This window comes from Ochrobactrum sp. WV_118_8 (genome assembly GCF_039631535.1).
Lineage (GTDB): Bacteria > Pseudomonadota > Alphaproteobacteria > Rhizobiales > Rhizobiaceae > Brucella > Brucella anthropi.
The window spans coordinates 283940-340448 of sequence record NZ_JBDIUZ010000001.1; the positions used below are offsets into that span (position 1 = coordinate 283940).

Here is a 56509-nt window from a genome sequence, read left to right on the forward strand (position 1 = left end):
ATCGACCGTCCGATCCGCCCGCTCTTCGTTGATGGCTACAAGAATGACACGCAGGTTGTTCTGACTGTTGTTCAGCACGACCTCGAAAACAACCCCGACGTTCTGTCGATGGTTGCAGCTTCCGCAGCACTGACCATTTCCGGCGTTCCTTTCATGGGTCCGATCGGCGGCGCGCGCGTTGGCTACATCAACGGCGAATACGTCCTGAACCCGAATATCGACGAAATGCCGGAATCGAAGCTCGATCTGGTTGTTGCCGGTACTGCCGACGCAGTGCTGATGGTCGAATCGGAAGCGCAGGAACTTTCCGAAGAGGTTATGCTCGGCGCCGTTGTTTTCGGCCAGAAGGGCTTCCAGCCGGTAATCGACGCGATCATCAAGCTCGCTGAAGTTGCTGCCAAGGAACCACGTGATTTCCAGCCGGAAGATCTGTCGGATCTCGAAGCCAAGGTGCTCGCCGTTATCGAAAACGACCTGCGCGACGCTTACAAGATCACCGAAAAGCAGGCCCGTTACGTTGCTGTTGACGCTGCAAAAGCCAAGGCGAAGGCTCACTTCTTCCCGGAAGGCGTTGAAGAGCCGGAAATGTCGCCTGAGCAGTTCGCGACCATTTTCAAGCATCTGCAGGCCAAGATTGTTCGCCGGAACATTCTGGACACCGGCAGCCGCATTGACGGCCGCGATCTGAAGACCGTTCGTGCAATCGTTTCGGAAGTTGGCCTTCTGCCGCGCACCCACGGTTCGGCGCTGTTCACCCGTGGCGAAACGCAGGCCATCGTTGTTGCCACGCTCGGCACCGGCGAAGACGAGCAGATGATCGATGCCCTGACCGGCACCTACAAAGAATCCTTCATGCTGCATTACAACTTCCCGCCATACTCGGTCGGTGAAACCGGTCGTATGGGTTCGCCAGGCCGTCGTGAAGTTGGTCATGGCAAGCTCGCATGGCGCGCCATCCACCCGATGCTGCCTGCTGCCGACCAGTTCCCTTACACGATCCGTTCGGTTTCCGAGATCACCGAATCCAACGGTTCGTCCTCGATGGCGACTGTTTGCGGCACCTCGCTGGCTCTGATGGACGCAGGCGTTCCGCTCGCACGTCCGGTTGCCGGTATCGCCATGGGCCTGATCAAGGAAGGCGACCGTTATGCTGTCCTGTCCGACATCCTCGGCGACGAAGATCACCTCGGCGACATGGACTTCAAGGTAGCCGGTACTGACAACGGCATCACCGCACTTCAGATGGACATCAAGATCGACGGTATCACCGAAGAGATCATGAAGGTCGCTCTGGAGCAGGCCAAGGGCGGTCGCGTCCACATTCTCGGCGAAATGGCGAAGGCTCTGTCCACGTCGCGTGACGAACTCGGCGAATTCGCTCCGCGCATCGAAGTGATGAACATTCCGACCGACAAGATCCGTGACGTTATCGGTTCGGGCGGCAAGGTTATCCGCGAAATCGTGGAAAAGACCGGCGCCAAGATCAACATCGAAGACGACGGTACGGTCAAGATCGCTTCGTCGAACGGTAAGGAAATCGAAGCCGCCAAGAAGTGGATTCACTCGATTGTTGCCGAACCGGAAGTTGGCGAAATCTACGAAGGTACGGTCGTCAAGACCGCTGACTTTGGCGCTTTCGTAAACTTCTTTGGTCCACGTGACGGTCTGGTTCACATTTCGCAGCTGGCTTCCGACCGCGTTGCCAAGACCACTGATGTGGTCAAGGAAGGTCAGAAGGTCTGGGTCAAGCTCATGGGCTTTGACGAACGTGGCAAGGTTCGCCTGTCGATGAAGGTTGTCGATCAGGAAACCGGCAAGGAAGTTGTTGCTGAAAAGAAGGCAGAAGCCGACGCTGAATAAGCGTTTCTGCTACTGTAAATCAATCGAAAGCGCGCTCTTGTGGCGCGCTTTTTTGTTGCATGGGAATCAATTCAAGACCATGGATGAGCCATGATTACACCGGCACAACAAACTCTCTTTCTCCCCTTCGATCAGGACATTCTGGATATGCCCGAAGAGGGGCAATCCTTTCTTGCGTGTGGTCTTTCTGCGGATCGGCGTCTTGAGGACGAATGGAAACAGGCGCTGACCTTCCTGCAGCCCTGGCGCCCCGATTGGCTGGTGCTGGAAAAGGAGGGCTTCAGGACAGTTCCCAGATTGGGCGAGGAGAAGCGTTTTTCCGGCGGGCTACTGCTGCTCGGAAAACATCGCGGGCGCAATGAGGCGTGGTTTGCGGAGCTTCTGGCGCGTGTTGAGCCGGGTGGATGGATTGCCGTGTCAGGCGACAAGAAGCTCGGCATTGACAGTTTTCGAAAATGGGCCAGCAATATCGCCGAGATCAGCGACCGCATGTCGAAGAACCATGCCGTGGCGTTCTGGCTCAGGCGACCAGCCGACCTCACCGATGAATTCATCGCGGCTCTGAAGCCGCTTGCGACCGATATTGACGATGTGTTCCGCACAGAACCCGGCATGTTCTCGCACGGTGTTATCGATAAGGGTTCGGCGCTGCTCGTGCCGCATATGGAAAAGATTGTTTTCGGTAACGTCGCCGATCTTGGCGCCGGTTGGGGCTATCTTGCGGCGCAATGCTTGAAGTTTGCGGATCGCATCAAGTCTATCGATCTCTATGAAGCCGATTATGAGGCGCTGGATGCGGCGCGCGGCAATCTGGAGCGGCTTGGTGCATCAGTGCCGATCAGCTTCAACTGGTTCGATGTGACGAGTGAAAAGATGGCAGGCATCTACGACACCGTGATTATGAACCCACCGTTCCATGAGGGGCGGGTGACGGATGTTTCGCTTGGTCAGGCGTTCATTGCCGCTGCCGCGTCACGCCTGAAGCCGGGCGGGCGTCTGCTTATGGTCGCAAACCGGCAATTGCCTTATGAGACGACGCTCAAAGGACTGTTCAAGAATGTGACTCTTCTCGAAGAGGCGAACGGTTTCAAAATCTTCGATGCGAAGAAATAAATAAAAAGGCCGCCCAGAAGGCGGCCTTTTTACAAGATGGCTTGGCTTATTCACCGCGCTCCGCGTCAGAGCTTTTCAGCTCTTCAAGCGTCGGCATGGAGACGATGTTGTAGCCGGAATCCACATAATGGACTTCACCGGTGACACCGCTCGAGAGATCAGACAGCAGATAGACCGCCGATTTGCCGACATCATCGATGTCGACGGTACGGCGCAGCGGCGAGTTACGGCGCTGATAGCTGAAGATTGCGCGGGCGTCGCCAATACCGGCACCGGCAAGCGTGCGCACCGGACCGGCCGAAATGGCGTTGACGCGGATGCCCTGCGGGCCGTAATCGGCAGCAAGATAACGCACCATGGCTTCAAGCGCGGCCTTGGCAACGCCCATGACGTTATAGTTCGGGATGGTGCGCGTGGAACCGCCATAGGTCAGCGTCAGGATCGAGCCGCCGTCCTTCATGAGTTTTTCAGCGCGCTGTGCCATTTCCGTGAAGGAGTAGGCGGAAATCACCATTGTGCGGCTGAAATTTTCGCGCGTGGTGACGTCTGCGTAGCGACCCTTCAGTTCGGTCTTGTCGGAGAAGCCGATGGCGTGAACGATGAAATCGAGCTTGCCCCACTTCTTTTCGACTTCGGCAAAGACCGCATCGACCGACTCGATATCTTCAACATCGCAAGGCAGTACGAAATCAGAGCCGACCTGTTCGGCCAGCGGCTTTACGCGCTTGCCGAGTGCATCACCTTGATAGGTGAAGGCCAGTTCGGCGCCCTGTGCTGCGAGTTGCTTTGAAATTCCCCAAGCGAGTGAGTGATTATTCGCGACCCCCATGATGAGGCCGCGTTTGCCTTTCATCAAACCTTCCATATTTTCCCTCTCCCTCAGCCCTGATAGCGCTGGAAAACCAGCGTCGCATTGGTGCCACCAAATCCGAAGGAGTTGGAGAGCACGGTATTGAGCTGAGCGTTGTCAATGCGCTTGCGAACGATAGGCATGTCCGCGAAGGCAGGGTCCAGTTCTTCGATATGTGCGCTTTCGCAAATGAAATTGTTGTGCATCATCAGAAGCGAGTAGATCGCTTCCTGCACACCGGTTGCACCGAGCGAGTGGCCGGTCAGCGACTTGGTCGCAGCAATCGGTGGGCAGGCGTCGCCTGAGCCGAAGACCTGACGGATCGCATCGATTTCCGGGGCGTCGCCAGCTGGCGTCGAGGTGGCGTGTGGATTGATATAGTCGATTTTGCCCTTGACGGTCGAAAGGGCCATCTTCATGCAGCGGATCGCGCCTTCGCCGGACGGGGCGACCATGTCGTAACCGTCGGACGTCGCGCCATAGCCGACGATTTCGCCGTAAATCTTGGCGCCGCGGGCCAGTGCGGTTTCGAGGTCTTCCAGCACCAGCACGCCAGCACCGCCAGCAATGACGAAGCCGTCGCGGTTCTTGTCATAGGCACGCGATGCAGTGGATGGCGTGTCGTTATACTTGCTCGACATGGCGCCCATGGCGTCGAACAGGACCGAAAGCGTCCAGTCGAGGTCTTCGCAGCCGCCTGCGAACATGCGGTCCTGCTTGCCATACTGGATCATTTCGAACGCATTGCCGATGCAATGGTTGGAAGTCGCGCAGGCCGAAGAAATCGAATAGTTGATGCCCTTGATCTTGAAGAAGGTCGCAAGCGTCGCGGAAGCCGTCGAGCTCATGGCTTTTGGCACGGCAAACGGGCCGACGCGCTTTGGGCCTTTTTCGCGGGTGATGTCGGCAGAATCGACGATGGTGCGGGTCGATGGACCGCCGGAACCCATGATGATGCCGGTGCGGTCGTTGGAGACCTCCTCTTCGGAAAGCCCCGCATCCGCAATGGCCTGATCCATCGCAATATGGTTCCAGGCCGTGCCACGGCCATGGAAGCGCATCGCGCGACGATCGACCAGTGCTTCGACGTCGATATTCGGAGCGCCGTGCACCTGACAACGGAAGCCGAGCTCGGCATATTCCTCAGCGCGGGAGATGCCGGACTTTGCTTCACGCAGCGAAGCAGTGACCTCTTCGGTGTTGTTACCAATCGAGGATACGATCCCCATACCCGTTACGACCACACGCCGCATCGCGTTCTCCTTTACACCTGATCCGTGAGCGACGTGTCCGTCATGCGGACTGCCGCCTGTTCGCGGTTACATAGGTGCGATCTTCGCATGTTTTGAGCGCGGCCGCATGAAAACTGTTCACTTTTTTGCAGTCGCGCTCGTGGATGATGGTGATTGAGGTGCCTTACTGGCCCTCGCTGTCCTTCGACAGGCCGACGCGCAGGTCAGACGCCCGGTAGATGGTTTCGCCATCGGCTTTCAGCCAGCCGTCAGCCGTGCCGAGCACAAGGCGGCCACGCATGACGCGCTTGAAATCGATGCCATATTCGAGAAGCTTGGTATGCGGACGCACCATGCCCTTGAACTTCACTTCACCGGTGGAGAGAGCCATGCCGCGACCCGGCTCGCCGAGCCAGCCGAGGAAGAAACCGGTCAGCTGCCACATGCCATCAAGACCGAGGCAGCCCGGCATGATCGGATTGCCCATGAAATGACACGGGAAATACCAGTCATCGGGGCGCACATCATACTCGGCGCGGATATAGCCCTTGTCGAACTCACCACCGGTTTCGGAAATATCGGTGATGCGATGGACCATCAGCATCGGAGGCAGGGGAAGCTGAGCATTGCCGGGGCCGAACATCTCGCCGCGTGCGCAGGCCAGGAGTTCTTCATACCCATAGCTTGATTTCTGTTCTGCCATTACGCCTCCCTTGAGGTTCATTCTGTATCGACCGGCAATCCGGCCCGGTTGTAGGTTTCACCGGAACATCCCTACCACAGACTGTTTCCGGCAGTAAAATCATGCATTGAGTTATTTGGGGGTTTATCCGAAAAACCGGCCAATTCCCAAGCCTATTGATACTTATTTCGCAACGGCATATATCAATGTCAGTATGCAATGGGCAACAGCCCGTTTGACGATTGATGATTTTGCAACAAGCTTGTGACGGAACCAACGGTGAATATGCAGTCTTCACATACCCACTCGACGGTCTCGATGGAAGAGCAGCTCCGCCGCGCGGGCCTGCGTCCGACGCGGCAGCGCGTTGCGCTTGCGAGCCTGATCTTCGCCCAGGGCGATCGCCATCTGTCTGCAGAAGACCTGCACGAAGAGGCCGTGATGGCCGACGTGCCGGTGTCTCTGGCGACGGTCTACAACACGCTGCACCAGTTCACGGAAGCCGGTATGCTGCGTATCATCGCGGTTGAAGGCTCGAAGACCTATTTCGATACGAATATCTCGGATCACCAGCATTTCTTCCTCGAAGGGGAAAATGTCGTGTTCGATATTCCACACGGCGAAAGAGGCCAGCCTACGGTTGCCAACATGCCGGATGCGCCGCATGGCATGGAAATCGTGAACGTGGATATTATCGTTCGCCTGCGCCGCAAGAGCCAGTAACGAGCGCTCCTTTTAGTTGGACATGAAAAGAAAGCGGCCATGGCCGCTTTTTTGTTGCCTATTGGACCGTATGGGGCTGAAAAGGGATAAAGTTCTGCACCCCCGGCTGAATCGCCTCCCAAGCCTGGCCGGAGCACATTCGAAGGAGATATCATGCGTAAGCTACTTGTCGCCGCGACCATTCTCGCCGTGTTCACCGCTGGCAGCGCCTTTGCAAAGACCATCCGGATCGGAGTGACGCCGGGGCCGCACGCCCAGATCATGGAAAAGGTGAAGGAAGTCGCCGAGAAGAACGGTCTTGAAATCGATATTCAGGAATTCTCGGATTATGTCATCCCGAACATGGCGCTTGCGGATGGCGCACTGGAAGCCAACTCCTTCCAGCATAAGCCCTATCTCGACAATCAGGTTGCCGATCGCGGCTTCGACATTGTGAGCGTTGCCGAGACGGTCAACTTTCCGATGGGGCTGTATTCAAAGAAGCTGAAGAATATTTCGGAGTTGGCCGACGGCGCGACAATTGCGATCCCCAATGATCCGACCAATGGTGGTCGCGCTTTGCTGGTTCTTGCTGAAAACGGCATCATCAAAATCGACCCGGCCAAGGGGCTGAAGGTCAGTGCCCTCGATATCGTTGAAAACCCGAAGAACCTCAAATTCGTTGAACTCGATGCGGCACAGCTTCCGCGTTCGATGGAAGACGTCGATGCGGCCGTCATCAACACCAACTATGCCATGGAAGCTGGCTTGAACCCGGCAACCGATCCGCTGGTGCGGGAAGGCGAGAAAGCGCCTTACGTCAATATTCTCGTCGTTCGCACCGCCGATAAGGATGCCGACTGGGTGAAAACCCTGATCTCATCCTACCACAGCGATGAAATGAAGGAATTCATCGCCACAACGTTCAAGGGATCGGTGGCGCCTGCCTGGTGATATTCCGAGGTGGAGGCGGGGCGATTTTTCGCCCCGCTCGCTTATCAGCCTTTCAGTTCCATCAGGATGTTGCGAAAGGGAAGGCCTTCATCGTCTTCCGATCGCTGACTGGTTATCTTGAAGCCGAGACGGCTGTAGAAACGACATGCCCGCTCATTGTCGGCATAAACTTCAAGCGATAGCTCGCCTTTCAATGCCAATGCATGGCGGATCAGAATTCGCCCTGTTCCGCAGCCTTGAACGTCAGGATCGACAAACAGCCCGCCGATAAAACTATCGAGCAGGCCGATAAAGCCAATGGGCCTGTCATTGATCGTGGCAACCCATGTTTCTGCCTTCTCGAGATAGACGTCTTCGATGAGTTTGCGCTGGTCTTGAAGCCGATCTCCTCCGAGAAAGGAATGGGCCTCCAAGGAGGCGCGATACCAGATGGACGACAGGGATGGCTTGTCCGATGCCTGATAGGCGCGGATTATCACGTCATGATTTTTCATGGTCTTCCAGAGTTTTGAGTATGCACAAGAGTTCCGCCGTACGGGCAGGTTCAAATCCGTTAAAACGGTCGCGATGAACGTCTGCGCATAAAACTCCTTTGAAACTCAATTCAGAGCGCACTTCGATCTGATTGAATGAGATCGACGCTCTGATCGCAGTATCGGTTCGTGTCTGGCGAAGTCAAGCTTGCCCGGTTCTCTTATCCCACTCCGTGAGACCGAAGTCAGTCGAAGACTTCGCCCGGATAAACACCCCACAGGTCCGATTGCTTGATCCAGCCGCGTACGCCGCCCATGTCCACCCGACACCATTGACCGGTGCACTCACGCACGGTGCCGACTACACCCGGTTCGATTTCGGCAGCAAGTCCCGATGTGTCGGCGGCATCGCGGCGCATATTGATCATCGAACCCTGATTGTTCTTGAGCCAGGGGGCTGTGATGGCAGTTCGCTTTCCGGAAAGCAGCGACTGGTAGACCCAGCCTTCCGTGCCGTCCGCATCGCGGATACGACGCCAGTTGTCATATTCCTGGATGATCTCGACCGGCAGTCCCGCCTTCATGAAAAGCCATGAAACCGCATAGTCGCGCCCCGGTCCGATGCGCAGATTGACGCGTGCGGGTTTAAGGCTGACGAAACGTGGCACGGGAAGTCCGCTTGCGCCGACAGTCGTGCCCGCGGGCTCTGCGGCCCGTGCGGCATGCCTGTGTGAAGCACCAAGCGGCGCCAGAATGAGAAAAAATGCCAGAAAGCCAAGCATGGCTATCCAAAAGCGTTGCGAAAGTACTCTGTACAAACTGCGACCTCTCGCCGTCCTGTCACGACAGCACGGTAGTAGCTTCAGCAGTTTAAGGGGGCTGCGAGGCGACGTTGCCGTCCTGTTTTCAGATCGCACATCCGTCTGTATGAAACAGATCGAAAGCGACCTAATTGTTTGATTTTAAATGTATCTTTTCAGAAAATCGATGTGGATTTTCCAAGAGACACCTGAAGTTTCCGGTTTTTCTTTGTCTTTGCCGCTTCGCCTTGATAGAGATGTTCAGCCGAAGCAATATCCCATATTGCACCGCCTTGGTTAAGGAGGTCTCAACATGAAGCTTCGGTTAACGCATTTTCGGGAAAAGTGGGAGTCGGTTTTCCGCTGGAAATGTGCAGGAAATTTCTTGGAGCGTGCCCTGCCAGTTGGTTACAATACGGGCTGTTCCGGGGGCTTTGCTCAACGATGGGGTGGAGATGTCGAACAAGAAGAAACCGCTGGTCGTTCTTACGCGAAAATTGCCGGACCCAGTGGAAACCCGAATGCGGGAACTGTTTGATGCGCGTCTGAATATAGACGACCACCGCATGAATCAGCCGGAAATCATCGCTGCGATGAAGGAAGCGGACGTTCTGGTGCCTTGCATCACAGATGTCATCGATGCAGCTGCGATCGAACAGGCGGGGCCCAATCTCAAGCTCATCGCAAATTTCGGCAATGGCGTGGATAATATCGACGTCGCGGCCGCCGCAAAGCGTGGAATTACCGTCACCAATACGCCGAATGTCCTGACCGAAGACACGGCGGATATGACCCTGGCACTTTTGCTTTCCGTGCCTAGACGTTTGGTGGAAGGTGCCAATGTGCTGGGCGAGCGCCACGGACAATGGCCAGGCTGGTCTCCGACCTGGATGCTCGGACGGCGCATCTGGGGCAAGCGCCTCGGGATCGTCGGCATGGGACGCATCGGCACGGCTGTCGCCCGCCGCGCCAAGGCTTTCGGGCTTTCCATTCACTATCACAACCGCAAGCGCGTCAATCCCGAAGTCGAGGAAGAACTGGAAGCGACCTATTGGGATAGCCTCGACCAGATGCTGGCCCGGATGGATATCATCTCGGTCAACTGCCCTTCGACGCCTGCCACATTCCATCTGCTGTCCGCACGCCGCATCGCGCTGATGCAACCGACTGCCTATATGGTCAACACAGCACGCGGCCAGATCATTGACGAAAATGCCCTGATCGAGCTGATCGAACAAGGCAAGCTTGCCGGGGCGGGGCTGGATGTTTTCGAGAACGAGCCGGCGGTCAATCCGCGGCTGCTGGCGCTTGCCGAAAAGGGCAAGGTCGTCCTGCTGCCGCATATGGGATCGGCCACCATGGAAGGCCGCATCGATATGGGCGACAAAGTCATCATCAATATCAAGGCTTTTGTCGACGGGCACCGCCCGCCCGATCGCGTATTGCCGAATCGGGTTTAATTTTTCCGGCTCGCGGTCTTCGTTTCTTCGGCGTTTTTGCCGTCAATGAAACGAAGCACCGTATGCGCATAGAGACGCGGATTTTCGACCGGGACGCCGTGCCCGGCATCGGGCAGAATGATCAATTCAGCACCCGGTATCTGGCTGGCGATGAACTCCGTATGTTCGCGTGTGATGGCCGTGTCGCGGTCTCCGATCACAATCGCCGTGCGCACGCTGATGCCGGACAAGTCCTCGTCCGTAAAGTTCGGCTCGTTCGCCCACAGCGCGTGGATTTCCTTGTCGATGCTCTCATAGTGGCGCAGTTCCGGTATCGGTTTTCCTTCGGCGCGGGCCTCGGCATAACCGGTATTACCGTCAGGCGTGACGTTTGCCGCCTGCGCAAACAGGCTTGTCAGCCGTTCGGGATAGCGCATGGCGATGTCGAGGCCGATAATGCCGCCATCGCTCCAGCCGACTAGATCGACCTTGTCGATGTGGAGAAAGTCGAGCAGCGCCACATAGTCGTCGGCCATCAGTCCATAGGTGATCGGATCATCGGTGCGGGTGGAGCGTCCCTGTCCGCGACTGTCGGCAACGATTACGGTGTGGTCGCGCGCAAGGATCGGAAGCTGTGCATCCCATACATGCTGGTCGGACAGGCCGCCAGGAATAAGCAGGATTGGCGAGCCTTCGCCGACGATCCGGTAATACATTTCTATGCCGTTGACTTCGGCAAAGGCGGCAGGCGACGCGGGAATGGTCATGCGTGCAATTCTCTCAGGTGAAACGGGGGATGGAAAAGACAAAACAAAGCCGATCAGCAAAGCGGCTATCGTCAATGTGGTCTTTCCCTTCATGGATCCCCGATCTCATTTTCAGGGTCTGCGGATAAGCGTCGGCAGATCGTAGAGATAGGCAATGCGCTTGATGGCGTCCTGCAGCGGTTCCAGCGTGACGGTCATCGTATGACCGCTCGCATGGATCAGCATGTCAGGCGAGGCACAGATGGCGACATGGCCCTTCCAGAAAACCAGATCGCCGCGCTTCAAATTCGAATAGGTCGCATCGGGTTCGATGATTTCGCCGAGCGTATCCTGCTGCATGTCGGAATCACGCAGAACCTTGCGGCCTGTCACCCACATGCACAATTGCACAAGGCCGGAGCAGTCGATGCCGAAGCCCGATGTGCCGCCCCACAGATAAGGCGTATGAAGAAGGGTTTCGGCGACCGCCACATAGTCGGCTGCATGTTCACCGACTGGCGCAAGGTGGCTTGCGATCAGCGCCTCGCCGCTTTCCAGCAGTGCATATTTCGTACCGCGTGTTTCGGCTGCGCCGACGATGCGCACGCGAGAGCCGAGCGACAGTGCCTTGGTGTGCGGGAAACGCAGATCAGAGCCGGGATAGACGAAAGTACGCGGCACAATGACCAGATGTGTTTCGGCGCCAGCAGTCTGCTCCAGCGCGGCAGAGGAGACATAACCCGTATAGCCGTCGCGTTCTGCCTGGACCCACGACCAGCCGTCCATTTCCTCGAAGACACGAACGGGATCGCCGAAAATCATCTGTGTCTGCGGACCGCTATCCATACGCGGTTCGGCGCGCAGATCGACAACGGATGCGGAAACCTGCATTGGTGCTCCGGCGGTAAAACGCGCCGCTTCCACCTGACCGGTCAGCCGTTCGTCGGCGAGGTCGGGGCGATAAGCGTTGAGGCGGCGGTCGAGCATGGTCAAAGTGGTAACTCCCTGGCTTTGGCGATCACCAGATCGCCCAGTCTTTCAACATAAAGTGCACCGGCGACCGTCCTCTTTACTAGCACATTTCGCCGGTCTTTTTCATCACGATGCCGGGAGACGAGTTCAAGCGCGCCCATCGTGTCGAGCGCGCGGGTAATCACCGGCTTGGTGACATTCAGTTTTGCTGCAAGTCCCCGCACGGTATGCGGCGGGGGCTCCAGATAGATGGTCAGGAGAATGGCTGCCTGTCGCGTGGTGAGATCGGGCATCTCATCACGTACCTGTTCCAGCGACAGGGTTCTCAGCAATGTCAGCGCCTGCAACGGCTTCAGCTCAATTGGCATCCGGTTCCACCCAAATGGGGATTGTTTCGGAACCGTTTTATTCAATCCGTTTTCGGCGTTGCAGGCAAGTGGATTCAGCGCGCCGGGTAACGCTCCTTCAAAAGTTGGTAAAGAGCGCGAATGGCTTGCGCTTCGCCGCCGACCGGGGAAGCGGGTTTTTCGACCGGCACCCAACCGAAAATGTCGAAATGCGCCCATGCTTGAGCTTTTTCGACAAATTTGCTGAGGAAGAGCGCAGCCGTGACCGATCCGGCAAAGCCGTCGGTGGTGACATTGTTGATGTCGGCGATCCGTGAGGACAGTTTCTGCGCATAGGGCTTCCAGAGCGGCATGCGCCATAGCGGGTCTGCTGTGGAATCCGCGCTTTGCGCGATGGAAGCAGCAAGTCCGTCATCATGCGTGTAGAATGGCGGCAGGTCGGGACCGAGCGCGACACGTGCCGCGCCCGTCAGCGTTGCCATGTCGATCAGGAGTGCAGGTTCTTCCTCGTCGGCAAGCGCAAGCGCGTCGGCAAGAACCAGTCGGCCTTCGGCATCGGTATTGCCGATTTCGACGGTTAAGCCCTTGCGGCTTTGCAACACGTCACCCGGACGGAAGGCATTACCGGCAATCGAATTCTCCACCGCCGGGATCAATACACGCAGCCGCACCGGCAGTTGCGCGTCCATGATCATGGAGGCGAGGCCCAGCACATTGGCGGCTCCGCCCATGTCCTTCTTCATCAGCAACATGCCGCTTGCCGGTTTGATGTCGAGGCCGCCGGTATCGAAACAGACGCCCTTGCCAACCAGCGTGATTTTCGGGTCGCTTGCCTTGCCCCAGCTAAGATCGATCAGGCGTGGCGCAATAGCGCCAGCACGACCGACCGCATGGATCATCGGAAAATTCTTCTCCAGAAGCGCATCGCCTTCGGTAATGGCAATATCGGCTTTGTACTTGGACGCCAGTTCACGGGCCGCATTTTCGAGAGCATCTGGTCCCATATCGTTGGTCGGCGTGTTGATGAGATCGCGCACCAACATAACCGCAACGGCGATGCGGCGGATTTCCGCTTCGTCCACGCCATCGGGCAGAGCGAGGCGGATCGCCTTGCCATTGGCCCTGCGATAACGCGTGAAACTATAAGCGCCCATCAGGAAGCCGAGAACGGCAAGGGCCGCCTCATCGACCGCGCCTTCGATATGCCAGTCTCCTTCCGGAAGGTTGCGCGCCAGCTTTCCGGCCAGAAGCTGCGACTGGCTGCCCTTTTCCTCGCTGCCTGTTCCGAAAAGTGCACCCGACACCGATCCGCCTGCGCCGGGGAGGACGAGCACTCGTCCGGCTTCGCCGTCAAACCCGTTGGCCCCGGCCCATGCAATTGCATCGGCGGGAAGACCGGCGGTTTCCAGTCCGCCTTTCGGCGTAAACCAGATCGGGCGGCTTTGTTCGGATTTTCGGGAAAGAAGTTCGACAGACATGATGCTCTTTCTGACCAGTAAGCGATGTCCGGCAAAAAGCGCTGGCATTTTGTCGGAAGTTCATAAAACAAACAGATATCGCTCCTCCCGAAAAGTGTGAAGCGGTTTTCGGATAAGATGCGCGCTAAAACAAACAGATAGCGTGATTATTGCCGCGCGGAAACAGAAACCGCAATCGCTATATTAACCAATCATTAGGGTTAACAGATTATTGATTTAGCAGGAATTGGGCTTGAGGGTGAAAACCAGAGACTAAAGCATGTTGGATGCGCGACACGCTTTAGCAGGAGAGGCGGGATGCTGAACATCGTTCGAAAAGACGTTATCGCAACACGTCTTGGTTTCGCCTGCATTCTTTCAGCATTGGTTCTTTCCGGCTGCACATCCGTCGACCGAACCACGACCGGTTCGGTCCGCCGTGCGGCGACGGTCGCCACTTTCGATCACATGAACGACGCGCAGCTTGCTGCGATGGCCGGGCGGCTCGGGGCGCAATACGAGCGCAATCCGAAGGACCGTCAGACGGCGCTCAACTACGCCAATGTGCTGGCGCGCCTTGGCCGCAACGATCAGGCGCTTGCCGTCATGCGGGCGCTTGCCATTGTCTATCCGAAAGATCAGGCTGTTCTTTCGGCTTATGGCAAGGCGCTTGCGGGTGCAGGCCAGTTTGAAGGCGCACTTGATGCCGTTCGCCGCGCACAGAACCCGGCCTATCCCGACTGGAAACTGGTTTCCGCAGAAGGCGCCATTCTCGACCAGATGGGCAGGAAGGAAGAAGCGCGCGCGACTTATCAGAAGGCGCTGCAGCTTCAGCCGAATGAACCGTCGATCATCTCCAATATGGGGATGTCCTATCTTCTGGCAGGCGATGCACGAACTGCCGAAACCTATTTCAAGCAGGCCGCTGCCGCTCCGGGCGCCGACAGCCGCGTGCGTCAGAACCTCGCGCTGTCAGTCGGTTTGCAAGGCCGCTTTCAGGAGGCGGAAGCGATTGCCGCGCGCGAGATTTCTCCGCAACAGGCCAAGGCCAATACGGATTATCTCCGTTCCATGCTGGCCCAGCAGAACTCCTGGAACATGCTCAAGGATAAGCCGAAGGGCTGAGGCCTCTCTTAGTTTTCGTCATGTCTGAATGAACGGTTGTCAGTTGCCGCCAAACAATCCGCCCTGCGCCGAAATCTGGATGAAGGCCGGGCCGAGGATGACGATAAAGAGTACCGGCAGGAAGAAAACGATCATCGGCACGGTCAGCTTTGGCGGCAGGGCCGCAGCCTTCTTTTCAGCGTCCAGCAGACGTAAATCGCGGCTTTCCTGAGAAAGCGTGCGAAGCGCCTGCGCCACCGGGGTGCCGTAACGCTCGGCTTGAATCAGTGCCTGCGTTACGGACTTCACCGGATCCAGCCCCGTGCGATTGGCGAGGTTTTCATAGGCCTGACGGCGCTCCGGCAGGAAGGAAAGCTCGGCATTGGTCAGCATCAGTTCTTCGGCAAGCTCGACGGATTGAATACCGATTTCATCGGCCACCCGGCGAAAGGCAGCTTCCGTGGACATGCCCGATTCGACGCAGATGAGCATCAGGTCGAGCGCGTCCGGCCATGCGCGACGGATGGATTGCTTGCGCTTGGTTGCCCTGTTGGAGACGTAGAGGTTCGGCGCATAGAAACCGGCATAGCCCGCGAAAATGCAGACGAGCAAACGAACGAAGAAGGTTTGATCGGCAAGCACACCGAGCATGAAAATGTAGATGGCGGCAATCAACATGGCGCCGAAAGGCAGCACAAAGCGCAGAAACAGAAAGATGTTGAGAGGGTTTTGTCCCCGGAAGCCTGCTTGTCTGAGCGAAGCGATCGTCTTTTCGTCGGCAAGCGCGCGCTTGAGATCAAGCCTTTCGACGAATTCGCGGATGCCCTGTTTCTGCTGATGCCGCAGGCTGTTGCGGCGGTCGCTTTCTGCTGCAAGACGGGCACGCTCCCGTGAGCGAATGGCTTCGCGCTCGGTGGCGACCGATTTCATGCGTGATTTGAGTGCGCTGCCGCTCAGAACCGGCATGAGGATCGTTACTACAGTTGCAAAAACCGCAACCGTGATCAAAGCGCCGATGAGAAACTGCGGGTCGGTCAATTTTTGTGTGAGGAGAGAAAACATGTCCGGTGCCTCACATATCGAAATTGATCATATTCTTCATGATGAAGATGCCGGTCAGCATCAAAACGGCTGCAATGCCCAGGAGCATATGGCCGGTGGATGACGTGAAAAGCAGCGTCATATATTGCGGGCTCGTCAGATAGACGAGAACCATAACGATGAAAGGCAGCGCGCCGATGATCGCAGCCGAAGCCTTGGCTTCCATGGAAAGCGCATCGACTTTGGCCTTCATCTTCTTCCGGTCGCGCAGAACCTTTGAAAGATTATTGAGCGCTTCCGAGAGATTGCCGCCTGCCTGTGCCTGTATCTGGATGACGATGGCGAAGAAGTTGGTTTCCGGGCAGGGCATGGAATCGGGCATCTTGCCGACCGCTTCAGGGATTGAAAGGCCGATCTGCTGTGCCTCGACCACCTTCTTGAACTCGCTCTTGACCGGTTCAACTGCCTCACTCGCAATAAGTCTCAGACCGTCATTAAGCGGCAGTCCTGCCCGGGTTGCGCGCACAATGACATCAAGCGCGTTGGGAAATTCTTCAAGGAATTTCTTCAGCCGACGTTTGCGCTTCTGCAGCACGAACCAGCGCGGCAAACCGAAAAAACCGGCAATTGCGATACCTGGCAGGAAAAGCAGCGGCGCGCCGAAAATCAGTGCGATGAATGTTGCGAGAAACGCCGCCACGCCGGAATAGATGTAGAATTTCTGCAAAGTGAGGCTCAGCCCCGCCTGCGCCAGAAGAATGCGTAGGGGCGGATATTTCTGGTTCTTCTCGCGCTGCTTCTGCCGCGCTTCCAGATCCTTGATATTATCCTGCAACTGCTTGCGGCGCTTTTGGATGTCGGCGTTTCTGTCGCGTTCGCTACGCGTTATCGCCCGTTCTGAACCGCTGTTGCGCACGGTTTCAAAGCGCCGTGCTGCGTGGTCCTTCTTGCCGAGCTTTTCATAAAAGAGCGCATAGAACAAAGCCGCGCAGGCGACAACGGCGAGCACGATGAACATCACAATGCTGGCACCGGACCCCGTCATGTGTTTGCCCTTTCCATGCTGTCGAGCACAGAAGCAAGGCGGTTATCCTCATTATAATAGCGGGCGCGTTCCCAGAAGGCAGGTCGCCCGATGCCAGTCGAACTATGGTTGCCAAGAATACGGCCAGAGGCGTCTTCTCCCTTGATATCGTAGAGAACGAGATCCTGAGTGGTGATGACGTCGCCTTCCAGCCCCACCACTTCGGTGATGTGGGTAATGCGGCGTGTGCCGTCGCGCAGACGTGCGGCCTGAATGATGATATCGACCGAACCGACGATGATCTCGCGCACGGTCTTTTGTGGCAGCACATAGCCGCCCATGGCGATCATGGCTTCCATACGGTTGAGGCATTCACGCGGACTGTTGGCATGGATCGTGCCCATCGAACCGTCGTGGCCGGTGTTCATGGCCTGCAAAAGATCGAACACTTCGGATCCGCGCACTTCACCGACAATAATGCGTTCGGGACGCATACGCAGACAGTTCTTAACCAGATCGCGCATGGTGACTTCGCCTTCGCCTTCCAGATTGGGCGGGCGGGTTTCCAGACGCACTACGTGCGGCTGCTGCAATTGCAGTTCAGCCGAATCCTCGCAGGTGATGATGCGTTCATGCGTGTCGATATAGCGTGTCAGACAGTTCAGAAGCGTGGTTTTGCCCGAACCGGTGCCGCCGGAAATAATGACATTGCAGCGCACCCGGCTGATGATCTGCAGCAGTTCCGCCCCGGCATTCGATATGGCGCCGAATCGCACCAGCTGGTCGAGTGTCAGCTTGTCCTTGCGGAACTTGCGGATGGTCAGGGTGGGGCCGTCGAGCGACAGCGGTGGCGCGATGACGTTGACGCGCGAGCCGTCGGGCAGGCGCGCATCGCAGATCGGGCTCGATTCGTCGACCCGGCGTCCGACCTGGCTCACGATACGCTGGCAGATGTTCAGAAGCTGCTGGTTATCGCGGAAACGAATGCCGGTTTCCTGCAGCAGACCGTCCACTTCGATATAGGTGCGGCGCGAACCGTTGACCATGATATCGGCGATGTCGTCGCGAGAAAGAAGCGGCTCCAGCGGGCCGTAGCCCAGAACATCGTTGCAGATATCATCGAGCAGTTCTTCCTGCTCGGCAATCGACATGACGAAGTTCTTGATGGCGATGATGTCGTTGACGATGTCGCGGATTTCCTCACGCGCGGCATCCGGCGCCATGCGGGAAAGCTGCGACAGGTCGATCGTGTCGATGAGTGCCGAGAAGACCTGCGATTTGGTGTCGTAATAGCTTTCGGTCTTCTCGCGCCCTTGCGTACCCGTCTGGGTGTGGGATTTCGCCGGAGTACTTGGTACGGCTGCCTGCATGCGGGACGGTTGCACGACGGGCTGGGTCGGAGCAGGCGCCGCAGCGGAGCTGGCAGGTTTCGGCATAGCCGGTCGCGTTCCGCTTTCCGGCTTGTTTCCCGTATCGTTGCCTCTTCTGCCGAACATGATTTCCTGCCGTTACTTGGTCTTGCGTGCAAATTTGCCGAGAAGGCTCGAAATGCTGCTCTTTTTGCGCGGCTGCACATCGGCCCTGCCAGTCACGACATGCGCAATATGGCTGATGGCTTCGGCAATAGGACTTTCTGGATTGGTTTCTGCGATCATCCGGCCGTTGTTGGCTGCATTGCCGAAAAGCTGCGGATCGAAGTCTATAGTCGCGACAGGGTCGATGCCGAGCGGCTCGGCAAAATCTGCGAGCGCAATTTCCGGCCGTTTGGGAATGCCCATCTGGTTGAGGACGAGATGCGGTTTCACATCGTTCGGTCGCAGTTGCGCCAGCGTGTCGAGAAGGTTCTTTGTGTTGCGCAGATTGGCGAGATCGGGTGTTGCAACGATCACGACCTCATCGGCGCGCATCAATGTGGTCCGCGTCCATCCGCTCCAGCCATGTGCCACATCCAGCACAATCAGCGGAGAATTGCGTTGGGCAACATCGATCATTTCGGCAAAGGCGTCTTCGCCGAAATCGAATGTCCGCTCCAGGCTCGAAGGTGCAGCGAGGATTGAAAGGTGATCGTCATATTGAACCAGCAACCGGTCGAGATAGACCTCATCGATCCGCTCCGGCGAGAAAACGGCATCGGCGATGCCGAGCGTCGGGTCCTGATCGAAATTGATGTTTGCTGTGCCAAAGGGCAGGTCCATGTCTGCCAGCACGACATCGTGCCGAAACAGGTCGGAGATCGACCAGGCGACATTGTGGGCGATTGTCGAAGCACCAACGCCACCTTTCGCACCGATAAAGGCGATGGAACGACCCAGCGGTTCTGCACCGGGATCGAGAAAAATCGAGGAAACGATGGCCAGAATGTCTGCGAGCGAGACAGGTGCCACGATATATTCTGAAACGCCGCGCCGCAGCAATTCGCGATAAAGCCAGACCTCGTTGGAATGACCAATCACCATAACTTTTGAACCGGAATCGCATACCTCTGACAATTGCTGCAGTTCTTCTAGCAGCACATTGGGTTCGGACGCCGATTCGACAATGATCAGATTCGGCGTGGAGGCGGTCTGATAAAACTCGGTAGCCGCTGCAATGCCACCCATCATGACTTTCAGATGGGTTTTGGCCATGCGCCGGTCGCCGCCGGCGCGCTCGATTGGAATGGCGACGCTTTCGTTCACGCAGAAGGCCTGGATCGAAATGCGTGGAATGGGGCGCACATTTTCGAGCATGATCGGCGCGCGGCCCGTCTCGGGGCCTTGTTCTTCTTCCGCTGGTTCGAAAGCGAAGTTGCTCATGGCGCCCTCTTAATACTCGGCTTGCTTGCTGCGGGGTTCTTGCCAGTTGTCCGTCTGTGCCGGCGACATTTTCACGTAGCCCTGATCGCCGTTGAGACGTTCGGTCGTACGGTCCGAATCGATTGGCGACATGACGCGTGGTCCCAGAAGATCGGCCGGATTGGCGACCTGAGCGGCAAGATTGTTCTGCGAGGCACAGCCAAAATTGGCGTAATGCTTGTTTTCAGGCGTGCTGGCGAGATCGTCCGGCCAGCGACCGCACGGCGTCGTGCCCGCGGTCATCGCGTAATAGCTGATCCTGATGGGCGCTGCCGCTTCCGGGTTTTCAACGGGATAGTTTTCGATGGCGATGTTGTTTGCCTTGATGCCACCGCGCCGGAGCATAGCCGACACCTCAGTGCTTAACCGATAGGCTGCCGCCTGATTGGAGGTGCCAGAAGGCACCAGCACATAGAGCATGCCTGAGCCACCACGCCGGTAATTGGCAATAGCGCCCTGAACGATGCCACGCTGCATCGGGCTCAGCTTCTGGTCGGCTTGTGCAACCGGAATATCGGTGACCTGCTCCCGTTCCGCAATCGTGATCGGATGATTGGTACGATAATCGTCCGGCAAGGCGCCAACGGTGACATGCTGGCGGTTCGCACAACCCGCGAGAAGAGCCAGCGACAGGGCGACAAGCGCTGGTCGGGCGGAAATCCTGCAAAAGCCTCTGACTGAATATGTCATGATCTGTCCCCGCTCACTTGTAGATATAACCGACGACGCCGTTGTAGCGACCGGGCGGCAGTTTGGTTTCCATCGTGCCGTAAACGCGATTGACCTTGCCAAGGATGTATCCCGCGCCATCGCTGGCCGGATTGAGATTGTCGTCGGGTCGCGCAAGCTGCTGGCGGGCAACGGGGCGTGCCAGATAAGGTGTGACGATCACCACCAGTTCGGATTCGTTGCGGATGAAATCCTTGCTGCGGAACAGCGCGCCAAGGACCGGAATCTTGGTAAGGCCTGGAAAGCCGGAAACCGACTGGCGCACTTCATCGCGGATCAACCCACCGATCATCATGGAACCGCCGGACGGAAGTTCGACCGTGGTATCGGCGACACGCTTGCGCAGCGATAGAACACTTGCGCCAACGCCATCCATCTTGTTGGTGGTGCCTGCGCCTTCTGTCGTCGGCTCAGAGACAGAGGTTCTGATTTTCAGGCTGATGCGTCCCGGCCCCAGCACGGTCGGCATGAATTCGAGACCAATGCCATAGTTGATCTTAGCCAGTTCATTGGTGCGCTTTCCGTCATCGTCATATTTGACGCTGTTGATGACATTGTATTCGCCGCCGACATTGAAGGCCGCTTTTTCCCCGGAGATTGCGGTCAGGGTCGGCTCGGCGAGCGTCTTCATGACGCCTGCCGATTCCATTGCCCGCAGATAGGCGGAAAAATTGCTTGTCGCGAGGCCGAATCCGGTATCGGAAAGGTTGTTGCCAATGGCTCCGGCAATACTCTCGGAAATTCCCCCATAGGAAATGCCGTTCGAAACACCGCTGCCTGCCATATTGACGCCAAGCTGCTTCATGACCGAGCGGCTGACTTCCGCGACGGTGACTTTCAATGTCACCTGATCCTCACCGACGATAGTCAGCATATTGACGATGGCGCTCGCGCGGCGGTTTCGGTCGGGATTGTTGATAGCAACACCGCCGCCATCCGTTGGCGCGGACGCAGTCGTGGTGAACTGACCGGTTGTTGCTTCGCCACCGGAAACGAAAAGGCCTGCAAGCTTTGCGGCCTGTGCCGAATCCTGTGGGGTCTGCACCGTTCCGGTCAGCACCACATTGTCGTTGATCAGTTCGACGCGAATATCGGAACCGGGAATGAGGCGCTTCAGCTGGGATGAAATCCCGCTCACATCGCGCTCGATTTCGACATCGATCGATGCGACCTGTTCGCCATTGGGACCGAAAACGAAAATATTGGTCTGTCCGACCTGCTTGCCGAAAAGATAGATGCGTCGCGACGTACGCGTCACCGCATCGGCGATTGTGGGGTTGGAGACGAGAACGTCATAAGCATCCTGCGGAAGATCGAGCACGACCGACTTGTTGAGGCCAAGCTTGATCGTCTGCGAACGCTGCTGGCTGCCGACCTTGACGATGCCGGCCGCCGCCATGGCGGACATATCGGTGAGCGGCAGTGAGAAGGCGGCAAGCGCGCTGGTTAAAAGTGCGACTTTTGCGGAATATGGGCGCACGCGTTTTTTCTTTCTCATGAGCGCGGTCCTATTTCTGTAACGCTGCCGGACTTGATGACCTTGACCGTTCCGCTGCGGGTCGGCGAGGAAACCAGATAGTCGGCCTGCTTGATATCCTTGTCCTCGACATCCTGTGTCGAGCGAAGTGCCAGCGTCAGGCGGTCTGCCATCTGCTGAGCGACGGTGATGATTTCGGCTTGTTCCGGCGTGACTTCGAGCGTCGCGGTCTGGCCGACCATGACCTTGCGGCCCTGCTCGTCTTCCTGAATGGCCTGATCGATGGCCAGAACACGCACATTCTGCAACACGGTTTCTGTGGTGAATGGCGTCAGCGATTTATCGCCATTGTCCGGCTTGCGGCGGGTCATGATGACATCGACGAAGTCATTGGGAAGAATGAAGCCGCCTGCCGAGCTTTCGGCATTGATCTGTGTCGCGACGGCGCGCATGCCGGGTGGCAGGATCGACGACATGAAACTCTGTCCCGGACCGATGAGCTTGGTCTTGCGGATCGGTTCGCCCGTGAAGAACTGCAGGCGCACGGTTGCGCCACTCAACTGATTGATGGCGTCGGGTTCGCTTGCGCGGGTGATATAGCCGTCGCTGACAGCTTCGGCAGGCCAGGGCTGCCAGCGCATCTGCGATGTCAGCTCTGCGCCGACACCGAGATTTTCGGTGGCAACCAGCACGTCTTCCAGCTTCATCTGCGGCGTTTCAGGCGCAACGACAACGGGAGCAGGCGGCGGTGCGGCGAGGTTCATGGCGATATAGCCAGCGCCACCTGCCGCAAGAACGGCCACTCCTAAAATGAGCAGTCGAGCTGATTTCATGATGTGCCCCGCGCAAATCCCCACGTCTTGATGACGTGTTCCAAAACTGCACTGGGAATCGTGTAATTATGGTTAATATAATCTTATTCGAATAAAGAAAGATTGGGAGTACACGCGAACGTTGCGCATAAATGCGCTTAAAATGCCCCTGCCATATAGGTTTTCATCGTTTCCCCGACTGGCGACAGTGGAAATGTCCAGAGACCGGCAGCGCCAAGTGCAATGCCGTAGGGAATGCCCACATCCTTGCGGGCGAGCGTTCCCAAGAAGGCATAGCGATCCGCCAGAAGCGGACGGGGGATCATCCTGTAGAGGATGATCGTGAGTGTCAGCACGCCGCCCAGGATCGAAACCATCACAATATAATCCATGAGGCTGGCATTGGGACCGAACCACAAGGCCGTCGCCGCAATGAGCTTGGCGTCACCACCACCCATCGCGCGCAGGCAAAAGAGCGAAAAGGTGATGATGAGTACGATACCGCCGACAGCCAGATGCCAGCCATAGTCTGCGAGGGAAATTCCGCAGAGCGGTGCGAGCAGGACAAAGCCCAGGGTCAGTCCGATGGAAACGCGGTTGCGGATGGTCATCGAGGTCAAGTCGGTGATCATGGCCGTCACCATTGCCAGAGCAAAGATTGCCGTCATAGCTGCTGCTGTCATTGCCGATGCCCCCGCGTCGCCTGTCATCCCATCATTTGGTCACCGTTTGCACGGAGTTGCGCTTTGATGATTAGCGGTTCGTCGCCTGTTCGAACTGTATGGCCGTGTCATTGAATTTTTCGCCGACATTGCCAGCCACGAGCGCGACGCCGCTGATGATCATTATGGAAACGAGTGTGCCGATCAGCGCATATTCGATTGCTGTCGAACCGGCCCTGTTCTTCATGAAGCGCGTCATCAATGTCGGCATCACATGCTCCTCGCTGTTCCGATTGCGCTGGTTTTTGGGAACGCGCTCTAATTTCGGATAAGCTGAAGCATAAGAGAGAGGAATTGTGGCCCTCTTAACAATCAGGGTTAATGAAGTGTTTCGACGCTTTCCGCATCACTGCAATCGCACGATTGGTTAATCTTTGGCGAATTGTGAACGCGGTCTGCGCGGAAGGGTAGCGACTTAATTCTTCCTTCACCAATCCCCTTCATTCTTTGCTCATTATATTGATGGGGTTCCATTCGCTGAGCCCACTATATCTGCGGGGGAATGTCGCGTGACGCGTCGATTGTTTGCTTTGGGTGGCTTCGGCATGGTGTCTGCCATGGGCATTGCCTTCATGACGGTCTTTGCGGCCATACCGGCGTCTGCAGAAGACTACATTGCCCTTGAGACAAGCCAGGCGCGCATCTTGCGGCTCGCGCGGCCAGCCGACAGTGTCGTGATCGGAAATCCGTCGATTGCCGATGCCGTCGTTCAGGATGCACAGACTATTGTTCTGACTGGCAAGGATTTTGGCGTCACCAATATTGTCGTCATGGACAAGCAGGGCGAACCGATCCTCGACCGTGAGCTGGTGGTTTCCCGCAATGCACGCGGCACGACGCGAATTTACCGGCAGGCCGAAGTACAAACGCTTTCCTGTACGCCTTACTGCGAAAAAGCTTCAACGAAGAACGGCTTCGACGACAAGTAACGCTATTCAATCGTGAGTCCCTGTTCCGTTAATACTCTTTCAGGTTGTCCTGTTGTAACGATACTCCCAATCGAATTCATATGAAGTTGGGTGGGGTTATGACTTTCCGGATTTTGGCGCGTGGCCTTGCAGGGGCGAGCGCGAACTTACGCCGTTTTGCCCGTGCACAACATGGTGTGGCGGCGGTGGAGTTCGCGTTGCTTATCGGTCCGTTCCTGATCATCATCTTTGCGACGATCGAAATCGGTATGAGTTTTGTGGCGCGTCAGGTCATATCCAATGCGACAGAGACTGTTGCACGCCGATTGCAGACGGGGCAGATCAGAGGGGCTCAAATCAGCGAAGGAACCCTGCGCACCGAACTCTGTCAGCAGATGCAGTTTATGGTCGCGCAAGGCTGCCCCAATCTTTCGCTCAATCTGGGAACCTACGAAGGCTTCGACAAGGTTCCGATTGACCAGATTCTCGATGGTGAGGGCAAGCTCACGCGGACAGGTATTATCGGGACCAGTGGAACCTCGACGATCAATCAGCTCAACGTGGTTTATGCTTGGCCCGTGCTGACAAACATCCTTTATCTGATCGAAAATCCACATGCAGCAGGGGGCACCATGCCGCTCTTTGCGACCCTCACCTGGCAGAACGAACCCTTCCCGAACTAAAACAACTGATGTGCGTTCCGAAAATCGCCTCGCACTTTTCGGAATGCATTCTGGAGCGATCGATTGCCATGCGTAATTGTCTTCGAAAATTCCTGAATGATAAACGCGGATTGGGTGCGGTTGAATTCGCACTGATCGCGCCCGCCCTGCTTCTGATTTATCTTGGCTCGGTTGATCTGGCTGACGGGGTCGACACGAACAAGAAAGTGTCGCGCTCGGCGAGCAGCCTCGCTGATCTGGTTGCCCGCCAATTGTCGGTCACGAAGAATGATCTGAACGATATGTTCAACATCAGTCGCGCGTCACTGCTGCCCTATGGTCGGAGCGCACCGAAGATAAGGATCACCGCAATCAGGATTGACGGAACGGCGAGGGCCAGCAACCTGACGCCGGAGGTCGATTGGTCCTATGCCAACATTGCGGATTTTGCCGCCAAGAAGGGGGATGTCGGCGATATTCCGTCAAGCCTTCTGGATGAAGGATCGTATTTCATTAAAGTCGACGTCGAACTCGACTACAGGCCGCTCAATGCATGGATTTCCACGAGCATTCCGATGAGCGAAACCTATTATCTGGCGCCCCGCTATACGAACACGCTTCCCTGTACCAATTGCTGAACATCTTGGCATTGCGGACAAAACTGAACATATAAGGGCAAAGCCAATGCATGGCTCTTGTTCAGGATCAGTTTTCTATGCCCGAATTGCCAGAAGTCGAAACGGTTCGCCGTGGTCTGCAGCCTGTCATGGAGGGCGCGACCGTCAGCCAAGTCGAACAACGACGCCCGGACTTGCGCTTTCCCTTTCCCAACCGCTTTGTCGAACGGCTTTCTAGTCGGCGCATTTTGGCGCTTGGACGTCGCGCGAAATATCTGACGATCCATCTCGATGACGGCCTATCCGTCATCAGCCATCTTGGCATGTCGGGTTCGTTTCGCATCGAGACCGATGATGACGGCGGCACGCCTGGCGAATTCCATCATGAGCGCTCCAAGCTGAGTGCGCATGACCATGTTGTGTTTCATCTTCTGCGAGCCGATGGCGCTCCGGCCCGTATCGTCTACAACGATCCGCGTCGCTTCGGCTTCATGCTTTTTGCGGAAGAAGGCACGCTCGATAGCCACCCGCTGCTGGCAAGCCTCGGCATAGAGCCGACAGGCAATCTGCTCTCGGGCACCATTCTGGCCGAACTCTTCAAGGGGCGTCGGACGCCGCTCAAGGCGGCGCTGCTCGATCAGCGGCTGATAGCTGGTCTTGGTAATATCTATGTTTGCGAGGCGCTCTGGCGCAGCCAACTGTCGCCCATGCAGACAGCCGGGTCTGTTGCGCAGAATCCCGCAATCATGGAGCAATTGGCTGCCGATATCCGCACAGTGATCGCGGAAGCCATTGCCGCAGGCGGTTCAACCCTCAAGGACTATATTCAGGCAGATGGCGCGCTTGGCTATTTCCAACACTCCTTCTCCGTCTATGGGCGCGAGGGCGAGCCATGCAAAAACCCTGCCTGCAACGGCATTGTGGAACGGGCGGTACAGTCGGGACGTTCGACTTTTTTCTGTGCCTCCTGCCAGCAATGAGGCCTTGAAAAAGAAGTGACGCCGGTCCACTTTGCCCGCCAACCAGCGAGAGCGCATCCCGAAAGGTGTGAAACGGTTTTCGGACAAGATGCGCGGTTCAAACCGAAAAGATAGAGCATTTCCCGTGATTCAGGAAAAACAGGAAACGCTTGATCTGTCCGAAGGAGGAGTTCAATCCATGGCCTATGAAACGATCATCGTCGAGACACGTGGCGGCGTCGGCCTCATCCGCCTCAACCGCCCGCAGGCGCTCAATGCCCTGAACCGCAAGGTTCTCGACGAATTGACCGAAGCTCTCGGCGCTTTCGATACGGACGGCAAGATCGGCGCGATCGTTCTCACCGGTTCCGAAAAGGCCTTCGCTGCCGGTGCCGACATCAAGGAAATGCAGCCGATCGATTTCGTGGATGCCTATCTTCAGGACATGTTCGCTGACTGGCAGAAAGTGGATCGGGTCCGCAAGCCGATCATCGCGGCGGTTTCGGGCTATGCGCTGGGCGGCGGCTGCGAACTCGCCATGATGTGCGATTTCATCATCGCGGGCAGCAACGCAAAATTCGGCCAGCCGGAAATCACGCTCGGCGTCATGCCCGGCATGGGCGGCTCGCAGCGTCTCACGCGCTATGTCGGCAAGTCCAAGGCGATGGATATGTGCCTCACCGGGCGCATGATGGACGCGGCGGAAGCAGAACGCAGCGGTCTTGTCTCGCGCGTCGTTGCGCCGGAAGAGCTTCTCGACGAAGCGCTGAAGGCAGCAGAACGCATTGCATCCTTCTCACGTCCGTCTGTGCTGATGGTCAAGGAAGCGGTCAATCGTACCTACGAAATGACGCTGAGCGAAGGACTCCGCTTCGAGCGGCGCCAGTTCCATTCGCTGTTTGCGACGGAAGACCAGAAGGAAGGCATGGCAGCCTTCATCGACAAGCGTACGCCGTCGTTCAAGAATCGCTAAAGCTTGTCTCCCTAAAGTGGGAACCGGTTTCGGGATAAAGACATGCTTGAAAAGACAAATAGATAGAGCAGTTTCAATGACTCGGTTTTAGCTGGAACCGCTCTAATTGATCGGCTGGTGGTCGAGTGACGGCCCTGACAAGAGCATCATGGGAGCCTTCCGGTCGCTTTCGGCGGGCTTTCAGGCCGGGTTTGCGGCTTTTTGATCGAGCTTTGGGGCAGAATCCACGTTGACGCCGCGCCAAAGCTGATCTATAAGCCCGCCACGGATCGGCGGCCCCCAGGGATCTTCAAGGGATTTTCTCGGCTGCCCTAGAGGTTTTGTGCCCGGCGGTTTTTGCCCCTGGCTAGCTGACAGAAAAAAGAGAGGCATTTATGGCCAATACTCCTTCGGCCAAGAAGGCAGTGCGCAAGATCGCTGCCCGCACCGAAATCAACAAGTCCCGCCGTTCGCGCGTTCGTACCTTCGTGCGCAAGCTGGAAGACGCTCTGCTGAGCGGCGACAAGCAGGCTGCAGAAGTCGCATTCAAGGCTGCTGAGCCTGAACTGATGCGCGCTGCTTCCAAGGGCGTGATGCACAAGAATACCGCTTCGCGTAAGGTGTCTCGCCTTGCTCAGCGCGTTAAGGCTCTGAACGCCTAAGCATTCATCCATTTTTATGGATTGTTTTCGAAACCCGGCTCATTGTTAGCCGGGTTTTCTTTTTTGAGCGTTTCTCAGAACACTGGCATTCTTTCATACCACCCTGAATTGTAGAGATTTTTCAATGCCTAGCTGGAATATTTCAGAGGGCGGTTAATCTCGCGTGAGGCGATTTAATTAGTATTTTCAAATGGTTGCGGAATATTATCCACTGTTATCCACAGGCGGGTTTAGGGACTCGGAAGGGGGTTTGAGTCAAGGAATATTTTTAAATTTATTTTTAGGAAGAACATATCAAGATCACCTAAAAATTGCCCCACGAAAACACATTGAATCCAAAGGTGTTATTTCGCTGGCGTCCGATTCCCTACTTTTGTCGAGTCCCCCTGCAAGGGCTTTCAGCAAAAAAATGTGGCTTTCTGAGGCTTGCCCTTTGCTGCGAGGCTTCGCTAAAGTCAGGGCATAAGAGGGGTGGGCCACCGGCCCGGAGTTAGCATCAAATAGCGAGTTTGTCGGCGTGGGCATCACAGCCCGCGGGTGTTATATTCTGGTCGTAAGGTCCTGTTCCTCATGGTTGTTTGCTTACCGTTCGTTAACCGGAATGCCGTTTTAGGCATGTCCCCGACAATTGAATGGTTGTGGCGGATTTCTTTCCGGGCAATCAGCCTCCGGTAAAAGTGTTGTGAGTCGTAAAAAGGTCGCCGGGAAGGAGTATCCGGGTGTTGGTCCTGATGGGACCGTTTGAGTTTGTGTTTGGCCCAGAGCTGTAGAGCCGGGCTTTATGAGTGAGTACCTGCCAGGCCAGACGGATAAAAAATCCGCGGTTCGGACAGGAAAAAATGACAAGCGCCAAAAAACGGCGCGTACGAATGTGAAGGCAGGCGAGACGATGGCAATGATGACCGGCAAATCGACGGCAACGATGGGTGATGATGCACATGCGAACCGTATCCATGGATCTTCTGCTACCGGAAATGAAAAGAGCCTGGTCGAGTTGAGCGGCAATGCAGGCGACGAGGTTTTCGAGCGCCTCACGGCAAAGCTGAAAGCCCGCGTTGGCACCGAGATTTATTCCAGCTGGTTCGGTCGTCTGAAACTCGACGATATCTCCAAGAGCATTGTCCGCCTGTCGGTTCCGACAGCATTTTTGCGCTCCTGGATCAACAATCACTATTCCGAACTGCTGACCGAACTGTGGCAGGAAGAAAACCCGCAAATCCTGAAAGTTGAAGTCGTGGTTCGCGGTGTAAGCCGCGTGGTGCGCAGCGCAGCTCCAGTGGAAGCCTGCGAAGCAGTTGAAACCAAGCCTGCTGTGGCTCCGCGCGAAAAGATGGTGTTTCCAGTTGGGCAGTCGCTCGGTGAAAAGCGCGGTTCCGCAGTCGTTGCAGAATCGGCTTCGGGTTCCGTTCTGGGTTCACCGCTCGACCCGCGCTATACGTTCGACAGCTTTGTCGATGGCGCATCGAATCGCGTGGCCCTTGCCGCCGCTCGCACCATTGCTGAAGCCGGTTCCAGCGCGGTGCGTTTCAATCCGCTTTTCATCCATGCTTCCGTCGGTCTCGGCAAGACGCACCTTCTGCAGGCAATCGCCGCCGCCGCGCTCCAGCGGCAGGAAAAGGCCCGCGTTGTCTATCTGACGGCTGAGTATTTCATGTGGCGCTTTGCCACCGCGATCCGCGACAACAATGCGCTGTCCTTCAAGGAACAGCTGCGCGATATCGACCTCCTCGTCATCGACGACATGCAGTTCCTGCAGGGCAAGTCGATCCAGCACGAGTTCTGCCATCTCCTGAATACACTGCTCGACAGCGCCAAACAGGTCGTTGTCGCTGCCGACCGTGCGCCGTCCGAACTGGAATCGCTCGATGTGCGTGTTCGTTCGCGTCTTCAGGGTGGCGTTGCGCTCGAAGTGGCGGCCCCTGATTACGACATGCGCGTCGAGATGCTGCGTCGCCGTCTCGCCGTCGCGCAGGCAGAAGATTCGAGCCTGAACATTGGTGAAGAGATTCTCTCCCACGTTGCCCGCACGGTCACCGGATCGGGCCGCGAACTGGAAGGTGCTTTCAACCAGCTTCTGTTCCGTCAGTCCTTCGAGCCGAACATCTCCATCGACCGCGTCGATGAGCTGCTCGGTCATCTGACCCGCGTTGGCGAACCGAAGCGTATCCGCATCGAGGAAATCCAGCGCATCGTGGCGCGTCACTACAATGTCTCGAAGCAGGACCTGCTGTCGAACCGCCGCACGCGCACCATCGTCAAGCCTCGTCAGGTGGCAATGTATCTCGCCAAGATGATGACGCCGCGCTCTCTGCCGGAAATCGGCCGCCGCTTCGGCGGACGCGATCATACGACCGTGCTGCACGCCGTGCGCAAGATCGAAGATCTGGTGGGCGCCGACACCAAGCTGGCGCAGGAACTGGAGCTTCTGAAGCGCCTCATCAACGATCAGGCGGCCTGATTACAGTAGCTGCCCCGCCATCAATCGCGGTTATCAACAAAAAGCCCGGGCCCTGTCGCTTTCCGACATGGCGCGGGCTTGCTTTTCTCCTTAAAAATCTGCCACTTTAACGGACCTTCTGGCGCCCCCGGCGCCTTATCGACAGGGGCCGCCTGCCTGCCCGTCAGATGCAGTTGTCCTGTCCCAGCGAGCGAGTGCGTTTGAACATGCGTGTTACCCTAGAGCGATCGAACCTTCTCAAATCTCTCAACCACGTCCATCGCGTCGTGGAGCGTCGCAACACGATACCTATCCTGTCGAATGTGCTTTTGCAGGCCGAGGGCGCAAGCCTCGCACTCAAGGCGACCGACCTTGATCTTGAGGTCAACGAAGCGACAGCCGCCATGGTGGAACAGGCAGGCGCTACGACGGTTCCGGCACATCTTCTTTATGACATCGTCCGCAAGCTGCCGGATGGCGCTGAAGTCATGCTGTCGACCAATCCGGATGGTGGTTCCATTTCGGTCATTTCCGGCAAGTCGTCTTTCCGCCTCCAGTGCCTGCCGCAGTCCGATTTCCCAGAACTGACCGCTGGTGCATTTACCCATTCCTTCCGGATCGAGGCGCAGGCTCTGAAGCGTCTCATTGACCGCACGCAGTTTGCGATTTCGACGGAAGAAACCCGCTATTACCTCAATGGCATTTTCTTTCACGCCATCGAAAGCGAGGGTGCCCTGAAGCTGCGCGCTGTCGCGACCGACGGTCACCGTCTGGCGCGCGCCGAACTGGAAGCACCGTCCGGCACGGAAGGCATGCCGGGCATTATCATCCCGCGCAAAACGGTTGCCGAACTGCAGAAGCTGGTCGATGTGCCGGATGTGGTCGTTACGGTTGAACTGTCAGACGCCAAGATTCGCTTCACGGTTGGATCGGTGGTCCTCACCTCGAAGCTGATCGACGGAACCTTCCCGGATTACCAGCGCGTGATTCCGTCTGGCAACGACAAGAAGCTCACCATCGGACGCCAGGAGTTTGCGGCCTCCGTGGATCGCGTCTCGACCATTTCGAGCGAACGTGGCCGCGCGGTCAAGCTTTCGATTGCCGATGGCCAGCTGACGCTCACTGTCAACAATCCCGATTCCGGCAGCGCAACCGATGAGCTTGCGGCGGACTATGACGCCGATCCGCTCGATATCGGGTTCAACTCGAAATACCTGCTCGACATTACGAGCCAGCTTTCGGGTTCGGACGCGGTCTTCATGCTGGCCGATGCAGGTTCGCCGACGCTGGTGCGCGACACCGGCGATGAAGACGTGTTGTACGTGCTGATGCCTATGCGTGTTTAAAGAACAGAAAAGTGAATACGCCTGAGCCTAATCAAAGCCGCCCGGCCCGTGTATCGATCCGGCGGCTCAAGCTTGTGAATTTCCGCAATTATGCGGAACTGTCACTGCCGCTTGGGCCCGGCCATGTCGTGCTGACTGGTGAAAATGGTTCCGGCAAGACCAATCTGATCGAAGCAATTTCCTTTCTGTCGCCGGGACGCGGCCTGCGCCGCGCTGCTTATGACGATGTTGCCCGCACCAACTCGCTTGATGGCTTTGCTATTCATGCGGCGCTCGACTGTATGATTTACGGCGAAGCGGAAGTCGGCACCGGCACAGCAGGCGGCGGCGAGGGGGGGCGCAAAGTTCGTATCAACGGTATTGCGGGTTCCGGTGACGACATGCTCGACTATGCGCGTATCCTTTGGGTGGTGCCGTCTATGGATGGGCTTTTCACCGGAGGCGCTTCTGATCGCCGGCGTTTCCTCGACCGTATGGTGCTTGCTATCGATACCGCCCACGGCAAGCGCGTGCTCGATTACGAAAAAGCGATGCGCAGCCGCAACCGCTTGCTGAACGATGGCAGTAATGACGACCAATGGCTGGATGCGATCGAAAGCCAGATGGCGGAACTGGGCACAGCCATTGCCGCTGCCCGCGCCGAAGCCATGCGCCTGATTGCGGCGATGATCGAACGGCTTCCTGCCGAAGGACCATTTCCAAAGGCCGATTGCTTTCTGGAAGGAGTGTTGGAGCAGAGAATCAATGTCGAGGCGGCGCTCGATCTTGAAGAGGACTTCCGCCGTACCCTGCGCGATGGCCGCGCGAGAGATCAGGTGGCAGGCCGCACGCTTGAAGGCCCGCATCGCACCGATCTGATTGTCCAGCACAGACCCAAATCCATGCCAGCCGCGCTCTGTTCCACGGGCGAACAAAAGGCGCTTTTGATCGGTCTCGTGCTTGCCCATGCCCGACTGACGGCAGAGCTTTCCGGTATGGCTCCGATTCTCCTGCTCGATGAAATCGCCGCGCATCTCGATACGGGGCGCCGCGCCGCGCTCTTTGGCATCCTTGATGAGCTTGGCGGACAGGCCTTCATGACGGGCACGGATCGCGCGCTTTTCGAAGCGCTCGAAGGGGAAGCGCAATTCTTTAACGTCTCTGCCGGCCATCTCACCAGACTGTCTGATGCCTGATCCGAGAACCGGTTCCATTTTATGGATCGCGCCGTGAGGCAAAATATCCGCTGACAGCGCCTTGGGAGAGGCATATGTTTGGAGGTATGAATGCACCATCCAGACCATTTTCGTCCGAAGAACTTGAACGCTATGCGCGCCATATCGTGCTGCCAGAAATCGGCGGTCCGGGCCAGCAGAAGCTGAAGGCCGCTCGCGTGCTGATCGTCGGCGCAGGCGGTCTTGGCGCGCCTGTGCTGCAATATCTGGCGGCTGCCGGTGTCGGCGCGCTCGGCATCGTCGATGACGACACTGTATCGCTGTCGAACCTGCAGCGACAGGTCATTCATGATACGCAAAGCGTTGGCCTGCCAAAGGTGGAAAGCGCGCTTGCCACCATTGCCCGTATCAATCCGCATGTGACGGTCGAAGGACACCAGTTTCGCCTCGATGCCGGTAACGTAGAAGCGTTGATCGGCAATTATGACGTTCTGGTGGATGGTTCGGACAATTTCACCACGCGCTATATTCTGGCCGATGCTGCTGCAAGGGTGGGACGCCCGCTCGTGACCGGTGCTATGGGCCGTTTCGATGGCACGGTCACCGTGCTGATGCCCTATACGACTGGACCGGATGGCACGCAGAACCCATCTTATCGCGATCTCTTTCCAGAAGCGCCGCCACCTGGAACAGTGCCGACCTGCGCCGAAGCCGGTGTGCTGGGCGTCCTGCCGGGTGTGATCGGCAGTCTGCAGGCGATGGAAGTTATCAAGCTTATCACTGGCATCGGCGAGCCGCTGGTTGGTCGCCTTCTACTCTATAATGCCCTGAATGTCCGTTTTGAAACCATTCGCTACAAGGCACGCAAGAAGGGCTGAGCATGGCATCGACACTAACCCATGAAGAGCGGTCGATAGCCGCCGGGGAACAGGGAGAAGGCGCTGCGATGGCCATGCGCATTGTCGCCGAAACAGCAAGGCTGATGGGCGCGCCGCGCCTTATTCCGGTTGCATCGGCACATATTGACGGTGCGCTTTATCACGGTGATAGCGGAACGCTTTTCGCAGAAAAGCTGGTTGAGGGTGGTGCAAAGGTCAAAGTCCGCTCGACGCTCAATGTAGGCTCTATCGATCTGACCGGCTGCTCGCGTAATCTTTTGCCGGCTCACGAAGCTGATATGGCCAAGCGCATGATGCGCGCCTATATCAAGCTTGGCTGCGAGCCAACCTGGACCTGCGCTCCGTATCAAGCGGGACACAGGCCAGCAAAGGGCACAGATGTCGCCTGGGGTGAATCCAATGCAGTCGTGTTCTGTAATTCGGTTCTGGGTGCGCGTACCAATCGTTATGGCGATTTCCTCGATATTGCCTGTGCGATTGCTGGCCGCGCGCCCGATTATGGTCTGCATCGCAGCGAAAACCGTCGCGCTACGGTGGTGATCGATATTTCAGGGCTGGACCCGGCGTTCCTGTCTTCGGAAGTCGCCTGGCCTATTCTCGGCAATCTGTTCGGCCGCAGCGTTGGCACGAATATCGGTGTCGTTGCAGGCAGTCCGGTCCATCCCGATGAAGACGATCTCAAGGCTTTCGGCGCGGCATCGGCATCGGTTGGAGCAGTCGGTCTGTTCCATGTTGCTGGTGTCACGCCCGAAGCGCCCGATCTTGAAACGGCTTTGCAGCACCAGAAGCCGGAAGGCGTCATCCGCGTCACACGAGAAATGATAGAGGCGACGCGCAAGCGTCTTTCGACAGTCGAGCAGGTCGATCATATCGATGCGGTTGCCATTGGCAGTCCGCATCTTTCGATAACCGAATTCGACCGTCTGGAGCGCGCCATAGCGGAACGCAAGCTCGCGGTGCCGCTTTATGCCTGCACGGGTCGTCATGCACTGGTTGAGCTGGAGAAAGACGGACGCAGGCAGGCGCTTGAAAAAGCAGGCGTCGTGATTGTCGCCGACACATGCGTGGTTGTTACACCAATTTTGCCAGCTAAGGATGATGCCATCCTTATGACGAATTCCGGCAAGTTCGCGCATTATGCACCTGGCAACACCGGCTATGGCGTGCTTTACGGTTCGTTGGAAGAATGCGTGGAAAGCGCGGTTGCGGGCAGGCCGGTTTTCGGGAGGCAGGCGGCATGAGCATTGGGGAAAGCACCGTACTCGTTGCAGGAAAAGGGGCAGATGCTGAGGCGCTGGTTCTCTCCGCGCCGATTAGCTTCTGGGGCGGTGTCGATCCGAAGAGCGGGCGGATTGCCGATGTGCGCCATCCGGAACATGGGCAGAGCATCGCCGGGTGTGTGTTGTGCCTGCCCGGAACCATCGGGTCATCATCGGCAGCAGCCGTTCTTCTGGAGCTGGTCCATAGTGGTCATGCGCCTGCGGCCATTGTCCTGCATGAACCGGATGCGATCCTGCTCCTTGGCCTCATCGTGGCTCGTGAAATGGGGCATGACGTGCCTATCGCCGTTGAATTCGACCGCGAGGCGCAAAAGCAACTCGCCGGCCATCGGGTGACGGTCGGCGAGGATGGAGCAATTGGGATTGCTGCCTAATATTGCGTGCTGCGATCTACAATATGTTCCAGCGTTCCGTCCCGCTCGAAGGCTTCGATCTGCCGGATGATCTGCGGCACAAGAGCGGTTGCAGATGAGCTTGCCGCCGCGTGTGGAGTGATCGTCACGCGCGGATGATCCCAGAGCGGGCTGCTGGTCGGCAATGGTTCCTGCGTGAACACGTCAAGCGAAGCTGCCGAAAGAAGCCCGCGGTCGAGTGCGGCCAGAATATCGGCCTCGTTCTGCAGACCGCCTCGTCCGGCATTGATCAGCACCGGCGCGCCGAGAGGCCCGTCGCTCTTCAATTGCGCGAACATCGACATGGAGAGGATGCCCTTTGTGTCGGGCGTCAGCGGCAGCAGACAGACGAAGATGTCAGCCGTCTTGAGGAATTTCCCAAAGCCGTCCTTGCCGTGATAGGTCTGCACGCCATCGATCTCTTGCGGGCGACGGCTCCAGCCGGTGACGTTGAAGCCGAGCAACTTCAGCTTTTCAGCCGCGTCGCGACCCAGCACGCCGAGGCCCATGATGCCGACAGTGACTTCATGAGCAGCAGGCTGGCGGCGATCCTCATGCCAGACGTGATTCTGCTGCTGCTTGCGATAGCGCTGTCCGAGGCGGTGATGATCCAGCACCTGCCAGACGACATATTCTGTCATGCGCATGGTGAGATCGTCGGAGATGATGCGCACCAGTGGTACATCGGGAATCCGGTTATCGCGGAAGACATGATCGACGCCTGCGCCCAGCGAGAAGATCACCTTCAGATTGGGCAGGTTCTCAAGCGAGCCCGGCTTCTGCTTCCAGACAAGCGCATATTTGACGGACGGATCTTTTTCCGTGCGATCCGTCACCACCGGACGATCCGGCGCGTGATCCCGAAACGTCTTCAGCCAGATTTCAGGGTCCCAGTCGGTGATCGCCAAAAGGATGTTGCCCTTGGTTTCGCTCATTGTCTTGCTCCTCCCTCTGTTGCCTCCATCCGGAAGGCCGCCGCCATCAACGCCTTGGTGTAGTCGGTCTGCGGGTTGGCGAAGACATCCTTCGCCGCGCCATATTCGACTGCCTTGCCGTTGCGCATCACCAGCACGTCATTTGCCAGCGCTCGCACCACTTTCAGATCGTGGCTGATGAAAAGATAGGCGAGATCATGCTTCTTCTGCAATGCGCGTAACAGATCGACCACCTGCGCCTGCACGCTCATATCGAGCGCGGAGGTCGGTTCGTCCAGCATAACAAATTTCGGGTTCAGCACCATGGCACGTGCAATGGCGACGCGCTGGCGCTGGCCACCTGAAAATTCGTGCGGATAGCGGAAGCGGGTTTCCGGATCGAGATTGACCTCGTTGAGCGCGGCAACGACACGCGCATCGCGTTCGTCTGCCGACAGTTTAGGCTCATGCACCAGAAGCCCTTCGGCGATGATGTCCGCGATGGTCATGCGCGGTGAGAGCGAGCCGAATGGGTCCTGAAACACGATTTGCATCTCGCGGCGCAGCGGGCGCATATCTTTGAAGCTGAACTTGGCGATATCGCGCCCGTCGAACCTGATCTCGCCCTTGGACGAAATCATGCGCGACAGTGCGAGGCCAAGCGTCGTCTTGCCGGAACCCGATTCGCCGACGACCCCGAGCGTCTGTCCGGCGCGTAAGTTTACGTCGATGCCGTCCACCGCCTTCACATGGTCGACGGTCTTGCGCATGAACCCCTTCTTGATCGGGAACCAGACACGGATATCCTTGCCTTCCATCACCGTTTTTGCTGCTGGATCGGCGGCAGGCGGCTCGCCCTTCGGTTCAGCAGCAAGCAGGTGCTTGGTGTAGGGATGCTGCGGGTTTTCGAAAATCTCTTTGGTCGGCCCGGCCTCGACGATCTTGCCCTTGCTCATCACGCAGACCTTGTCGGCGATCTTGCGCACAATGCCGAGGTCGTGGGTGATGAAGAGCATCGACATGCCCTGTGCGGCTTTAAGCTCGGCCAGCAGCTTCAAGATTTGGGCCTGCACGGTGACATCGAGCGCTGTGGTCGGCTCGTCGGCAATCAGCAGCTTCGGCTTGTTGGCAAGCGCCATGGCGATCATGACGCGCTGACGCTGGCCGCCGGAAAGCTGGTGCGGGAAGGCCGACAGGCGCTTTTCCGGTTCGCGAATGCCGACTTCGTTCAGAAGCTCCAGCGTCCACGCCCGTGCGGCCTGCTCCCCCATGCCTTGATGCATTTTCAGGATTTCACCGATCTGCCGCTCCACACTGTGCAGCGGATTGAGCGATGTCATAGGTTCCTGAAAGATCATCGTGATGTCGTTGCCGCGCACACGGCGCAGTTCCGGCTCCGAAGCCTTCATCAAATCCTTGCCATTGAAAAGAATTTCTCCGGAAGGATGGCTGGCAGACGGATAAGGCAGCAGCTTCAGGATGGACAAGGCCGAGACGGATTTGCCTGATCCCGATTCGCCGACAAGGGCAACCGTTTCGCCTTCGGCAATGTCGAAGGATACGCGGTCGACGGAAATGCGTTCCTCGCCATTCTGGCGGAATGCGACGGACAGATCGCGAACGGACAGCAGGATTTTGTTCCCTGATTCGATCATAGATCCGCTCATTGGCCCACTCATTGAAATGCCTTTCGCGGATCGAAGGCGTCGCGTGTTGCCTCACCGATGAAGATCAGAAGCGACAGCATCAGCGAGATGACCACAAAGCCGGTAATGCCGAGCCAGGGTGCCTGCAGGTTATTCTTGCCTTGTGCGAGCAGTTCGCCCAGCGAAGCTGAACCGGGCGGCAGGCCGAAACCGAGGAAGTCGAGCGAGGTGAGGGTGGTGATCGAGCCGTTCAGGATGAAAGGCAGGAAGGTCAGTGTCGCGACCATGGCGTTGGGCAGGAGATGCCGCCACATGATGGTGCCGTTCTTCACGCCGAGCGCACGCGCCGCGTTCACATATTCGAAGTTTCGCGCTCGCAGAAATTCCGCGCGCACGACGCCGACGAAAGCCACCCATGAAAACAATAACATGATGCCCAGAAGCACCCAGAAGCCGGGCGGCAATATCGCCGCGATAATCAGCAACAGGTAGAGAACCGGGATCGAGGACCAGATTTCGATGAAGCGCTGGAACAGAAGATCGACCCAGCCGCCGAAATAACCCTGAACCGCACCCGCTGTCACACCGATGATGGCGGAGAAGAAGGTGAGAATCAGGCCGAACAGCACCGAAATACGGAAGCCGTAGAGTGCGCGTGCGAATACATCGCGCGCCTGATCGTCGGTGCCGAGCAGATTGAAATTGCCGAAGCGACAATTGGGATCGCTCACGCCTTGCGGATAGCGCTGGCAGCGCTCTTCCGCCGAATAGAGCCAGAACGGTTTGGAAGGCGCGGCTTCCGGTATCTCGTTGTTCACGGTGTTGTAGGAATAGCGGATCGGCGGCCAGATGGCCCAGCCATTGTTGTTGATTTCATCCTGTATCACCGGGTCGCGATAGTCGGTGACGGCATAAAAGCCGCCGAATTTCTCTTCCGGATAATCCACGAAAACCGGCATCAGCAACTCGCCCTTGTAGGAAACGAGAATGGGCCGGTCATTTGCGATGAACTCGGAACAAAGCGCTGCGATGAGCAGGAACAGGAAGATCCACAGCGACCAGTAACCGCGCTTGTTGGCCTTGAAGTTCTGCCAGCGGCGCTTGTTGAGTGGTGAAAGCCACGGGCGCTTTACCGGTTGCACGACAGGGGTGAGGGTGGTGTCGGTCATCACACGTCCCTCCGGTCAAAGTCGATGCGCGGATCGATCCACGTATAGGTGAGGTCGGACAAAAGGCCGACCAGAAGGCCGATCAGCGAGAAGATGAAGAGATTGGCGAAGACTACCGGATAATCGCGGTTGATGACCGACTGGTAGCCCAGCAGTCCAAGCCCGTCGAGCGAGAAGATGGTTTCGATCAAAAGCGAACCGGTGAAGAAGGCCGAGATGAAGGCGCCCGGAAAACCGGCGATCACGATCAGCATCGCATTGCGGAAGACGTGCCGATAGAGAACCTGATTCTCGGTCAGCCCTTTGGCGCGCGCCGTGGTTACATATTGCTTGCGGATTTCTTCCAGAAACGAATTCTTGGTCAGCAACGTCGTTGTGGCGAAGGCGGAAAGCACGAGTGCAGTCACCGGCAGCACCATATGCCACAGATAGTCGCCGATCTTGCCCCAGAACGACATTTGCGCGAAATCGGGAGAGGTGAGGCCACGCAGCGGGAACCAGTCGAAGAACGAGCCGCCCGCAAACAGCACGATCAGCAGGATCGCAAACAGGAAGCTTGGGATGGCGTAACCGACGATGATGACGGCACTGGTCCAGGTGTCGAAGCGCGAACCATCCTTGATCGCCTTGCGAATGCCGAGCGGAATCGAGATCATGTAGGACAGAAAAGTCAGCCACAGGCCGAGCGAGATTGAAACCGGCATCTTTTCCTTGATGAGGTCGATCACGCTGATATCGCGAAAATAGCTGCGGCCGAAATCGAAGCGCAGATAGTTCCACAGCATCTGGCCGAACCGTTCCAGCGGCGGCTTGTCGAAACCGAACTGCTTTTCCAGATCCGCAATGAATTGCGGGTCGAGCCCCTGCGCGCCGCGATATTTGGAATTGACCGAGCCGCTGTCGACGGCACTTTGCCCGAAATCGCCACCACCGCCGGAAAGGCGGTCGAGAGCGTCGCCGCCCTGGCCTGAAAGCTGCGCAATCACGCGCTCGACCGGACCGCCCGGGGCGAACTGAACCACAGCGAAGGAAATAGCCATGATGCCGAGTATCGTCGGAATCATCAGAAGCAGACGGCGGAGAATATATGCGCCCATCAGCCCGGTTTTCTCCGCAGGTTCAGGTTTATCTTATGGCTTGCCAACAGCTTCTGCCTTTTCATTATAGAGCGTGATTTCGAAAACCGGTTTCGGTTTCGCGAAATCAGGCCTTGATCCACCACAGCGTCTCGACGGGAAAGCCATAATCGGGCTTCGGCTCCTTGAAACCGAACCGGTCCCAATAGGCCGCGAGATGATTCGCTGTCGTCCAATTTGGAATCCAGTCGCGCCGGATACGCAAGTACCGATCGAGCACCTGCATCGTGGCGACGAGTTCTTCGCGCGTCGAAACCTTGCCGATATCTGCAATCAGCGCATCGATCAACGGGTCTTCCGTACCGGGAAGATTATAGCTGCCCGGCACCTTGGCCGATTCGGAACCAAACATCCCGGCAAGCGATTCCTGCGTCGGCGTGGGGCTGAACTGCAACGCCATACCCACCATGTCGAACTGGAAGTCCTGCATCCGTACCTGATACTGGCTTGCATCGACAAGCCGCAGGCTGGCATCGATGCCGATGGCGCGCAACTTCTGCACATAAGGATTGTAGACCCGGGTGAAGGCTTCGGAATTGGAAAGAATCTCCAGCGCGAATTTCGACCCGTCTTTGTCGTGGAACTGGCCGTTCTTGCGCTCGAAACCCGCTTCCTCCAACAGCTTGATGGCCTGCGCGAACTGCGCGCGGTCGCGGCCTGTTCCGTCCGATACCGGCATTAGCACGGCTTCACTGAAAACCGCATCCGGCAGTTTTCCGCGATAACGTTCAAGAACTTTCAGTTCATCGGGCGTCGGCATGCCGCTCGCCTGAAAATCTGATCCGTTGAAGCACGACTGCGAGCGGGCATAGACCTTGTAGAAAAGGTTCTCATTCGTCCATTCGAAGTCGAAGCAGAGCGCAATTGCTTCGCGCACGCGCGGATCGCGGAACCGTTCGCGGCGCTGGTTCAGCGCCCATGCCTGCATCAGCGGGCGCTTCTCTTTCGGAAAAGTGCGCTTGATGACCTTTCCCTGCTGGATGGCCGGGAAGTCATAGGCCGTCGCCCAGTTCTTGGAGACGGTCTCCTCGCGGTAGTCGATACTGCCTTTCTTGAAGGCTTCGAATTGCGGCTGGCGGTCGCGGAAAAACTCGATATGGATGCGGTCGAAATGATTGAAGCCCTTCTGCACCGGCAGATCTTTCGCCCAATAATCCTCGACGCGCTCATACTCGATGAACTGACCGGCGGCGAAATTGCCGACCTTGTAAGCGCCTGAGCCCAGCACCGGCTCCATGGTAGTGGCTTCGAAATCGCGATCCTTGAACCAGCTTTCCGACAAGATCGGCACGGCCACGGCATCAAGGATGGCGTTCGGTCCGCGCCCTTCGACGAAGCGCATGCGCACTTCTCGGCTGCCGGTTGCCTCCACCTTTTCGACGCCTGCCAGATACTGGCGCAGCGTTGGATGGCCTTTCTGCTTGATGGTCGCATAGGTGAACAGCACGTCTTTCGCCTCAATAGGCGAGCCGTCGTGAAAACGCGCCTCCTTGCGAAGCTTGAAAGTGCAACTGCGGCGATCTTTCGAAAGCGTCGCACTTTCCGCGATGAGACCATAGACAGAATCCGGCTCATCCAGCGCCGAAGCCATCAGCGTATCGAAGGTCAGCTCCATGCGCGGCGGCGCATCACCCTTGAACGTGAAGGTATTGAGCGTGTTGAATGTGTCGGTATTCTGGTTCCAGACCCAGCTCGACGGCGCGAAATTGAACGTGCCGCCCTTCGGTGCTTCGGGACTGGCATAGTCGAAATGGGAGAAATCGGGACCGTATTTCAGGTCACCGAAAGTCGAAAGCCCATGCAGCGCTTTGCCTGTCGGGATGTCGGCAAAAGCCCTTGGCGGCAGGAAGGCTGCAACGGCGGCACTTCCCGAAAGCCCCAGAAAATGGCGGCGGTTCATGCGAAGGATTGTCATTCTCGCTCCGCCCTCATTCACTGCCGGTTTTGAGCTTGGCTTCCTTCGCAGGGTCTATCCACCAGGAGAACGGGTCAATCCCAAGATAGTCCGGCTGCTTTTCAGGCATTCCGAATTTATTCCAATAGGCCACTTTGATCTTGTCATCATACCATTGCGGGATGACGTAATAGTTCCACAAAAGTGCCCGGTCGAGCGCATGGGTCGAGGCGACCAGCTCTTCACGATCCTTGGCATAGATGACATGGTCGATCAGCTTGTCGATGGCTGGGTTCTTGATACCGGCATAGTTGCGGCTGCCTTTGAAGTCGGCGGCCTTCGAGCCCCACATGTCGCGCTGCTCATTGCCGGGTGAGGCAGTTTGCGGGATGATTGAGGTGACCACATCATAGTCGAAATCATTGACGCGGGCCTGATATTGCGCCGTGTCGACGATACGCACGGTCGCGTTGATGCCGATCTTGCGCAGGCTTGCGGCGAACGGATTGTAAATACGCTCGTCCGTCGGATCCTTGCCGAGAAATTCGATGGTGAACGGATTGCCCTTGGCATCGACGAGCTTGTTGCCCTGCACTGTCCAGCCGGCTTCCGAAAAGAGTTTCAGCGCGATGCGCAGATTTTCGCGGGTGGCCTGCGGTGTGTCATAGACCGGCAGCTTGAATTCCTTCGTCAGTGCATCAGCAGGAAGCGAATCCTTCACCGTTTCCAGAATGGCCTGTTCCTCGGGCGTCGGCGGGCCGCTCAATTCCAGTTCGTTGCCTGCGAAATAGCTGTTGATGCGCTGATACTGGTTGAAGAACAGCAGGCGGTTCATCGATTCGAAGTCGAAGGCGTAGGTCAGCGCCTGACGGACTTTCGGGTCTTTGAACTTGTCGCGGCGCGTGTTCAGGAAATAGCCCTGCATACGTCCGACGGCGTGATAAGGGAACGAAGCCTTTACGACATCGCCGCGCTGCACGGCCGGAAAATTATACTGTTCAGCCCAGCGCTGGGCACGATTCTCGTTGCGATAATCGTACTGTCCACCCTTCTTGAAGGCTTCCCAGGTTGCATCCTCGTTGAAATAGTACTCGTAGCGCAGGCGGTCGAAATTATTGCGCCCGACATTGACGCCCAAATCCTTGCCCCAATAGTCATCGACGCGCGCCCAGATGATGGAGCGTCCGGGCGTCATGCTGTCGATCTTGTAGGCGGAAGAGCCGAGCGGGATTTCAAGCGTCGGACGGGTAATGTCGCGCTGCTTGCCCTGTGCATCCTTGCCTTCCCACCAGTGCTTGGGCAGAACGGCAAGCTGTCCCAGAATCTGCGGCAATTCGCGATTGCCCTTTTGGCTGAAGGTGAATTTCACCTCATGTTCGCCAGTCTTTTCCGCCTTCTCCACGTCGCCATAATATTTGTTGTACATCGGCGACTGCTTCTTCAGCACATCGAACGACCAGATCACGTCATCGACGGTGATCGGCTGGCCATCGTGCCATTTCGCTTTTGGATTGAGCTTGAACTTAACCCAGGAGAAATCATCGGGATATTGCAGGGCTTCAGCAATGAGCGGGTATTGCGTCGATCCCTGATCGAGCGAATCCGTCATCAGCGTGTCGTAGAGAAGACCGCCGCCGAAATCGGACAGGCCAGCGGCTGCGACCCCCTGCACCACAAACGGATTGAGACTGTCGAAGGTGCCAACGGCGACCATGTTCAGCGTGCCGCCTTTCGGCGCATCGGGATTCACATAGTCGTAGTGCTTGAAATCAGCAGGATATTTGGGCTCGCCAAGCAGGCTGGAGGAATATCGCCATTGGGGTTCCGCGTCATTTGCGCGACCAATTGAAACCGTGCTCGCAAGCATGGCCACCGCAAACGCACCCGCCCAAAAAGCTCTCATCCAGCCTCTCCGTTCCTGTTTCGGATATATTCGAACGAGTTTTATGGGTTTTTGCGGAGGAAGAAAGGCATGCGGGCAAGAAATTTAATACGGGCACGAAAAAAGCCCGGCGAACCGGGCTTTGATCATGTTTCTATCCTGCAGGCTTAATTGGCGGGTGCCGGTTCTGCAGGCTTCTGTTCGCCGCCTTCTGCAGGCTTTTCGCCTTCGGCTGGCTTGGCTTCGCCGCCCTCAGCCGGCTTTGCATCGCCACCAGCGGCAGGTGCCGCATCAGCGGTCGGCAGCGGAGCCGGATTGTCGGACAGTGTGCGCAGATAAGCGATCAGATCAGCGCGTTCATTGTCCTTCTTGTCGCCAGCAAAGCCCATGGCCGTGCCCTTGATGTAGCCCTTCGGCGAGGTCAGGAACTTGTTGAGATGTTCAAAATCCCACTTGTTGCCCGCAGCACCGAACTCCTTCATGGGAGCCGAATAGCCGAAACCTTCAACAGAGGCAGCCGGACGGTTCACGACATCCCACAGATGCGGACCGACCTTGTTGGCGCCACCCTTTTCACCGGTATGGCATGCAGCGCAACGCTTGAAGACGGTTTCACCGCGCGCCGGATCGGCAGACTGCAGCAACGTCGCAATGGAAACTTCTTCCTTGGCCGGTGCAGCGCCCCCTTCACCGGTCGAGGCTTCCGCCGCTTCGATGATAAAGCCCGGCTTTTCGGGCGCAGGCGAGTGAAACAGCGAATCGGACAGGATGCCTGTCGTCATGACAACGAAAACCGTTGCCAGAAAAGCCATGATAAACTTGTTAGTCCGGGTTGAATTCATCGCCGGTCAGCGCTCCCTCTACCAAAACGCTCTCCCCGAGAACGCTCTCCTAGCCGGCATGCAAACCTTCAATAAAGGTCGCAATTCTCTCCCCGGCATCGGGCGGAAACTAGGTCTTTTACCAGGGCGATGCAACACCTATAACGGTAACTAGACCCGTGACTTTTTGACACTTTTGATGCATTTCCAGCGCCTCGAAAGCGGTTTAAAAGACGTCCGCGACCTTATCGATCTCAAGAGGCGATGATGCTTCAGACATTAAAGACACTCACTCTTATCCCGGCACGCATGGCGTCCACGCGGCTGCCGAACAAGCCGCTCGCCGATATTTGCGGCAAGCCGATGATCGTGCATGTGGCCGATCATGCCGCGGCTGCAAAGCTGGGCCGGACGGTGGTTGCAACCGACAGCGAAGAGATTTTTTCAATCGTTACCGCGCATGGCCATGAAGCCATCATGACGCGCGAGGATCACGAATCCGGCTCCGACCGCATCTATGAAGCATTGATGAAAGTCGATCCGGCGGGCGAGTTTGATGCCGTGGTGAACGTTCAGGGCGACCTGCCGACCATCGATCCCGATATCATCCGCCGTGCGCTTCTGCCGTTGGAAGACGGACCTGCCGACATTGCAACGCTCGGCGTCGAAATCGAGGAAGAGTCGGAGAAGACCAATCCGAGTGTGGTGAAGATCGTCGGCTCCCCGCTTGCCGGCAACAGCCGCCTGCGCGCACTTTATTTCACCCGCGCAACCGCGCCCTACGGTGAAGGCCCGCTTTATCACCATATCGGCCTTTACGCCTATCGCCGCTCAGCGCTTGAACGCTTTGTGAAGCTTGGGCCGTCTCCCTTGGAGAAGCGGGAAAAACTCGAGCAATTGAGGGCTCTTGAAGCCGGAATGCGTATTGATGTGGAACTTGTGAGGACGGTGCCGCTCGGCGTTGATACGCAGGCCGATCTTGACCGCGCGCGCATTCTTGTAGCACAGGGTATCTAACGGGCCACCGATGAGTGGCATTTAAGAAAGCATGGTACGATGAAAACCAACAGGATTTCCTTTCAGGGTGAAGCGGGCGCGAATTCCGATACGGCGTGCCGCAACATGTTTCCCGATATGGAGCCTTTGCCGTGCCCGACTTTCGAGGATGCCTTCAACGCGGTTGAAACCGGCGCTGCCGACCTCGCCATGATCCCGATCGAGAACACTCTGGCCGGTCGCGTCGCCGATATTCATTATCTGCTGCCGCTCGCCGACATGCATATCATTGGCGAATATTTCCTGCCGATCCATTTCCAGCTGATGGTACTTCCGGGCGTCAAGCGCGAGGAAATCAAGACGGTACACAGCCATGTCCATGCGCTTGGCCAGTGCCGCAACGTCATCCGCCAGAATGGCTGGAAGGGCGTCATCGCAGGCGATACGGCGGGAGCCGCTCGCCTCGTCGCCGATATGAAAGATCGTTCCATGGCGGCCTTGGCACCAAGCCTTGCCGCGGAGCTCTATGGTCTCGATATTCTGGAAGAAAATGTCGAGGATTCGGAAGATAACGTGACCCGCTTCGTTGTTCTGTCCAAGAACAAGCAATGGGCACAGCGTCCCGAAAATGGCGAACGCATCGTGACGACTTTTGTCTTCCGCGTGCGCAACGTCCCGGCTGCGCTCTACAAGGCGCTGGGCGGCTTTGCCACCAATGGCATCAACATGACGAAGCTCGAAAGCTATCAGATCGGCGGGCGTTTCATCGCCACGCAGTTCTATGCCGATGTCGAAGGACACCCGGAAGACGCAAATCTGCAGCTTGCGCTGGAAGAATTGCGGTTCTTCACCAAGGAAGTGCGGATTCTCGGCGTCTACAAAGGCAGCGATATCCGCGATACGCATCTGCTGGCAGCAGAATAATCAGCCTGCGTCGTAGACCCAGGCCTTTATCAGATGGGTTGCGATGGCGCCGGACGGTGGCACCCGCAACCCATTTTCATGTGTGCCTTCCAGCATTGTCCGCACTTCGGCCTTCGAGAACCAGCGACCGTCTTCCAGCTCCGAACGGTCGATAGTGAAGTCGTCGCTCAAAACCTCGGCATGACAGCCGATCATCAGCGAATAGGGAAACGGCCAGGGCTGGCTCGCATGATAGGCAACGCGACCGATGGAGAGCCCCATTTCCTCGACACTTTCGCGGCGCACGGCGGCCTCGATTGTTTCGCCGTGCTCGATAAAGCCTGCGAGGCAGGAATAGGAACCGGGCGCGAAATGCGGGCTGCGTGCCAGAATGCATTTTTCGCCGCGTACCGGCAGCATAATCGCCACCGGGTCGGTACGCGGGAAATGTTCCGCACCACAGTTCGGGCATTGCCGCTTGGCACCGCCAGCGCGCATGTCGGTTTTTGCACCGCAGCGTCCGCAGAAACGGTGATTGGCATGCCATGCGGTCAGCGCTGCGGCTTGCGCCAGCGCGCCGAGCAGGTCGGCGGATACCAGCCCTTCGGTATAAATACTGCGATAATCCTGCAGACGGAAAGGCGTTTCCATCGTCTCGGGGTCGAGCGGTGTCGTCAAAGCGACAAGCGGCGCGCCGTCCTGAAGACCGAGAAAAATCGGCTCGTGAAGATCAGGCGCAAAGTCCTTCGCCTCACCGAGGCGGAACAATGCGCGTGGCGCTTTTTCATCGGCGTAGTCGAGAAGCAGCCGGTTACCGCCAAGCAACATGATTCGCGTTTCGGGAAGTTCCAGCGCCGTGAAGGCAGAATCATCCTGCCGCTTTTCGGATTGGCGGTCGATGCGGTTGCCGGAAAATCCGACAGATCGGCTCGGTTCGATTTCCGGCAGATCGTAGAGACGGAAAGTCATATCTATCTCGGAATTGTTGGGGGATTAAAGCGCATCCCGAAAAGTGTGAAACGGTTTTCGGAAAAGATGCGCGTGAAAGCAAATTAAAGCGCCGTACGAATGTCGGCGATCAGCTGGCGGGCGTCTTTTTCGTCATAGGTCTCGCGGGTGCCAAAGCCCCAGACAGGGCCGGGCCAGCCCGCATCGCCTTCATTGCGGGCGATCACATGCAGATGCAGCTGCCGAACGATATTGCCGAGCGCGCCCGTATTGATTTTCTGGCAACCCGTCACAGTCTTGAGTGCCTGCGCAACGATGCCCAACTCGAAGGTCAGCATGGTCTGGTCGAGTGGCGTCATGTCATGGATTTCAGCTAGGCCAGGACGGCGCGGCACCAGGATCAACCATGGCCAGCGCCGGTCGTTCATCAACCGAAGCTCGCACAGGCCGAGCTTGGCCACGGAAAATGTGTCGGCATTGAGCCGTTTATCGAGTTCGAATTGTTCCATAGGCCGACATTTACCAGTTTTTTTCGTCCAGCGCTTGCTTTTTGCGTGGCGCCCTCCTTGCTTTTTGCTTCACAATTGACGATATGCAGCGTGGGAGGTTGGTGGTGGACGAGCCACTCGCCAACCGGGTCAGGTCCGGAAGGAAGCAGCCCTAACGAGCCACGGCACGGGTCATCGTGCCAGCCTCCCACCCTTTCTCGCTACGCCGACGACTGTTGATGGGTTGCCTCTTTGGTTGACGCCGCTCATGCGTCCGGTCCAAACTGGCGACTGAGAAAAAGCGGAACAGGAAGAACGGAAGGGTCGCTATGGACACAAAATCCGCCGATGGCGCCTATCGCGTTCTCGCCCGCAAGTATCGCCCCCAGAATTTCAACGACCTTATCGGCCAGGAGCCGATGGTTCGCACGCTCAAGAACGCGTTCGAGACGGGCCGCATTGCGCAGGCCTGGATGCTTACCGGCGTTCGCGGGGTCGGCAAGACCACGACAGCGCGCATTCTGGCGCGTGCGCTCAATTACAAGACCGATACGATCGACCAGCCGACCATCGACCTTTCCGTGCAGGGCGAAAACTGCCAGGCGATCATGGAAGGCCGTCATGTCGATGTGATCGAGATGGATGCCGCCTCGCATACCGGTATCGACGATATCCGCGAGATCATCGAGCAGGTGCGTTACCGCCCGGTTTCGGCGCGCTACAAGGTCTACATCATCGACGAAGTGCACATGCTCTCCAATCAGGCTTTCAACGGCCTGTTGAAGACGCTGGAAGAGCCACCGCCCCACGTCAAATTCATCTTTGCCACCACCGAAATCCGAAAAGTTCCGATCACGGTTCTGTCGCGCTGCCAGCGCTTCGACCTGCGCCGTATCGAATCGGGCACGCTGGCGCAGCATCTGCGCCGCATCGCGGAAGCGGAACAGATCGCGGTGGATGATACGTCGCTCGCCATGATCGCACGCGCAGGCGAAGGCTCGGCACGCGATTCGCTGTCGATCTTCGATCAGGCCATCGCGCATGGTGCGGGTACTGTCACGGCGGAAGCCGTGCGCTCCATGCTGGGCCTTGCCGACCGTGCCCGTATCATCGACCTCTTCGAGATGCTGATGCGTGGCGATGTGGCTGGCGCACTGACGGAATTTCGCGCGCAGTATGATGTCGGTGCCGACCCGTCGGTCGTGCTGACCGATCTTGCCGATTTCAACCATCTCGTGACACGACTGCGTTTCACGCCGGATGTGGCCGAAGACGTGTCCCTGTCGGAAGATGAGCGCGTGCGCGGTCGTGAATTCGCGCAGAAACTTTCTGTCCGTGTGCTGTCGCGCACCTGGCAGATGCTGCTCAAGGGCATTGCGGAAGTCGATACGGCGACGAGACCGGTTCAGGCTGCAGAAATGCTTTTGATCCGGCTTGCCCATGCCGCAGATCTGCCGACGCTGGACGAGGCGATTCGCGGTCTCGACAATGGCTCCGTTTCGGCGCCGCGTCCGCAGCCGGGCAATCCGCGGCCGAATGGCGGCGGTGGTGCGCCGGAAGCGCGTTTTGCCGCCGATGCGGTTGGATCGTCTTCGATGGCTCCAGCTTCCGGTGGACCGGCAACGGCCATGCGTATCGTGGAAACACCACCGCAGCCGGTTCAGCCGTCAGCCGCACCGCAGCAGTTTGTCGAGAACACGCCGCAGCCTTCGGTGCCGGTCAACAGCTTGCATGATGTCGTCGCACTTGCCGACAAGCACCGCGACATGCAGTTCAAGATTCTGGTCAAGGGTTGCGTGCGCCTTGCATCCATTGCACCCGGGCGGCTCGAAATCGGCCTGACCGACGATGCGCCGAAATCTCTGCCGAGCGATATTTCGCAACGCCTCCTGAACTGGACCGGCATTCGCTGGGTGGTGACGGTCGCGCGTGACGTGGCCGGGCAGACCATTTCGGAGGCGGAAACCGAGCGACGCGACAATCTGGTGACCGATGCCCGCGCCGATCCCGATGTCGCCGCTATTCTCGCGGCCTTTCCGGGGGCAAAAATCACCGACGTGCGCATTGCCGTACCGGAACAGAATGACGACGAGGACATTGACCTCGATGCCGTGGTGGAAACACCGGGCGCACCGTCTGAAGACGACTGATTTACGGAATGATGGAGTGAACCCATGCGTGACATGATGGGCATGATGAAGCAGGCGAAGGAATTGCAGGCCAAGATGAAGGCCGTGCAGGACGAGATCGCCACCATGGAAGCCTCGGCCTCATCGGGCGGCGGGCTGGTGACGATCACGCTTTCCGGCAAGGGCACCCTGTCGGCGCTGAAAATCGATCCGTCGCTGATGAAGGAAGAAGAGGTGGAAATCCTCGAAGACCTGATCATCGCGGCGCATAACGACGCCAAGGCCAAGCTTGAAGCGGCCATGGCCGAGAAGACGCAGTCGCTCACCGCTGGTCTGCCGATTCCTCCGGGGTTCAAGCTGCCGTTTTAAGTGAGTAGGGCAGTAAGGCATTAGGGCAGTATGTTTTATCTGCCCGAAACGTTGCTGCCTCTGCTTTCCTTATTGTCTTACCGCCCTATTGCCGTATTGCCTTAAAAGATGTCCAAACGAATAGCCGGTCCCGAAATCGAACGTCTTATCCAGCTCCTGGCCCGCGTGCCGGGGCTTGGGCCGCGTTCGGCCCGTCGTGCAGCGCTGCATCTCATCAAGAAGAAAGAAGCGCTTCTGGTGCCGCTTGGTGGCGCCATGCAGGAAGCTGCCGAAAAGGTACGCATCTGCTCTTGCTGCGGCAATGTCGATACGTCCGATCCATGCACGATCTGCACCGATGAACGTCGCGATCCCACCACTCTTATTGTCGTGGAAGACGTTTCCGATCTCTGGGCGTTGGAGCGGGCAGGCACGATGAATGTGCGCTATCACGTTCTCGGCGGTCGCCTGTCACCGCTCGATGGCATCGGCCCGGACGATCTCAACATCAAAGGACTGGTGGAACGGGTTTCCACGGGTGAGATCAAGGAAGTGATTCTCGCGGTCAACGCTACCGTCGAAGGCCAGACCACGGCGCATTACATCACCGACCAGCTGTCGAGCTTCGACGTTCGTGTCACGCGGCTTGCCCATGGCGTTCCGGTCGGCGGCGAGCTTGATTATCTGGATGAAGGCACGCTTGCTGCCGCCTTGCGGGCAAGAACCACCCTTTAGAACTAATGGAGAAGGCATGGCAGCGGGAAATTGGAAGCATAGCCTGAAGATTGGTCTCGCACTGCTTGCCAGCCTTGCCATTTCTCCCGCCATTGCCGCGCCGTCCAAGGCGCAGATTGAAAGCCAGTATCGCAACTGGCTCGAAAAGGACCTTTGGCCGGAAGCGAAGGCAGCAGGCGTATCGCGCGCCGTGTTCGATCAGGCTTTTGCCGGTGTCTCGATCAACTGGAAGCTGCCAGACCTTGTCATCCCCGGCGAAAAGCCCTCGACACCGAAAGAGCAGAAACAGGCGGAATTCGGTGCACCCGGCAAATATTTCAATGCAAAGACGATGGGCGCGGTCACAAGCGGCGGCAAGGCGCGCTATGGCCAATATGCCAATCTCCTGAAGCGCATCGAACAGAAATACGGTGTTCCGGGGCCGATCCTGCTTGCCGTATGGGGCCGCGAATCCGGCTTCGGTACGGTGAAGATTCCCTACAATGCCTACGAGGTTCTTGGCACCAAGGCTTTTATGGCCACTCGCAAGGACATGTTCCGGAAGGAACTGATTGCTGCGCTCGAAATCGCTTCCAAGGGCTATATCGACGAAGCCGCTATGAAAAGCTCATGGGCGGGTGCACTCGGCCAGCCGCAATTCATGCCGACTTCCTATCTGAAACATGCTGTCGATTTCGACGGTGACGGCAAGCGCGACATCTGGAACTCGGCGCCTGATACGCTCGCCTCCATCGCCAATTATCTGAAGCTGCATGGTTGGCAGAAGGGGCGTGACTGGGGCTTTGAAGTGAGCGTTCCGCAGAACGTATCCTGCTCGCTGGAAGGTCCGGATCAGGGCAAGACGATTGCCGAATGGGCAAAGCTCGGCATTACGCGGGTGAATGGCAAACCGTTTCCGGCCAATGAAATGAAGGGCGAGGGCTTTCTGCTCATGCCCGCCGGTCGCTACGGTCCGGCCTTTGTCGTGAGCCCGAATTTCTACGTGCTCAAAGACTATAATATGAGCGATCTCTATGCGCTCTTCATCGGCCACGTCGGTGATCGTATCGCCTATGGCGCGGGCGATTTCAGCCGTGGATGGGGCGACGTCGGCTCCATGTATCGCTCTGATATCGGCGCAATGCAGAAACGCATGCAGGCGCTGGGCTATGATGTCGGCAAGCCGGACGGTCTGCCCGGCTTCAAGACCCGCCGCTCCATCGGCCTGTGGCAAGCCAAGAATGGTATGGCGCCAACCTGCTTCCCGCAGCCGGAGCTATTACGTCAGGTCCGCTGATCCCCGCCACTCAGCAAGTTGGCGAAAGACTGCAGCGCTTTCGTCCTGTAGCGGTCGTTGTGCTGCAGCATGAGAAACTGGCGCTGCGGCAGAGCAAAATCCGCCTTTACCAGTGTTCCGGCAGCAAGATGCGGGGCGGCGACAAGTTCCGATATGGCCGTCACGTAATCACCGGAGCGCACCGCCGAACAGATGGCTTCGTTCGATGGTAGTTCCAGCGCCACATGCAGTCGCGCCGGATTATAACCGGAAGCGCGCATCGCATCCTCGAAAACGCTGCGCGTTCCCGATCCCTGTTCACGCAAGATCCATTTTCCCTCGAAAAGCCGATCCCAGGTGAGCTTGCCGCCCGTACCCCAGTCATGATCGGGGCGCGCCACCAGAATAAGCTGGTCGCTTGCAACCTTGCTGATTGATAGCGACGGCGCCTGCACAGCACCTTCGACGAGGCCAATATCGGCGACGCCTTCCTGTGTCGCCTCGGTAACGCTTTCCGTATTGCCAAGCGTCAGTCGCACGTCGATCAAAGGGTAGGCGGCGTGAAACCGTGCCAGAAAGGACGGCAGCCAATAGCTGGCGATGGTCTGGCTGGCATGAATGGCGAGAATGCCCCGTTTGCCGCCACCAAGTTCCGATAGCATCCGCTCGGCAGAACGGGCGCGCGCAAACGTTGCGCGTGCCTCGTCCAGAAACATGCGCCCGTCACCGGTCAGCTCGATCCGCCGCCCGATGCGGTTGAAGAGCGTCGCTCCGTAGCGATCTTCCATGGTGCGGATGGCCGAACTGACCGCCGAAGGGGTCAGATGCAGGGCTTCCGAGGCTCGCGTGAGGTGCTCACGCTCGGCGACTTCAATGAAAATTCGTAGCTGTTCCAGTGTCATAGCGATGATCGTTCGATTTTATCAAATGAAATATGCCATATAATGAAATGGATTGAACAGGGAAAAACAGGCATCTAATCAGAAAATAATTCTCATACGAGCATTTCCAGCAAAAGTGCGAAGTGGTTTTGCGTAGGACAATGCGAATGAAAACAGCATTTCCAGCAAAAGTGCGAAGCGGTTTTGCGCGGGATAATGCGAAAAATGCAGACAGTCAGATTTGAAATGCTGAAAATGACCTACTCCAAAATCCAGAACATCCTCCCGGGACTTGGCTTGAGCGTCGCCGTTGCTATCGCCGCGATCGGACTCGAAAAAGTCGAGGAACATTATGCAGGGCGCGCCTGGCTCGAAGCGCTGGTGATTGCCATCCTCCTTGGCACGGTCGTGCGGACGTTCCTGCGTCCGGGCAAGCATTTCAACAAGGGCATCGGCTTTTCCGCCAAGCTTCTTCTGGAAATTGCAGTGGTATTGCTTGGCGCGTCGATCAGCGCCAGCGCGGTGGTGGCCGCGGGTTCGGGCCTTATTTTCGGTATTGCAGGCGTCGTGGTGCTGGCTATTACGCTCAGCTACGGGATCGGGCGTTTGCTGAAGCTTCCGCATCGGATGGCCGTGCTGGTCGCCTGCGGGAATTCCATTTGCGGCAATTCCGCTATTGCCGCAACCGCACCGGTTATCGGCGCGGGAAGCGAGGACGTGGCGGCTTCGATCGCCTTTACCGCTATTCTCGGCGTGGTCGTCGTGCTGCTTCTGCCACTGCTGGTGCCGATTCTGGGGCTTTCGCACACGCAATATGGCGTGCTGGCTGGCCTGACCGTTTATGCAGTGCCACAGGTTCTGGCGGCCACTGCGCCGGTCGCGACGATCAGTGTCCAGCTTGGCACGCTGGTGAAACTCGTGCGCGTTCTGATGCTGGGACCGGTTATTCTTGCGCTGGCGCTTCTCGCCGGTAACAAGGATGCGAATGCCAAGCCGGGCTTCTTCCAGCTGGTGCCATGGTTCATCCTCGGCTTCCTTGGCATGATGGCGCTGCATTCGCTGCATCTGATACCGGAAACGATTCTGCCTGGCATTCAATATGCCTCGACCATACTCACCATCATTTCGATGGCGGCCCTTGGCCTCGGCGTCGATATCCGTTCGGTGGCGTCGGCAGGTGGCCGGGTGACACTGACCGCAGTGCTTTCGCTCGTTGCGCTCTGCGCAATCAGCCTTGGCCTGATCCATATGCTCAGCGTTGCATAAAAAGGGCCGGGATGGTTCACATCCCGGCCTTTATTCTCACAAGCGATGGTCAGCTCTTCTTAGCCGCATCAGTCGGCTTTGCGTCGGCTGGTGCATTGGCTGTCTTGCCGGTGTCCTTCTTGTCATCAACGGACATATTGGAGCGGATCGTCACCATATGTTCCGCCTTGATGAGGGTCAGGTTGGCATCGTAATATTTGCCGTTGCCGAGCTGTTCCAGTGCCAGATCGACATCCTTGTCGATGGCAGGCAGATTGGCTGTCGTTTCGGTTATCACCAGATCGACATCCGCGAGTTTCAGCTCATCCTGAGCCTCTTTCTTGCGGCCATGCTGGATATGTTCATTGGCCTTTTTCAGGTGAGCAGCCTTTTCAGGCGTCAGCTTGTAGTCATCGACCACACCGACTTCCATATCGACCGGCAATGTGCCCGACTGAACTTCGGCGACTTCGTCGGCTGGAGCGCCAGCCGCTTTCATCTTGTCGAGCAGGGATGGAGTGTCTTTCTGCGCCTTGTCCAGATCATCCTTGACCGTCGACAGAATGACTTTGGCCTGGTCGGGTGTTCCCTGAAAAATGGCCAGTCGCGCCAGTGTAACGCCGCGCACCGCTGCGAGGCCATCGCCGGAAATGGCATCCAGCTTCTTGATGGCGTCCTGTTGTGCAGCTTTCGTGCTCTCGGTCGCCGGGGCATTCGGCTTTGCTGCACTTTCGGCGAAGCTTGGCACGGCAAAGGAAGCGCTCAGCAGCGCAGTTGAAAGCAGCATTGCGGTCAGGGTGGTGGTTCTGGAAATCATCTTATGCAATCCGTTCAAAAGTAATTCTGTATAGATATTTTGCTATGAATAGGCGGCTTGGAAGCTTTTATCCTCCATGATTAATGCAGAGAAAGCTTTATTAGTTGCCCATCTGCCGAATTGGAGAAGAAGATAATGAATCAATATTGGTCGAGCATGTAAAATTGTGCTGGTTCGTGACCATTTCGTGGCGGAGGAATCACCATAAATTTATTTGATAAAGAAAAAGCCCGCCAGGAGGCGGGCTTTCTCATGTTCGATCGAAGAAGAAAAGATTAGTTCTTTTCCTGCTTCTTCAGAGCGGCACCGAGGATGTCGCCGAGCGAAGCGCCGGAGTCGGACGAACCGTACTGAGCGACAGCTTCTTTTTCTTCAGCGATTTCGAGCGCCTTGATCGAGACCTGCAGCTTGCGGGTCTTCTTGTCGAAAGCGATGACGCGAGCGTCAAGCTTCTGACCGACCGTGAAGCGTTCCGGACGCTGCTCGTCGCGGTCACGCGACAGATCCGAACGCTTGATGAAGCTTTCGAGATCGTGGTCGACGAGACGGACTTCGAGGCCACCGTCGGTAACGGCGGTCACTTCGCAGGTCACAACGGCGTTCTTGCGCAGTTCGCCGGAAGCTGCTGCTTCGCCGACCTTGTCGCCGGAAAGCTGCTTGATGC

Annotated in this window: 55 protein-coding genes and 1 other RNA gene (2 of these 56 cut by a window edge); 26 read left to right on the forward strand and 30 right to left on the reverse strand. The window is 57.3% G+C overall.

The genetic code is table 11. From position 1 onward, the window contains the following. Both pnp and ABDF71_RS01385 read left to right on the forward strand, forming a co-directional pair. A protein-coding gene (gene pnp / locus ABDF71_RS01380; protein ID WP_151662876.1) for a polyribonucleotide nucleotidyltransferase crosses the window boundary here: on the forward strand, positions 1-1860 show its 3' portion. It extends 282 nt beyond the left edge of the window; only the last 1860 of its 2142 coding nucleotides appear in the window; its start codon lies beyond the left edge, outside the window; the stop codon is at positions 1858-1860. 90 nt (positions 1861-1950) lie between these two features. After that, positions 1951-2973 (forward strand): class I SAM-dependent methyltransferase, encoded by a 1023-nt coding sequence (locus ABDF71_RS01385; protein ID WP_151614860.1) that lies wholly within the window; start codon positions 1951-1953, stop codon positions 2971-2973. Between the two features lie 46 nt (positions 2974-3019). On the opposite strand, the gene fabI is transcribed toward ABDF71_RS01385, so the two are convergent. The 3 genes from fabI to fabA all read right to left on the reverse strand — a co-directional run bounded on the left by fabI (position 3020) and on the right by fabA (position 5758). Then, a complete protein-coding gene (gene fabI / locus ABDF71_RS01390) occupies positions 3020-3838 on the reverse strand; it encodes an enoyl-ACP reductase FabI (RefSeq protein ID WP_010657782.1) in 819 nt (272 codons plus the stop codon). 14 nt (positions 3839-3852) lie between these two features. Further along, positions 3853-5076: a beta-ketoacyl-ACP synthase I gene (gene fabB / locus ABDF71_RS01395; RefSeq protein ID WP_012090986.1), complete on the reverse strand. Its 1224-nt coding sequence runs from the start codon at positions 5074-5076 to the stop codon at positions 3853-3855. 163 nt (positions 5077-5239) lie between these two features. Continuing rightward, the gene (gene fabA, locus ABDF71_RS01400) at positions 5240-5758 is read right to left on the reverse strand and encodes a 3-hydroxyacyl-[acyl-carrier-protein] dehydratase FabA (protein WP_010657784.1); all 519 of its coding nucleotides are present in this window, start codon (positions 5756-5758) and stop codon (positions 5240-5242) included. Positions 5759-6022: 264 nt separating this feature from the next. Here fabA and irrA point away from each other — a divergent pair, with 264 nt between their 5' ends. After that, entirely contained in the window at positions 6023-6460 is a 438-nt protein-coding gene (gene irrA / locus ABDF71_RS01405) for an iron response transcriptional regulator IrrA (RefSeq protein ID WP_012090985.1), read from the forward strand. Positions 6461-6613: 153 nt separating this feature from the next. Then, on the forward strand, positions 6614-7393 hold the full coding sequence (locus ABDF71_RS01410; RefSeq protein WP_151614861.1) for a MetQ/NlpA family ABC transporter substrate-binding protein: 780 nt from the start codon (positions 6614-6616) through the stop codon (positions 7391-7393). Between the two features lie 44 nt (positions 7394-7437). Here the strand turns inward: ABDF71_RS01410 and ABDF71_RS01415 are convergent, their stop codons facing one another. Then, positions 7438-7887: a GNAT family N-acetyltransferase gene (locus tag ABDF71_RS01415; RefSeq protein WP_151614862.1), complete on the reverse strand. Its 450-nt coding sequence runs from the start codon at positions 7885-7887 to the stop codon at positions 7438-7440. Positions 7888-8111: 224 nt separating this feature from the next. Next, on the reverse strand, positions 8112-8684 hold the full coding sequence (locus ABDF71_RS01420) for an SH3 domain-containing protein (RefSeq protein ID WP_029375824.1): 573 nt from the start codon (positions 8682-8684) through the stop codon (positions 8112-8114). A gap of 437 nt (positions 8685-9121) precedes the next feature. On the opposite strand from ABDF71_RS01420, the gene ABDF71_RS01425 reads away from it, so the two are divergent. Continuing rightward, on the forward strand, positions 9122-10126 hold the full coding sequence (locus tag ABDF71_RS01425) for a 2-hydroxyacid dehydrogenase (protein ID WP_010657789.1): 1005 nt from the start codon (positions 9122-9124) through the stop codon (positions 10124-10126). Here the strand turns inward: ABDF71_RS01425 and ABDF71_RS01430 are convergent. The 4 genes from ABDF71_RS01430 to ABDF71_RS01445 all read right to left on the reverse strand — a co-directional run bounded on the left by ABDF71_RS01430 (position 10123) and on the right by ABDF71_RS01445 (position 13648). After that, the gene (locus ABDF71_RS01430; RefSeq protein WP_012090981.1) at positions 10123-10965 is read right to left on the reverse strand and encodes an alpha/beta fold hydrolase; all 843 of its coding nucleotides are present in this window, start codon (positions 10963-10965) and stop codon (positions 10123-10125) included. The genes ABDF71_RS01425 and ABDF71_RS01430 overlap by 4 nt on opposite strands. Positions 10966-10983: 18 nt before the next feature. After that, positions 10984-11838, reverse strand: coding sequence for a C40 family peptidase (locus tag ABDF71_RS01435; RefSeq protein ID WP_181152400.1), 855 nt, complete (start codon positions 11836-11838; stop codon positions 10984-10986). Positions 11839-11840: 2 nt separating this feature from the next. Beyond that, positions 11841-12191, reverse strand: coding sequence for a MarR family transcriptional regulator (locus ABDF71_RS01440; RefSeq protein WP_010657792.1), 351 nt, complete (start codon positions 12189-12191; stop codon positions 11841-11843). Between the two features lie 74 nt (positions 12192-12265). Next, positions 12266-13648, reverse strand: a complete 1383-nt coding sequence (locus ABDF71_RS01445) for a leucyl aminopeptidase family protein (protein WP_151662881.1) — start codon at positions 13646-13648, stop codon at positions 12266-12268. 297 nt (positions 13649-13945) lie between these two features. Between ABDF71_RS01445 and ABDF71_RS01450 the strand changes: the two genes are divergently transcribed. Next, the gene (locus ABDF71_RS01450) at positions 13946-14752 is read left to right on the forward strand and encodes a tetratricopeptide repeat protein (RefSeq protein ID WP_010657794.1); all 807 of its coding nucleotides are present in this window, start codon (positions 13946-13948) and stop codon (positions 14750-14752) included. Between the two features lie 39 nt (positions 14753-14791). Here ABDF71_RS01450 and ABDF71_RS01455 read toward each other — a convergent pair whose 3' ends face one another. The 9 genes from ABDF71_RS01455 to ABDF71_RS01495 form a co-directional block, all read right to left on the reverse strand. Continuing rightward, on the reverse strand, positions 14792-15793 hold the full coding sequence (locus tag ABDF71_RS01455) for a type II secretion system F family protein (RefSeq protein ID WP_010657795.1): 1002 nt from the start codon (positions 15791-15793) through the stop codon (positions 14792-14794). Positions 15794-15803: 10 nt separating this feature from the next. Further along, a complete protein-coding gene (locus ABDF71_RS01460) occupies positions 15804-16817 on the reverse strand; it encodes a type II secretion system F family protein (RefSeq protein WP_010657796.1) in 1014 nt (337 codons plus the stop codon). Beyond that, positions 16814-18292 carry a TadA family conjugal transfer-associated ATPase gene (locus tag ABDF71_RS01465; protein ID WP_029926134.1) on the reverse strand — a complete coding sequence of 493 codons (1479 nt, stop codon included), beginning with the start codon at positions 18290-18292 and terminating at the stop codon, positions 16814-16816. Before ABDF71_RS01465 ends, ABDF71_RS01460 begins: the two co-directional genes overlap by 4 nt. A gap of 12 nt (positions 18293-18304) precedes the next feature. After that, positions 18305-19591 carry a CpaE/TadZ family protein gene (locus tag ABDF71_RS01470; protein ID WP_010657798.1) on the reverse strand — a complete coding sequence of 429 codons (1287 nt, stop codon included), beginning with the start codon at positions 19589-19591 and terminating at the stop codon, positions 18305-18307. 9 nt (positions 19592-19600) lie between these two features. Further along, positions 19601-20320, reverse strand: a complete 720-nt coding sequence (locus ABDF71_RS01475; protein WP_151614866.1) for a CpaD family pilus assembly protein — start codon at positions 20318-20320, stop codon at positions 19601-19603. Between the two features lie 13 nt (positions 20321-20333). Further along, positions 20334-21857: a type II and III secretion system protein family protein gene (locus ABDF71_RS01480; protein WP_151662882.1), complete on the reverse strand. Its 1524-nt coding sequence runs from the start codon at positions 21855-21857 to the stop codon at positions 20334-20336. Further along, positions 21854-22669 (reverse strand): Flp pilus assembly protein CpaB, encoded by an 816-nt coding sequence (cpaB, locus tag ABDF71_RS01485; RefSeq protein WP_010657801.1) that lies wholly within the window; start codon positions 22667-22669, stop codon positions 21854-21856. Before cpaB ends, ABDF71_RS01480 begins: the two co-directional genes overlap by 4 nt. Before the next feature lie 137 nt (positions 22670-22806). Continuing rightward, positions 22807-23331, reverse strand: coding sequence for an A24 family peptidase (locus tag ABDF71_RS01490; protein WP_235916919.1), 525 nt, complete (start codon positions 23329-23331; stop codon positions 22807-22809). A gap of 70 nt (positions 23332-23401) precedes the next feature. Further along, the gene (locus tag ABDF71_RS01495) at positions 23402-23581 is read right to left on the reverse strand and encodes a Flp family type IVb pilin (protein WP_010657803.1); all 180 of its coding nucleotides are present in this window, start codon (positions 23579-23581) and stop codon (positions 23402-23404) included. 298 nt (positions 23582-23879) lie between these two features. Here ABDF71_RS01495 and ABDF71_RS01500 point away from each other — a divergent pair, with 298 nt between their 5' ends. From ABDF71_RS01500 to ABDF71_RS01555, 12 genes are all read left to right on the forward strand, one after another. Beyond that, complete coding sequence (locus ABDF71_RS01500; protein ID WP_029375825.1) at positions 23880-24299, forward strand: pilus assembly protein N-terminal domain-containing protein; 420 nt, start codon at positions 23880-23882, stop codon at positions 24297-24299. Between the two features lie 98 nt (positions 24300-24397). Next, entirely contained in the window at positions 24398-24961 is a 564-nt protein-coding gene (locus tag ABDF71_RS01505; protein ID WP_010657805.1) for a TadE/TadG family type IV pilus assembly protein, read from the forward strand. A 68-nt stretch (positions 24962-25029) separates the two neighbouring features. Continuing rightward, the gene (locus tag ABDF71_RS01510) at positions 25030-25578 is read left to right on the forward strand and encodes a TadE/TadG family type IV pilus assembly protein (RefSeq protein WP_029926131.1); all 549 of its coding nucleotides are present in this window, start codon (positions 25030-25032) and stop codon (positions 25576-25578) included. A 77-nt stretch (positions 25579-25655) separates the two neighbouring features. Next, positions 25656-26537 carry a bifunctional DNA-formamidopyrimidine glycosylase/DNA-(apurinic or apyrimidinic site) lyase gene (gene mutM / locus ABDF71_RS01515; protein WP_500060861.1) on the forward strand — a complete coding sequence of 294 codons (882 nt, stop codon included), beginning with the start codon at positions 25656-25658 and terminating at the stop codon, positions 26535-26537. Positions 26538-26715: 178 nt separating this feature from the next. Beyond that, a complete protein-coding gene (locus ABDF71_RS01520; RefSeq protein WP_010657808.1) occupies positions 26716-27489 on the forward strand; it encodes an enoyl-CoA hydratase in 774 nt (257 codons plus the stop codon). A 374-nt stretch (positions 27490-27863) separates the two neighbouring features. After that, positions 27864-28130 (forward strand): 30S ribosomal protein S20, encoded by a 267-nt coding sequence (gene rpsT, locus ABDF71_RS01525; protein ID WP_010657809.1) that lies wholly within the window; start codon positions 27864-27866, stop codon positions 28128-28130. An 895-nt stretch (positions 28131-29025) separates the two neighbouring features. Beyond that, positions 29026-30588 carry a chromosomal replication initiator protein DnaA gene (dnaA, locus tag ABDF71_RS01530; RefSeq protein ID WP_011982245.1) on the forward strand — a complete coding sequence of 521 codons (1563 nt, stop codon included), beginning with the start codon at positions 29026-29028 and terminating at the stop codon, positions 30586-30588. 206 nt (positions 30589-30794) lie between these two features. After that, the gene (gene dnaN, locus ABDF71_RS01535) at positions 30795-31913 is read left to right on the forward strand and encodes a DNA polymerase III subunit beta (protein WP_040129048.1); all 1119 of its coding nucleotides are present in this window, start codon (positions 30795-30797) and stop codon (positions 31911-31913) included. An 11-nt stretch (positions 31914-31924) separates the two neighbouring features. Beyond that, a complete protein-coding gene (gene recF / locus ABDF71_RS01540) occupies positions 31925-33088 on the forward strand; it encodes a DNA replication/repair protein RecF (RefSeq protein WP_151614870.1) in 1164 nt (387 codons plus the stop codon). A gap of 74 nt (positions 33089-33162) precedes the next feature. After that, the gene (locus tag ABDF71_RS01545; RefSeq protein ID WP_192799887.1) at positions 33163-33945 is read left to right on the forward strand and encodes a molybdopterin-synthase adenylyltransferase MoeB; all 783 of its coding nucleotides are present in this window, start codon (positions 33163-33165) and stop codon (positions 33943-33945) included. Between the two features lie 2 nt (positions 33946-33947). Further along, positions 33948-35207 (forward strand): aconitase X, encoded by a 1260-nt coding sequence (locus ABDF71_RS01550; protein WP_151614871.1) that lies wholly within the window; start codon positions 33948-33950, stop codon positions 35205-35207. Next, a complete protein-coding gene (locus ABDF71_RS01555; RefSeq protein ID WP_010657815.1) occupies positions 35204-35620 on the forward strand; it encodes an aconitase X swivel domain-containing protein in 417 nt (138 codons plus the stop codon). The genes ABDF71_RS01550 and ABDF71_RS01555 overlap by 4 nt, the downstream gene beginning before the upstream one ends. Here ABDF71_RS01555 and ABDF71_RS01560 read toward each other — a convergent pair. From ABDF71_RS01560 to ABDF71_RS01590, 7 genes are all read right to left on the reverse strand, one after another. Beyond that, complete coding sequence (locus tag ABDF71_RS01560; protein WP_151614872.1) at positions 35617-36573, reverse strand: 2-hydroxyacid dehydrogenase; 957 nt, start codon at positions 36571-36573, stop codon at positions 35617-35619. The two genes, ABDF71_RS01555 and ABDF71_RS01560, sit on opposite strands and share 4 nt — an antisense overlap. Further along, a complete protein-coding gene (locus ABDF71_RS01565) occupies positions 36570-38231 on the reverse strand; it encodes an ABC transporter ATP-binding protein (protein WP_151614873.1) in 1662 nt (553 codons plus the stop codon). The genes ABDF71_RS01560 and ABDF71_RS01565 overlap by 4 nt, the downstream gene beginning before the upstream one ends. Beyond that, the gene (locus tag ABDF71_RS01570; protein WP_029926121.1) at positions 38228-39367 is read right to left on the reverse strand and encodes an ABC transporter permease; all 1140 of its coding nucleotides are present in this window, start codon (positions 39365-39367) and stop codon (positions 38228-38230) included. Before ABDF71_RS01570 ends, ABDF71_RS01565 begins: the two co-directional genes overlap by 4 nt. Continuing rightward, positions 39367-40464 (reverse strand): microcin C ABC transporter permease YejB, encoded by a 1098-nt coding sequence (locus ABDF71_RS01575; RefSeq protein WP_010657819.1) that lies wholly within the window; start codon positions 40462-40464, stop codon positions 39367-39369. The genes ABDF71_RS01570 and ABDF71_RS01575 overlap by 1 nt, the downstream gene beginning before the upstream one ends. 106 nt (positions 40465-40570) lie before the next feature. After that, complete coding sequence (locus tag ABDF71_RS01580; protein ID WP_151662885.1) at positions 40571-42418, reverse strand: extracellular solute-binding protein; 1848 nt, start codon at positions 42416-42418, stop codon at positions 40571-40573. Positions 42419-42431: 13 nt separating this feature from the next. Further along, positions 42432-44300, reverse strand: coding sequence for an extracellular solute-binding protein (locus tag ABDF71_RS01585; RefSeq protein ID WP_259030204.1), 1869 nt, complete (start codon positions 44298-44300; stop codon positions 42432-42434). A 146-nt stretch (positions 44301-44446) separates the two neighbouring features. After that, entirely contained in the window at positions 44447-45121 is a 675-nt protein-coding gene (locus ABDF71_RS01590) for a c-type cytochrome (protein ID WP_029926112.1), read from the reverse strand. A 246-nt stretch (positions 45122-45367) separates the two neighbouring features. On the opposite strand from ABDF71_RS01590, the gene ABDF71_RS01595 reads away from it, so the two are divergent. After that, positions 45368-46117, forward strand: a complete 750-nt coding sequence (locus ABDF71_RS01595) for a 3-deoxy-manno-octulosonate cytidylyltransferase (RefSeq protein ID WP_151662887.1) — start codon at positions 45368-45370, stop codon at positions 46115-46117. A 39-nt stretch (positions 46118-46156) separates the two neighbouring features. Beyond that, the gene (locus ABDF71_RS01600; RefSeq protein ID WP_011982259.1) at positions 46157-47020 is read left to right on the forward strand and encodes a prephenate dehydratase; all 864 of its coding nucleotides are present in this window, start codon (positions 46157-46159) and stop codon (positions 47018-47020) included. On the opposite strand, the gene nudC is transcribed toward ABDF71_RS01600, so the two are convergent. Continuing rightward, complete coding sequence (nudC, locus tag ABDF71_RS01605) at positions 47021-47968, reverse strand: NAD(+) diphosphatase (RefSeq protein ID WP_259030206.1); 948 nt, start codon at positions 47966-47968, stop codon at positions 47021-47023. A gap of 83 nt (positions 47969-48051) precedes the next feature. Then, on the reverse strand, positions 48052-48456 hold the full coding sequence (locus tag ABDF71_RS01610; protein ID WP_010657827.1) for an HIT domain-containing protein: 405 nt from the start codon (positions 48454-48456) through the stop codon (positions 48052-48054). Positions 48457-48549: 93 nt separating this feature from the next. Between ABDF71_RS01610 and ffs the strand changes: the two genes are divergently transcribed. From ffs to ABDF71_RS01635, 5 genes are all read left to right on the forward strand, one after another. Further along, positions 48550-48647: signal recognition particle sRNA small type (gene ffs, locus ABDF71_RS01615), an RNA gene on the forward strand. 117 nt (positions 48648-48764) lie between these two features. Beyond that, complete coding sequence (locus ABDF71_RS01620; protein WP_010657828.1) at positions 48765-50585, forward strand: DNA polymerase III subunit gamma/tau; 1821 nt, start codon at positions 48765-48767, stop codon at positions 50583-50585. Between the two features lie 24 nt (positions 50586-50609). Then, positions 50610-50933 (forward strand): YbaB/EbfC family nucleoid-associated protein, encoded by a 324-nt coding sequence (locus tag ABDF71_RS01625; protein WP_500060870.1) that lies wholly within the window; start codon positions 50610-50612, stop codon positions 50931-50933. A gap of 108 nt (positions 50934-51041) precedes the next feature. Beyond that, positions 51042-51647 carry a recombination mediator RecR gene (gene recR, locus ABDF71_RS01630; protein ID WP_010657830.1) on the forward strand — a complete coding sequence of 202 codons (606 nt, stop codon included), beginning with the start codon at positions 51042-51044 and terminating at the stop codon, positions 51645-51647. 16 nt (positions 51648-51663) lie between these two features. After that, complete coding sequence (locus ABDF71_RS01635; protein ID WP_500060873.1) at positions 51664-52923, forward strand: lytic murein transglycosylase; 1260 nt, start codon at positions 51664-51666, stop codon at positions 52921-52923. On the opposite strand, the gene ABDF71_RS01640 is transcribed toward ABDF71_RS01635, so the two are convergent. Continuing rightward, positions 52911-53804, reverse strand: a complete 894-nt coding sequence (locus tag ABDF71_RS01640) for a LysR family transcriptional regulator (protein WP_500060875.1) — start codon at positions 53802-53804, stop codon at positions 52911-52913. The two genes, ABDF71_RS01635 and ABDF71_RS01640, sit on opposite strands and share 13 nt — an antisense overlap. A gap of 225 nt (positions 53805-54029) precedes the next feature. Between ABDF71_RS01640 and ABDF71_RS01645 the strand changes: the two genes are divergently transcribed. Next, positions 54030-55049: a YeiH family protein gene (locus tag ABDF71_RS01645; protein WP_029375831.1), complete on the forward strand. Its 1020-nt coding sequence runs from the start codon at positions 54030-54032 to the stop codon at positions 55047-55049. Between the two features lie 49 nt (positions 55050-55098). Here the strand turns inward: ABDF71_RS01645 and ABDF71_RS01650 are convergent, their stop codons facing one another. Both ABDF71_RS01650 and rpsA read right to left on the reverse strand, forming a co-directional pair. Next, positions 55099-55845: a YfdX family protein gene (locus ABDF71_RS01650; RefSeq protein ID WP_375849006.1), complete on the reverse strand. Its 747-nt coding sequence runs from the start codon at positions 55843-55845 to the stop codon at positions 55099-55101. Between the two features lie 275 nt (positions 55846-56120). Further along, a protein-coding gene (gene rpsA, locus ABDF71_RS01655) for a 30S ribosomal protein S1 (RefSeq protein ID WP_010657835.1) crosses the window boundary here: on the reverse strand, positions 56121-56509 show its final stretch. 1312 nt of this gene lie beyond the right edge of the window; 389 of the gene's 1701 nt are visible here — the last part of the coding sequence; its start codon lies off the right edge, out of view; the stop codon is at positions 56121-56123.

What these genes read in the sequence shown, in the direction of transcription:
- ABDF71_RS01385 (WP_151614860.1), top strand. Translation starts at nt 1,951, where the DNA reads ATGATTACACCGGCACAACAAACTCTCTTTCTCCCCTTCGATCAGGAC.
- fabI (WP_010657782.1), bottom strand. Translation starts at nt 3,838, where the DNA reads ATGGAAGGTTTGATGAAAGGCAAACGCGGCCTCATCATGGGGGTCGCG.
- fabB (WP_012090986.1), bottom strand. Translation starts at nt 5,076, where the DNA reads ATGCGGCGTGTGGTCGTAACGGGTATGGGGATCGTATCCTCGATTGGT.
- fabA (WP_010657784.1), bottom strand. Translation starts at nt 5,758, where the DNA reads ATGGCAGAACAGAAATCAAGCTATGGGTATGAAGAACTCCTGGCCTGC.
- irrA (WP_012090985.1), top strand. Translation starts at nt 6,023, where the DNA reads ATGCAGTCTTCACATACCCACTCGACGGTCTCGATGGAAGAGCAGCTC.
- ABDF71_RS01410 (WP_151614861.1), top strand. Translation starts at nt 6,614, where the DNA reads ATGCGTAAGCTACTTGTCGCCGCGACCATTCTCGCCGTGTTCACCGCT.
- ABDF71_RS01415 (WP_151614862.1), bottom strand. Translation starts at nt 7,887, where the DNA reads ATGAAAAATCATGACGTGATAATCCGCGCCTATCAGGCATCGGACAAG.
- ABDF71_RS01425 (WP_010657789.1), top strand. Translation starts at nt 9,122, where the DNA reads ATGTCGAACAAGAAGAAACCGCTGGTCGTTCTTACGCGAAAATTGCCG.
- ABDF71_RS01430 (WP_012090981.1), bottom strand. Translation starts at nt 10,965, where the DNA reads ATGAAGGGAAAGACCACATTGACGATAGCCGCTTTGCTGATCGGCTTT.
- ABDF71_RS01435 (WP_181152400.1), bottom strand. Translation starts at nt 11,838, where the DNA reads ATGCTCGACCGCCGCCTCAACGCTTATCGCCCCGACCTCGCCGACGAA.
- ABDF71_RS01440 (WP_010657792.1), bottom strand. Translation starts at nt 12,191, where the DNA reads ATGCCAATTGAGCTGAAGCCGTTGCAGGCGCTGACATTGCTGAGAACC.
- ABDF71_RS01445 (WP_151662881.1), bottom strand. Translation starts at nt 13,648, where the DNA reads ATGTCTGTCGAACTTCTTTCCCGAAAATCCGAACAAAGCCGCCCGATC.
- ABDF71_RS01450 (WP_010657794.1), top strand. Translation starts at nt 13,946, where the DNA reads ATGCTGAACATCGTTCGAAAAGACGTTATCGCAACACGTCTTGGTTTC.
- ABDF71_RS01455 (WP_010657795.1), bottom strand. Translation starts at nt 15,793, where the DNA reads ATGTTTTCTCTCCTCACACAAAAATTGACCGACCCGCAGTTTCTCATC.
- ABDF71_RS01460 (WP_010657796.1), bottom strand. Translation starts at nt 16,817, where the DNA reads ATGACGGGGTCCGGTGCCAGCATTGTGATGTTCATCGTGCTCGCCGTT.
- ABDF71_RS01465 (WP_029926134.1), bottom strand. Translation starts at nt 18,292, where the DNA reads ATGTTCGGCAGAAGAGGCAACGATACGGGAAACAAGCCGGAAAGCGGA.
- ABDF71_RS01470 (WP_010657798.1), bottom strand. Translation starts at nt 19,591, where the DNA reads ATGAGCAACTTCGCTTTCGAACCAGCGGAAGAAGAACAAGGCCCCGAG.
- ABDF71_RS01475 (WP_151614866.1), bottom strand. Translation starts at nt 20,320, where the DNA reads ATGACATATTCAGTCAGAGGCTTTTGCAGGATTTCCGCCCGACCAGCG.
- ABDF71_RS01480 (WP_151662882.1), bottom strand. Translation starts at nt 21,857, where the DNA reads ATGAGAAAGAAAAAACGCGTGCGCCCATATTCCGCAAAAGTCGCACTT.
- cpaB (WP_010657801.1), bottom strand. Translation starts at nt 22,669, where the DNA reads ATGAAATCAGCTCGACTGCTCATTTTAGGAGTGGCCGTTCTTGCGGCA.
- ABDF71_RS01490 (WP_235916919.1), bottom strand. Translation starts at nt 23,331, where the DNA reads ATGACAGCAGCAGCTATGACGGCAATCTTTGCTCTGGCAATGGTGACG.
- ABDF71_RS01495 (WP_010657803.1), bottom strand. Translation starts at nt 23,581, where the DNA reads ATGCCGACATTGATGACGCGCTTCATGAAGAACAGGGCCGGTTCGACA.
- ABDF71_RS01505 (WP_010657805.1), top strand. Translation starts at nt 24,398, where the DNA reads ATGACTTTCCGGATTTTGGCGCGTGGCCTTGCAGGGGCGAGCGCGAAC.
- ABDF71_RS01510 (WP_029926131.1), top strand. Translation starts at nt 25,030, where the DNA reads ATGCGTAATTGTCTTCGAAAATTCCTGAATGATAAACGCGGATTGGGT.
- mutM (WP_500060861.1), top strand. Translation starts at nt 25,656, where the DNA reads ATGCCCGAATTGCCAGAAGTCGAAACGGTTCGCCGTGGTCTGCAGCCT.
- ABDF71_RS01520 (WP_010657808.1), top strand. Translation starts at nt 26,716, where the DNA reads ATGGCCTATGAAACGATCATCGTCGAGACACGTGGCGGCGTCGGCCTC.
- rpsT (WP_010657809.1), top strand. Translation starts at nt 27,864, where the DNA reads ATGGCCAATACTCCTTCGGCCAAGAAGGCAGTGCGCAAGATCGCTGCC.
- dnaA (WP_011982245.1), top strand. Translation starts at nt 29,026, where the DNA reads ATGATGACCGGCAAATCGACGGCAACGATGGGTGATGATGCACATGCG.
- dnaN (WP_040129048.1), top strand. Translation starts at nt 30,795, where the DNA reads ATGCGTGTTACCCTAGAGCGATCGAACCTTCTCAAATCTCTCAACCAC.
- ABDF71_RS01545 (WP_192799887.1), top strand. Translation starts at nt 33,163, where the DNA reads ATGTTTGGAGGTATGAATGCACCATCCAGACCATTTTCGTCCGAAGAA.
- ABDF71_RS01550 (WP_151614871.1), top strand. Translation starts at nt 33,948, where the DNA reads ATGGCATCGACACTAACCCATGAAGAGCGGTCGATAGCCGCCGGGGAA.
- ABDF71_RS01555 (WP_010657815.1), top strand. Translation starts at nt 35,204, where the DNA reads ATGAGCATTGGGGAAAGCACCGTACTCGTTGCAGGAAAAGGGGCAGAT.
- ABDF71_RS01560 (WP_151614872.1), bottom strand. Translation starts at nt 36,573, where the DNA reads ATGAGCGAAACCAAGGGCAACATCCTTTTGGCGATCACCGACTGGGAC.
- ABDF71_RS01565 (WP_151614873.1), bottom strand. Translation starts at nt 38,231, where the DNA reads ATGAGTGGGCCAATGAGCGGATCTATGATCGAATCAGGGAACAAAATC.
- ABDF71_RS01570 (WP_029926121.1), bottom strand. Translation starts at nt 39,367, where the DNA reads ATGACCGACACCACCCTCACCCCTGTCGTGCAACCGGTAAAGCGCCCG.
- ABDF71_RS01575 (WP_010657819.1), bottom strand. Translation starts at nt 40,464, where the DNA reads ATGGGCGCATATATTCTCCGCCGTCTGCTTCTGATGATTCCGACGATA.
- ABDF71_RS01580 (WP_151662885.1), bottom strand. Translation starts at nt 42,418, where the DNA reads ATGACAATCCTTCGCATGAACCGCCGCCATTTTCTGGGGCTTTCGGGA.
- ABDF71_RS01585 (WP_259030204.1), bottom strand. Translation starts at nt 44,300, where the DNA reads ATGAGAGCTTTTTGGGCGGGTGCGTTTGCGGTGGCCATGCTTGCGAGC.
- ABDF71_RS01590 (WP_029926112.1), bottom strand. Translation starts at nt 45,121, where the DNA reads ATGAATTCAACCCGGACTAACAAGTTTATCATGGCTTTTCTGGCAACG.
- ABDF71_RS01595 (WP_151662887.1), top strand. Translation starts at nt 45,368, where the DNA reads ATGCTTCAGACATTAAAGACACTCACTCTTATCCCGGCACGCATGGCG.
- ABDF71_RS01600 (WP_011982259.1), top strand. Translation starts at nt 46,157, where the DNA reads ATGAAAACCAACAGGATTTCCTTTCAGGGTGAAGCGGGCGCGAATTCC.
- nudC (WP_259030206.1), bottom strand. Translation starts at nt 47,968, where the DNA reads ATGACTTTCCGTCTCTACGATCTGCCGGAAATCGAACCGAGCCGATCT.
- ABDF71_RS01610 (WP_010657827.1), bottom strand. Translation starts at nt 48,456, where the DNA reads ATGGAACAATTCGAACTCGATAAACGGCTCAATGCCGACACATTTTCC.
- ABDF71_RS01620 (WP_010657828.1), top strand. Translation starts at nt 48,765, where the DNA reads ATGGACACAAAATCCGCCGATGGCGCCTATCGCGTTCTCGCCCGCAAG.
- ABDF71_RS01625 (WP_500060870.1), top strand. Translation starts at nt 50,610, where the DNA reads ATGCGTGACATGATGGGCATGATGAAGCAGGCGAAGGAATTGCAGGCC.
- recR (WP_010657830.1), top strand. Translation starts at nt 51,042, where the DNA reads ATGTCCAAACGAATAGCCGGTCCCGAAATCGAACGTCTTATCCAGCTC.
- ABDF71_RS01635 (WP_500060873.1), top strand. Translation starts at nt 51,664, where the DNA reads ATGGCAGCGGGAAATTGGAAGCATAGCCTGAAGATTGGTCTCGCACTG.
- ABDF71_RS01640 (WP_500060875.1), bottom strand. Translation starts at nt 53,804, where the DNA reads ATGACACTGGAACAGCTACGAATTTTCATTGAAGTCGCCGAGCGTGAG.
- ABDF71_RS01645 (WP_029375831.1), top strand. Translation starts at nt 54,030, where the DNA reads ATGCTGAAAATGACCTACTCCAAAATCCAGAACATCCTCCCGGGACTT.
- ABDF71_RS01650 (WP_375849006.1), bottom strand. Translation starts at nt 55,845, where the DNA reads ATGATTTCCAGAACCACCACCCTGACCGCAATGCTGCTTTCAACTGCG.